Annotated in this window: 52 protein-coding genes and 4 pseudogenes (1 of these 56 running past the window's edge); 24 read left to right on the top strand and 32 right to left on the bottom strand. The window is 62.5% G+C overall.

The window, feature by feature from the left end; all coding sequences use genetic code 11:
* The 5 genes in view from E7T06_RS09885 to E7T06_RS09865 are tightly spaced (at most 10 nt apart) and all read left to right on the top strand, a layout consistent with a single transcriptional unit that may run on beyond the window.
* Positions 1-169, top strand: the 3' portion of a protein-coding gene (locus tag E7T06_RS09885) for a MaoC family dehydratase (protein ID WP_136365629.1). Its footprint begins 332 nt before the window's first position; only the last 169 of its 501 coding nucleotides appear in the window; its start codon lies beyond the left edge, outside the window; its stop codon occupies positions 167-169.
* Entirely contained in the window at positions 166-1647 is a 1482-nt protein-coding gene (locus E7T06_RS09880) for an aldehyde dehydrogenase (protein WP_136365630.1), read from the top strand. The genes E7T06_RS09885 and E7T06_RS09880 overlap by 4 nt, the downstream gene beginning before the upstream one ends.
* 3 nt (positions 1648-1650) lie before the next feature.
* The gene (locus tag E7T06_RS09875; RefSeq protein ID WP_205750871.1) at positions 1651-3159 is read left to right on the top strand and encodes a carboxyltransferase domain-containing protein; all 1509 of its coding nucleotides are present in this window, start codon (positions 1651-1653) and stop codon (positions 3157-3159) included.
* A 10-nt stretch (positions 3160-3169) separates the two neighbouring features.
* The gene (locus E7T06_RS09870; RefSeq protein WP_136365631.1) at positions 3170-3991 is read left to right on the top strand and encodes an SDR family NAD(P)-dependent oxidoreductase; all 822 of its coding nucleotides are present in this window, start codon (positions 3170-3172) and stop codon (positions 3989-3991) included.
* The gene (locus E7T06_RS09865) at positions 3988-5112 is read left to right on the top strand and encodes an FAD-dependent oxidoreductase (protein WP_205750873.1); all 1125 of its coding nucleotides are present in this window, start codon (positions 3988-3990) and stop codon (positions 5110-5112) included. The genes E7T06_RS09870 and E7T06_RS09865 overlap by 4 nt, the downstream gene beginning before the upstream one ends.
* Before the next feature lie 713 nt (positions 5113-5825).
* Here the strand turns inward: E7T06_RS09865 and E7T06_RS09855 are convergent.
* Complete coding sequence (locus tag E7T06_RS09855) at positions 5826-7100, bottom strand: FAD-binding protein (protein WP_136365632.1); 1275 nt, start codon at positions 7098-7100, stop codon at positions 5826-5828.
* Positions 7101-7403: 303 nt separating this feature from the next.
* Here E7T06_RS09855 and E7T06_RS09850 point away from each other — a divergent pair, with 303 nt between their 5' ends.
* The 6 genes from E7T06_RS09850 to E7T06_RS09825 all read left to right on the top strand — a co-directional run bounded on the left by E7T06_RS09850 (position 7404) and on the right by E7T06_RS09825 (position 12173).
* Complete coding sequence (locus E7T06_RS09850; RefSeq protein ID WP_136365633.1) at positions 7404-7658, top strand: hypothetical protein; 255 nt, start codon at positions 7404-7406, stop codon at positions 7656-7658.
* Positions 7659-7770: 112 nt separating this feature from the next.
* Complete coding sequence (locus E7T06_RS09845; RefSeq protein ID WP_136365634.1) at positions 7771-8691, top strand: ABC transporter ATP-binding protein; 921 nt, start codon at positions 7771-7773, stop codon at positions 8689-8691.
* Positions 8692-8719: 28 nt separating this feature from the next.
* Positions 8720-9541 (top strand): ABC transporter permease, encoded by an 822-nt coding sequence (locus tag E7T06_RS09840; protein ID WP_136365635.1) that lies wholly within the window; start codon positions 8720-8722, stop codon positions 9539-9541.
* Positions 9542-9769: 228 nt separating this feature from the next.
* Positions 9770-10423 carry a DUF1349 domain-containing protein gene (locus tag E7T06_RS09835; RefSeq protein ID WP_240740946.1) on the top strand — a complete coding sequence of 218 codons (654 nt, stop codon included), beginning with the start codon at positions 9770-9772 and terminating at the stop codon, positions 10421-10423.
* Between the two features lie 2 nt (positions 10424-10425).
* The gene (locus E7T06_RS09830; protein ID WP_136365636.1) at positions 10426-11574 is read left to right on the top strand and encodes a sensor histidine kinase; all 1149 of its coding nucleotides are present in this window, start codon (positions 10426-10428) and stop codon (positions 11572-11574) included.
* The gene (locus E7T06_RS09825; protein ID WP_136365637.1) at positions 11571-12173 is read left to right on the top strand and encodes a response regulator transcription factor; all 603 of its coding nucleotides are present in this window, start codon (positions 11571-11573) and stop codon (positions 12171-12173) included. Before E7T06_RS09830 ends, E7T06_RS09825 begins: the two co-directional genes overlap by 4 nt.
* Before the next feature lie 281 nt (positions 12174-12454).
* Here E7T06_RS09825 and E7T06_RS09820 read toward each other — a convergent pair whose 3' ends face one another.
* The 6 genes from E7T06_RS09820 to E7T06_RS09795 form a co-directional block, all read right to left on the bottom strand.
* Complete coding sequence (locus E7T06_RS09820) at positions 12455-13015, bottom strand: hypothetical protein (RefSeq protein ID WP_240740947.1); 561 nt, start codon at positions 13013-13015, stop codon at positions 12455-12457.
* A 367-nt stretch (positions 13016-13382) separates the two neighbouring features.
* Positions 13383-14000 (bottom strand): GAD-like domain-containing protein, encoded by a 618-nt coding sequence (locus E7T06_RS09815; RefSeq protein WP_136365638.1) that lies wholly within the window; start codon positions 13998-14000, stop codon positions 13383-13385.
* A 2-nt stretch (positions 14001-14002) separates the two neighbouring features.
* Positions 14003-17071: a DUF4157 domain-containing protein gene (locus E7T06_RS21740; protein ID WP_240740948.1), complete on the bottom strand. Its 3069-nt coding sequence runs from the start codon at positions 17069-17071 to the stop codon at positions 14003-14005.
* Between the two features lie 18 nt (positions 17072-17089).
* On the bottom strand, positions 17090-17521 hold the full coding sequence (locus tag E7T06_RS21735; RefSeq protein WP_240740949.1) for a hypothetical protein: 432 nt from the start codon (positions 17519-17521) through the stop codon (positions 17090-17092).
* Positions 17522-17903: 382 nt separating this feature from the next.
* On the bottom strand, positions 17904-18755 hold the full coding sequence (locus tag E7T06_RS09800) for a TIGR02452 family protein (protein ID WP_168733462.1): 852 nt from the start codon (positions 18753-18755) through the stop codon (positions 17904-17906).
* Positions 18756-19109: 354 nt separating this feature from the next.
* Complete coding sequence (locus E7T06_RS09795) at positions 19110-19481, bottom strand: hypothetical protein (RefSeq protein ID WP_136365640.1); 372 nt, start codon at positions 19479-19481, stop codon at positions 19110-19112.
* A gap of 234 nt (positions 19482-19715) precedes the next feature.
* Here E7T06_RS09795 and E7T06_RS09790 point away from each other — a divergent pair, with 234 nt between their 5' ends.
* The gene (locus tag E7T06_RS09790) at positions 19716-20450 is read left to right on the top strand and encodes a transposase (RefSeq protein ID WP_240740950.1); all 735 of its coding nucleotides are present in this window, start codon (positions 19716-19718) and stop codon (positions 20448-20450) included.
* A gap of 982 nt (positions 20451-21432) precedes the next feature.
* On the top strand, positions 21433-21702 hold the full coding sequence (locus tag E7T06_RS09785; RefSeq protein WP_136365641.1) for a transposase: 270 nt from the start codon (positions 21433-21435) through the stop codon (positions 21700-21702).
* Positions 21703-22006: 304 nt separating this feature from the next.
* Here the strand turns inward: E7T06_RS09785 and E7T06_RS09775 are convergent.
* From E7T06_RS09775 to E7T06_RS09765, 3 genes and pseudogenes are all read right to left on the bottom strand, one after another.
* Positions 22007-22723: pseudogene (locus tag E7T06_RS09775) on the bottom strand (IS3 family transposase); the annotation flags it as partial.
* Between the two features lie 125 nt (positions 22724-22848).
* A complete protein-coding gene (locus E7T06_RS09770; RefSeq protein WP_136365641.1) occupies positions 22849-23118 on the bottom strand; it encodes a transposase in 270 nt (89 codons plus the stop codon).
* A 982-nt stretch (positions 23119-24100) separates the two neighbouring features.
* The gene (locus E7T06_RS09765) at positions 24101-24835 is read right to left on the bottom strand and encodes a transposase (RefSeq protein ID WP_240740950.1); all 735 of its coding nucleotides are present in this window, start codon (positions 24833-24835) and stop codon (positions 24101-24103) included.
* A gap of 234 nt (positions 24836-25069) precedes the next feature.
* Between E7T06_RS09765 and E7T06_RS09760 the strand changes: the two genes are divergently transcribed.
* From E7T06_RS09760 to E7T06_RS09735, 6 genes are all read left to right on the top strand, one after another.
* Complete coding sequence (locus E7T06_RS09760) at positions 25070-25441, top strand: hypothetical protein (RefSeq protein WP_136365640.1); 372 nt, start codon at positions 25070-25072, stop codon at positions 25439-25441.
* Positions 25442-25795: 354 nt separating this feature from the next.
* Positions 25796-26647 (top strand): TIGR02452 family protein, encoded by an 852-nt coding sequence (locus E7T06_RS09755; RefSeq protein WP_168733462.1) that lies wholly within the window; start codon positions 25796-25798, stop codon positions 26645-26647.
* Positions 26648-27029: 382 nt separating this feature from the next.
* Positions 27030-27461, top strand: a complete 432-nt coding sequence (locus tag E7T06_RS21730) for a hypothetical protein (RefSeq protein ID WP_240740949.1) — start codon at positions 27030-27032, stop codon at positions 27459-27461.
* An 18-nt stretch (positions 27462-27479) separates the two neighbouring features.
* Positions 27480-30548: a DUF4157 domain-containing protein gene (locus E7T06_RS21725; RefSeq protein ID WP_240740948.1), complete on the top strand. Its 3069-nt coding sequence runs from the start codon at positions 27480-27482 to the stop codon at positions 30546-30548.
* A 2-nt stretch (positions 30549-30550) separates the two neighbouring features.
* Positions 30551-31168, top strand: coding sequence for a GAD-like domain-containing protein (locus E7T06_RS09740; RefSeq protein WP_136365638.1), 618 nt, complete (start codon positions 30551-30553; stop codon positions 31166-31168).
* 367 nt (positions 31169-31535) lie between these two features.
* Positions 31536-32096 carry a hypothetical protein gene (locus E7T06_RS09735; protein ID WP_240740947.1) on the top strand — a complete coding sequence of 187 codons (561 nt, stop codon included), beginning with the start codon at positions 31536-31538 and terminating at the stop codon, positions 32094-32096.
* 281 nt (positions 32097-32377) lie between these two features.
* Here the strand turns inward: E7T06_RS09735 and E7T06_RS09730 are convergent, their stop codons facing one another.
* From E7T06_RS09730 to E7T06_RS09705, 6 genes are all read right to left on the bottom strand, one after another.
* A complete protein-coding gene (locus tag E7T06_RS09730) occupies positions 32378-32980 on the bottom strand; it encodes a response regulator transcription factor (RefSeq protein WP_136365637.1) in 603 nt (200 codons plus the stop codon).
* Entirely contained in the window at positions 32977-34125 is a 1149-nt protein-coding gene (locus E7T06_RS09725; protein ID WP_136365636.1) for a sensor histidine kinase, read from the bottom strand. Before E7T06_RS09725 ends, E7T06_RS09730 begins: the two co-directional genes overlap by 4 nt.
* Before the next feature lie 2 nt (positions 34126-34127).
* Positions 34128-34781, bottom strand: coding sequence for a DUF1349 domain-containing protein (locus E7T06_RS09720; protein WP_240740946.1), 654 nt, complete (start codon positions 34779-34781; stop codon positions 34128-34130).
* Between the two features lie 228 nt (positions 34782-35009).
* Complete coding sequence (locus tag E7T06_RS09715) at positions 35010-35831, bottom strand: ABC transporter permease (protein ID WP_136365635.1); 822 nt, start codon at positions 35829-35831, stop codon at positions 35010-35012.
* A 28-nt stretch (positions 35832-35859) separates the two neighbouring features.
* Entirely contained in the window at positions 35860-36780 is a 921-nt protein-coding gene (locus E7T06_RS09710) for an ABC transporter ATP-binding protein (RefSeq protein WP_136365634.1), read from the bottom strand.
* Positions 36781-36892: 112 nt separating this feature from the next.
* Complete coding sequence (locus E7T06_RS09705) at positions 36893-37147, bottom strand: hypothetical protein (RefSeq protein WP_136365633.1); 255 nt, start codon at positions 37145-37147, stop codon at positions 36893-36895.
* Between the two features lie 303 nt (positions 37148-37450).
* On the opposite strand from E7T06_RS09705, the gene E7T06_RS09700 reads away from it, so the two are divergent.
* Entirely contained in the window at positions 37451-38725 is a 1275-nt protein-coding gene (locus E7T06_RS09700; RefSeq protein ID WP_136365632.1) for an FAD-binding protein, read from the top strand.
* 713 nt (positions 38726-39438) lie between these two features.
* Here the strand turns inward: E7T06_RS09700 and E7T06_RS09690 are convergent.
* The 13 genes and pseudogenes from E7T06_RS09690 to E7T06_RS09635 form a co-directional block, all read right to left on the bottom strand.
* On the bottom strand, positions 39439-40563 hold the full coding sequence (locus tag E7T06_RS09690; RefSeq protein ID WP_205750873.1) for an FAD-dependent oxidoreductase: 1125 nt from the start codon (positions 40561-40563) through the stop codon (positions 39439-39441).
* Positions 40560-41381, bottom strand: a complete 822-nt coding sequence (locus E7T06_RS09685) for an SDR family NAD(P)-dependent oxidoreductase (RefSeq protein WP_136365631.1) — start codon at positions 41379-41381, stop codon at positions 40560-40562. Before E7T06_RS09685 ends, E7T06_RS09690 begins: the two co-directional genes overlap by 4 nt.
* Positions 41378-41518: a hypothetical protein gene (locus E7T06_RS21720; RefSeq protein ID WP_240740951.1), complete on the bottom strand. Its 141-nt coding sequence runs from the start codon at positions 41516-41518 to the stop codon at positions 41378-41380. The genes E7T06_RS09685 and E7T06_RS21720 overlap by 4 nt, the downstream gene beginning before the upstream one ends.
* 338 nt (positions 41519-41856) lie before the next feature.
* Positions 41857-42873 (bottom strand): annotated as a pseudogene (locus tag E7T06_RS09680) (carboxyltransferase domain-containing protein); the annotation flags it as partial.
* 30 nt (positions 42874-42903) lie between these two features.
* Entirely contained in the window at positions 42904-44385 is a 1482-nt protein-coding gene (locus E7T06_RS09675; RefSeq protein ID WP_136365630.1) for an aldehyde dehydrogenase, read from the bottom strand.
* Positions 44382-44882 (bottom strand): MaoC family dehydratase, encoded by a 501-nt coding sequence (locus E7T06_RS09670; protein WP_136365629.1) that lies wholly within the window; start codon positions 44880-44882, stop codon positions 44382-44384. Before E7T06_RS09670 ends, E7T06_RS09675 begins: the two co-directional genes overlap by 4 nt.
* Entirely contained in the window at positions 44879-45040 is a 162-nt protein-coding gene (locus tag E7T06_RS09665; protein ID WP_346763196.1) for an aldolase/citrate lyase family protein, read from the bottom strand. The genes E7T06_RS09670 and E7T06_RS09665 overlap by 4 nt, the downstream gene beginning before the upstream one ends.
* Complete coding sequence (locus tag E7T06_RS09660; RefSeq protein WP_136365628.1) at positions 45037-46176, bottom strand: CaiB/BaiF CoA-transferase family protein; 1140 nt, start codon at positions 46174-46176, stop codon at positions 45037-45039. Before E7T06_RS09660 ends, E7T06_RS09665 begins: the two co-directional genes overlap by 4 nt.
* The gene (locus E7T06_RS09655) at positions 46177-47340 is read right to left on the bottom strand and encodes an acyl-CoA dehydrogenase family protein (protein ID WP_136365627.1); all 1164 of its coding nucleotides are present in this window, start codon (positions 47338-47340) and stop codon (positions 46177-46179) included.
* Positions 47337-48116 (bottom strand): 5-oxoprolinase subunit PxpA, encoded by a 780-nt coding sequence (locus E7T06_RS09650; protein WP_136365626.1) that lies wholly within the window; start codon positions 48114-48116, stop codon positions 47337-47339. Before E7T06_RS09650 ends, E7T06_RS09655 begins: the two co-directional genes overlap by 4 nt.
* Positions 48117-48123: 7 nt before the next feature.
* A complete protein-coding gene (locus tag E7T06_RS09645; RefSeq protein ID WP_136365625.1) occupies positions 48124-48717 on the bottom strand; it encodes a thiamine pyrophosphate-dependent enzyme in 594 nt (197 codons plus the stop codon).
* A complete protein-coding gene (locus E7T06_RS09640) occupies positions 48714-49265 on the bottom strand; it encodes a thiamine pyrophosphate-binding protein (RefSeq protein WP_136365624.1) in 552 nt (183 codons plus the stop codon). Before E7T06_RS09640 ends, E7T06_RS09645 begins: the two co-directional genes overlap by 4 nt.
* Positions 49258-50694: an MmgE/PrpD family protein gene (locus E7T06_RS09635; protein WP_136365623.1), complete on the bottom strand. Its 1437-nt coding sequence runs from the start codon at positions 50692-50694 to the stop codon at positions 49258-49260. The genes E7T06_RS09640 and E7T06_RS09635 overlap by 8 nt, the downstream gene beginning before the upstream one ends.
* A 416-nt stretch (positions 50695-51110) precedes the next feature.
* Between E7T06_RS09635 and E7T06_RS09630 the strand changes: the two genes are divergently transcribed.
* The 3 genes and pseudogenes from E7T06_RS09630 to E7T06_RS09620 all read left to right on the top strand — a co-directional run.
* A complete protein-coding gene (locus tag E7T06_RS09630; protein WP_240740945.1) occupies positions 51111-51470 on the top strand; it encodes an NAD(P)H-dependent oxidoreductase in 360 nt (119 codons plus the stop codon).
* Positions 51471-51527: 57 nt separating this feature from the next.
* Positions 51528-52937: an IS66 family transposase gene (locus E7T06_RS09625; RefSeq protein WP_240740944.1), complete on the top strand. Its 1410-nt coding sequence runs from the start codon at positions 51528-51530 to the stop codon at positions 52935-52937.
* A gap of 7 nt (positions 52938-52944) precedes the next feature.
* A pseudogene (locus tag E7T06_RS09620) lies at positions 52945-53247 on the top strand (NAD(P)H-dependent oxidoreductase); the annotation flags it as partial.
* Here E7T06_RS09620 and E7T06_RS22190 read toward each other — a convergent pair.
* Together E7T06_RS22190 and E7T06_RS22185 are read right to left on the bottom strand one after the other, a co-directional pair.
* Complete coding sequence (locus E7T06_RS22190) at positions 53195-53929, bottom strand: DMT family transporter (RefSeq protein ID WP_346763195.1); 735 nt, start codon at positions 53927-53929, stop codon at positions 53195-53197. The pseudogene E7T06_RS09620 and the gene E7T06_RS22190 sit on opposite strands and share 53 nt — an antisense overlap.
* A 23-nt stretch (positions 53930-53952) precedes the next feature.
* Positions 53953-54426: a DMT family transporter gene (locus E7T06_RS22185; protein WP_346763197.1), complete on the bottom strand. Its 474-nt coding sequence runs from the start codon at positions 54424-54426 to the stop codon at positions 53953-53955.
* Positions 54427-54648: 222 nt separating this feature from the next.
* Between E7T06_RS22185 and E7T06_RS09610 the strand changes: the two genes are divergently transcribed.
* Positions 54649-55392: an AraC family transcriptional regulator gene (locus E7T06_RS09610; protein WP_136365621.1), complete on the top strand. Its 744-nt coding sequence runs from the start codon at positions 54649-54651 to the stop codon at positions 55390-55392.
* 123 nt (positions 55393-55515) lie between these two features.
* Here the strand turns inward: E7T06_RS09610 and E7T06_RS21715 are convergent.
* Positions 55516-55743 (bottom strand): annotated as a pseudogene (locus tag E7T06_RS21715) (hypothetical protein); the annotation flags it as partial.
* Positions 55744-56216 lie beyond the last annotated feature (473 nt).

Here is a 56216-nt window from a genome sequence, read left to right as displayed (position 1 = left end):
CCTACGCGAGTCCCGCTCGCGGCCCCACCAAGGGGTGCTGACATTCAAGACCTCTGGTTACAACCAGCACGGCACGGTCGTCTTGGAATTCAAACGCACTGTTTTGGTGTATCGGCGCGCGCACGTGCCGAGCGTGACCTCGAGGCCCAGCATGAAGGAAACCCCATGACCCTGCCCGAGTACCCGCTCTACATTGGCGGCCAGTTCGTGCCCGCTCAGTCCGGTGCGCTGGTCGACACCGTCAATCCCTATACCGGGAAGGTCTGGGCGCGCGTACCGGAGGCCGGGCCGGAAGATGTGAATGCCGCCGTCCGCGCGGCCCGCGCCGCACTGGACGACGGCCCCTGGGGGCGCCTGACCGGGCGGCAACGGTCGAAATTGATTCACAGGCTCGCCCAGATCCTGGAACGTGACGCCGACCTGCTGGGAGAGATCGAGACGCGCGATAACGGCAAGCTGCTGCGGGAAATGCTGGGTCAATGCCGGATGCTGCCCGAGTGGTACGAGTACTACGCGGGAGCGGCCGACAAATTGCATGGTGAGACCATCCCCAGCGACAAACCAAACTATTTCATCTACACCCGCCGCGAGCCGGTCGGCGTGGTGGCCGCGATCATACCTTGGAACTCTCCACTGCTGCTGCTCACCTGGAAGTTGGCTCCGCTCCTGGCTGCAGGCTGCACGGTGGTGGTCAAGCCTGCTGACCAGACGCCGGTGTCGGCGCTGGAATTTGCCCGGCGGGTGGAGGAGGCCGGGTTCCCGCCGGGCGTGTTCAATGTGGTCACAGGCGGCGCGGCTGTGGGCGCGGCTCTGGTGGCCCACCCGGGTGTAGACAAGGTGGCCTTTACGGGCAGCACCGACGTCGGCATCAAGGTCGGGCAGGCGGCGATGGGTCACCTCGCCAAGGTGAGTCTTGAATTGGGGGGAAAAAGCCCCAACATCGTCTTCGAGGACGCTGACGTGGACGCTGCGGCCAACGGCGTGATCGCTGGAATCTTTGCGGCGGGCGGTCAGACCTGCATCGCCGGGTCTCGGTTGCTGGTGCATGACTCCATCCACGATGAGCTGGTGTCGCGTGTGGTGCAGCGGGCGCAAACCATCAAGCTCGGGGATCCGCTTGATCCGGAGACCGAGATGGGCCCAGTCGCTTTCCGAGCGCATCTGGACAACATCTTGCGCCGCTGTGAGGCTGGAGAGCAGGAAGGCGCCACATTGGTGACGGGTGGACGGCGCGCCTCGGGCGGTGACCTGGATGCCGGTTTCTTCGTGGAGCCCACAGTCTTTACGGGTGTTCACAGCCGCATGAGCCTGGCCGCTGACGAAATCTTCGGCCCCGTGCTGTCCGTGCTGGCCTTCAGAGATGAGGCCGAAGCGGTGCAACTGGCAAATGACTCCCGCTACGCCCTGGCCGCGGGTGTCTGGACCCGGGATGTTCAGCGCGCCCACCGTGCGGCACACGCAATCAAGGCGGGCACCGTCTGGGTCAACGCCTACCGCGCGGTGAGTTACAACGCACCGTTCGGGGGGTTCAAACACAGCGGCATCGGCCGGGAAAATTCTCTGGAGGCAGTCCACGACTACCTGGACACCAAGACCGTCTGGGTAGAACTGAGCGGCGCCACCCGCGATCCATTCACGATCGGCTGACCCGTGCAGCGTCTCGAAGGCTTCTCCATCGTGTTCGGTGCTGAACTGAACCGCAGTGACACTGACCGCCTGCACGCCCTCCACCGGGCGCTGCGGGACAACCTGATCCTTGGTGTGACAGACCTCTACGCAGGGTACGTCAATCCGTACGTGGAATATGAGGCGGTTCAGACTGCCTGGATCACGGTCTGCGAGTGGGTGAGGACGCACCTGCCAGCCGCTCTGGACGCCCAGCACCAGGCACGCCTCCCAGTGACGCTCCCTGTCAGGTACGACGGTGAGACTCTCGTGGACGTCGCTGCCCGAACGGGGATGGGTGAGCGTGAGGGGATTCGCCTGCATACGCAGCCGGACTACTATGTGTACGCCGTGGGGTTTCTGCCAGGCTTTCCCTTTCTGGGGGAGGTGGAGGCCCTGCGCCTTCCCAGGCGGGACACGCCACGTCTCCAGGTGCCGTTCAACGCGGTCGCAATCGCCAATGCGCAGAGCTGCGTGTACGTGCTGCCCTCGCCGGGGACCGCCCTCACCACGATCTACGCCCCGGGCCGGGACGCCCCCTTCCCTCTCTCGCCCGGGGACACAGTTCGGTTCGTTGAAGCTCAGGAGGATACGCCTGACCCTCTTGCGGTTTGTCCTTTGTGGCCTGGCGTTCCTGCCCATCCCGCCCTGCGGGCCGAGAAACCTGGACGGCTTGACTTGCTCGGCCGCTTTGTTCAGGCCCATCACGGCATGGCGCGCAGCGGCCCACTGGATGAGTGCGCCCCGGCCTTGGCCGACCACATCGTGGGCAACCCGCCAATCACCCTCCTGCTCGAACTCACGCTCCTCGGGCCACCACTGACCGCCTTACACGAGGTTGTGCTGGTGGCCGTGGGCCACGGCATGACCAGGCAGGTCGCTGGCCGAGCTGTACCCGCCCAGTCGCCTTTCGTGTTGCGTGCAGGCAAAACACTGGGGTTCACACCGACTGGAGAAGGCGCCCGCTCGTATCTGGCGGTGGCGGGCGGCCTGGAAACGCGGCCGTTCCTGGGGAGCAGCAGTGTCGGCCCTCCCCTGATGGTTGGTGACGTGCTCGGCCTAGACCGTCAACCAGTCCTCGCGGCGGCGCCCACCGGGAGGGCCGCCCCGGATCCCCGCCGAGCTGACCTTGAGCCTCCTGCCAGGCCCGCAGGCGACCTACCAGGCGCTTGGGGGCGCTGCCCAGCGCCCCCCCCAATCCGCGTCCGGGAAGGAGACCGAATGGGCATCCGGCTCGAGGAGCCAGATGTGCCGGGAGGACAGGTGATCGGTGAAGCCACGCTGCACGGCGCTGTGCAGGTCACACCTGCTGGGCAGCGCATCCGAACGCTCGAGGCCGCATCGGTGGGTATCACGAGCCTGCCGTCATTCACCCAGAAGACCTGCCCCGGGCTGCCCAGTTGCGGCCCAATCAACTGGTTCGTTTTCGACCCCATCTGTCTGGCCCGCCTGAGAGTTGGCCGCGCCGCTGGTTCATGCCTGCATCAGGTTTAAGGAGCTCCCTATGACGAACCCTGTTTCTAACCGTTTTGACAACCGTGTGGTACTGGTGACGGGCGCTGCAGGCGGAATTGGCCGCGCTGTGGCCGAGCGGTTTGCCCGTCAAGGCGCCCAGGTGGCCGTGAATGACCTGAGTCGAGACGCGGTGCAAACCGTTGTCGACAGCATCACGGCGGCGGGTGGCCGCGCCTTGGCCGTGCCCGCTGATGTCTCAGACGCAGTGCAGGTGGACGCCATGTTCACACGCGTCGAAGCGGCTTTCGGTTACGTGGACGTGCTGTACAACAACGCCGGCCTGATCGACACCACGCGGCATTTTCTAGAGGCTGACGAGGGCTGGTGGGACCAAATCATCCAGGTGAACCTGAAAAGCGTGTTCCTGTGTTCGCACCGGGCCGCCCAGATGATGGCGCGGCGCCGCAGGGGCGTCATCATCAGCACCTCGTCTGGCGGCGCGACCCGCGCCCACCGTGGGAACGTTGCCTACGACGCCACGAAGGGCGGGATTGAAGCCATGACACGCGCCATGGCCCTGGACTTGGCGCCTTACGGCATCCGGGTCAACGGAGTGGTGCCGGGATTTATCAATACCTACGGCCTGACGGAGGAGCAACTCCGGGTGCGTGAGAAAACCGTGCCACTGGGGCGTTACGGCGTGGCAGAGGACATGACGGGGGCCGCGCTGTTTCTGGCGTCGGATGACGCGGCGTATGTGACCGGTCAGTTCGTTTCGGTGGACGGCGGCGTACTGGTGCAGCAGCGCTCCGCGAACGTCGATACCTTTCCTGTGGAGGGCTTTCCTGTGGTCGAGGCTGACCTCCCATGATGACCGGCATGGGCTGGGACGTGGCGGTGATCGGGGCAGGCATCGTTGGGGCGGCCTGCGCGTGGCGTCTGGCTGAGCGGGGGCTGAAGGTCGTGGTGCTGGAGCAGGGCAGTCCGGCGGGCGGATCAACCGGCAAGAGCGCCGCGGGTGTGCGCGCCCAGTTCACGTCGGAGACCAACATCCTCTTGTCGAAGCACAGCATTGAGGAGTATGCCAGCATGCCAGAGGCGGGGTACCACCCAGGCGGCTACCTGCTGCTGGTGCCTGAGGCGCAGTGGCCCAGCTCTCAACTGGGGGTGGAGCTTCAGCAGAGGTTGGGCGTGCCGACCGAGCGCCTGACGCCAACAGCAGCCCAGGTGCATGCCGAATTCCTGCCGGATGGGTTGGGAGGGTGCACGTATTGCGGCACAGATGGCCATGTGGACGCCCACGGGTTGACGATGGCGTACGTGAGCCGCGCCCGGGAGCTTGGCACACGCTTCTTGTTGGACACCAGGGTAACTGGCATCCAGCGGTTCGGTGAGATCTGGCGGTTGACGACGTCAGCGGGAATGGTGGAAGCTTCGCTGCTGGTCAATGCGAGTGGGGCTTGGGCGGGGGAGGTGGGCGCGTTGGCCGGTCTACAAATTCCGGTTCAGCCGGCCCGGCGGATGGTGTTCACCACGGGGCCGATCAAGTTGCCACGAGTACTGCCGATGATTTTTGACCTAGAGAGCGGTGTGTGGCTGCGCTCTGAGGGGGAACGGATTATCCTGGGCCGTGCGGATCCAGCGGACGTGGGCTGGCGAGAAGGCATGGAATGGGAGTGGTTGGAGCCCACGTTGGAAGCAGCCATGAAGCGCTTTCCTTGGCTGGGAACTGCTTCACTGGACCGGCGTGCCAGCTGGTGGGGGTATTACGAGGTGACCCCTGATCATCAGGCCATCGTGGGCCGGATGCCGGGAGGAGACGGGTGGCTGAATGCCTGCGGTTTCTCTGGACACGGGGTGATGCACGCGGCCGCTATCGCCCGCGTGATCGCGCAGGAAGCTGTGGGCGAGACGCCGTTTATCGATCTCTCGCCGCTCCGGTACGAACGGTTCAAACGGATGCCGCAGGGCCCGACCGATATTCAAGTCTGAAAACGTCTGTTCGCCTGTTCGGCACCTGACACTTCGAGGAATTGGCGTTCCAGTGGGCGAGCATGGTACACCGAGGAGCTGCAGGTAGCCAGAAGGCGTCCCCGCTCCACCGCACGGCCTCACTGAGCGCCATCTCACGGGTGCGCAGCTGACTTCTGATGAGTCGCCCCAGGTTGTCGGTCTGACGCTGATCTTCCACCCCGACCCGGGCTATCCACGCCAACGCGCTGCACAGCGATCCGGGTACCCTCAAGAGCCGGTCGGCAACCGTCATGTGCGTGGCGTCAAGGTTCCGCCCTCACCCGGCAGGGTCAACGGCAGCAGGATGCTGGTGTGCGCGGAATTCCACGCGCCATTTGTCAGGGGGTCGCCGGCTGTTGCCGCAGCCAGGCGAGGCTCTGCACCGCACTGCCGAAGGGCTCGCCCGTACAGTGGTCTTGCTCCAAGAGCAACCACTCGACTCCCGCGCCCTCGACCCGCGTAGCGGTTCAGATACGTCCCAGCCTGCTGGCTCCCTTGCCTCCACCCAGGCCACGTCAATCTCTGCCAGCACATTTGGTGCGCGGTCAAGCAGAGCGTCCAGCACTGATTGCCCGTTCACATGGTCACTCAGCTCATGGTCGTGATTGTGATACGCGACGCGGAGGCCGGCCTGCTTGGCCCTGATGGCCGCGTCTTGCAGGCGGTCGGCAAACCTCAACCAGTCCTCACCATCATTTGCAAGAGTTCCCGAACACATAAGCGTTCAAAAAGTCGTTACGGAACTTGCCTCCCGGATCCCACGTCGTCACCAGTCGCCGGAAGTCCGGCAGGCGCGGATAGAGGTGCTCCAACCGGGCAGGCGGCAGGGTAAAGACCTTCCCCCAGTGCGGACGTGGTCCGAACGGCGCGAGTTCTCTTTCGATCTCAGGCAGCAGGGCCCGCACGGCCCGCTCATCTGGGTGCCAGGTGAAGTGGACGCTCACGCTGTCCTGGTGGTAACACGGGCTGAGCCAGAGTTCGTCGGCAGAGATGGTTCGTACCTCCGAGATCAGGAGAACGGGGGCCAGCCGTTTTCCCAGCGCAGATAGGGCGTACAAGGCGGCGGGAGCGTGCGTACGGGGCAGGACGTATTCGCTCTGCACTTCCTGGCCGCTGCTGGGCGTATGGGCGGCGCGGAAATGGGGCAGGCGGTCAAACCAGGGCCCTGGGATGCCGAGCTGTTGATTGCAGGGCGCCGCCGAGAGATGGTGAATCGGGTGAAGGTGGCGCTGTGCCAGCGTCGCCCCGAACCATTCCGCATCAGGCTTGAACGTGTCTTGCGGGGAAACGCGGCGCTTGAGCCACACCTGTTGAACGTGGGGCTCACGCCAGTCGGTGAAGAGACTCACGCTCTCGGCGCTTCCGGTGATCTGATCAAAACGCTGGATGAGCTGCGTCAGAGGCAGATGTTCGTACACGTCCTGCCGCATCAGGTAGCTGGGCTCGACCTTCAATGTGAGGCTGGTCACCACTCCGAGGGCACCCAGCCCTACCACCATGCCCTCAAAGGACGCTCCCTCCTGCTCTCGCGAAACGGTGGTCACATGCCCACCCGCTGTGACGAGGCTCATCGCCGTCACAGCGGCGGCCAGGCCTGGCGAGCGGTTTCCGGAGCCGTGGGTGCCGGTCGCGCACGCGCCGGCCACAGAAAGGTGGGGCAGGGAGGCGAGGTTGTGCAGTGCCCAGCCGCGCTCGTCGAGATATCGGCACAGTTCCCCGTACCGCACGCCGCCCTCCACCGTGACCGTCTGTTGTCCTTCGTCAAGCGCGAGGACGCGGTTCAGGTGTTTGAGGGAGATGAGGTCTTCGGGTGTGTCCGCGATTCCGTTGAAGGAGTGGCGTGTCCCTAAGACCCGAACCTGTGCTGAGCGGCGCACCACATCTTGAACCTCCTCAACGGTATGGGGATGGTGCCACCGCGCGGCGCGGTAGGTGTAGTTGCCTCCCCAATTGGTTTGCTTGGTCATCTGCGCCGTACTCCCTTGGCAAGTCCTCATCTGGCCTGACTCCATGATGTGCGTTTTTGTATACACCGGGCTCGTACCGTCTGTGTGTTACCTGACCCCTCTGATCATCAGGTGGGAAGAACGTCGATTTCATCGGCCCTGGAACGTGTCCTAGAAGTAGAGTTGTACCATGACCCGGAGGGCGGCGGAACAGTGGGTGTTTGAGCAGTACCAGACCGCTGTCTCTCCAGTGGAGGATTGGCAGACCTAAACGGAGGGCTACTGTGTGCCCGCCCGCGCCCCAGCCGGCGGGAGGGCGCCCTCATGCCCACAGAGAAACTCCCCACCTCCCACCAAACCCATCCCCCTGACCTCGCTACCATTGACGCCCTGAAACGCGAAGGACTGCAGCCTGCACAGGGCCAAACCGTCGCCGTCCTCTTCAAGCGGCAAACCGGCGACCGCGAACACCTCAGCGGCCTCTACCGGCGAGCAGAAGATGAAAGAACCAACCTCAATCTGCCCGCAGGAGAGCTGGAAGGGCACTCAAACCCTTCGCGAGGAGTTTCAGGCGATTGAGGCCGTGACGCGTATAAGAGCTGAGGCAACAGCGCCGCATATGACACCTGTCATGTTGCCGCCCTGACGCAAGGCACTGGGAGCGGCCCGTCACACCGCGCACTCTGGGGGCATGACCCATTCAGCCTCTGCCGCTCCTCCGCCCGCCGTCGAACTGGTGGGCGTGAGTAAACGCTTCGGCTCCGTGGAGGCCCTGCGCGGCCTGACCCTGGGCATCCGGGCCGGAGAACTGACCGCGCTGCTCGGCCCCAACGGCGCGGGCAAAACCACTGCCATCAGCCTGATGCTGGGGCTGGCGCGGCCCACGGCGGGCGTGGTGCGGGTGCTGGGCGGCAACCCGGCAGCGGGGGGCGGACGCACCGTCACCGGGTCCATGCCGCAGGAAAGTGCCATCCCGCAGGCCCTCACGGTGCGTGAGGCGGTCACGCTGTTTGCCCGCCTCTATCCCGCACCCCTCAGCGTAGACACCGCGCTGGAATTGGCCGACCTGCACAGCGTCGCCACGCGGCGGGCCGGGGCGTTGAGCGGCGGACAGGCCCGGCGACTCGCTTTCGCGTTGGCAGTGGTGGGCAACCCGCAAGTGCTGTTTCTGGATGAACCGACCACCGGCATGGATGCCGGAAGCCGGCTCGCCTTCTGGCACGCTGTAGACGGCCTGAAACGGGAAGGCCGCACCATCTTGCTGACCACCCACTATCTGGAGGAAGCCGAGCGCACCGCCGACCGCGTGGTGGTCATGAACGCCGGAACCCTGCTGGCCGACGGCACCCCCGCCAGCCTGCGCTCCGGCGTGGCGGCGGGGCGGGTGCGTTTTTCTTCCAACCTCGTGCTGGCCGAGTTGCAGGCGCTGCCCGGAGTCGACAGCGCCGAGGTGGACGGAGCGGGCCGCGCCACCCTGCGGACCCGCGAACCCGAAGCCCTGTTGGTGACCCTGGTCCACGCAGGGGTGACCTTCCGGGAGCTGGAAGTCAGCCGGGCCAGCCTCGAAGACGCCTTCCTGAGCTTGACCGCACCCGACGCCCTGAAAGCCTGATTCCCTCATTGCCCCGGAGGTTGGACCCATGACGACGCCCAGCACGCCTGCCCCCACCCTGCCCCGCCTCGCCGTTTCCTCTGGCCGCCGTGCGCCGCTGCTGCCCGCGCTGGCGCAACTGGTGCTGGCCGAACTGCGGCGCATGGCCCGCAATCCCATGTTTGCCGTCGGTACGCTGGGCTTTCCGATCCTGTGGTTTGCCCTGTTCGGTCTGCCCAACGTGCGCGAAACCACCGATAGCGGCGTGAACGTGGGCCACTATCTGCTGGTCAGTTTCGGTACCTACGCGCTCCTGAGCCTCGCCCTGTTCTCGTTCGGGGCAGCGGTGGCCATAGAGCGCACGGGCGGTTGGTTGAGGCTGCTGCGGGCCTCGCCGCTGCCTGCGCCGCTGTATTTTGCCGCAAAGATTTTGGCTGCGCTGCTGTTCAGCGCTCTCAGTCTCACGCTGCTGTACTCCTTCGCGCACGTTGCAGGCGGCGTGACCCTGCCGCTGGGTCTGGCCCTCACGGTGCTGGGCAAGCTGCTCCTGGGCATGGTTCCGCTGATCGCCTTGGGCCTGTGCATCGGCTTTCTGGTCAATCCGGCGGCCGCCAGCGTGATGGCCAATGTGCTGAGCGTGCTGGTGTCGTTCGCATCGGGCCTGTTCGTGCCGCTGGACGGGTTGCCGGACGTGGTGCAGCGGGCCGCGCCGTACCTGCCGGGCTATCACCTCGCGCAGTTGGGCTGGAGCGCCGTGGCCCATGACACGTCTCACGACCTGACGCATTGGCTGTGGCTGGCGGGCTTTACGCTGGTCTTCGGCAGTGTGGCCGTGTGGGCCATGAAGCGAGATGAGGCGCGGGGGCAGTAAGCGGGGGCGGTGGGAACAGCGTTCTGAATGGCCTTTTGGCTCGTTTTTCCAGTGGTGTTCTGTTCTTGATCCTTGCCTAGGTTGCCAAGTCTTTGAAGGCTGGGCAACAAAACCCCCCTTAAGGGGAGGACAAGGGCTGGCTGCGAAGCCAACTGGGGGTTGCTCAGCCCAATCAGGATCAATACGTAAAAGGCAAAAACGCTCTGAAGAAAGGAGGATACTTTTCCTATGTTAGATGGACTTCCAGCCACCGACGTGCTCCAGACGCCTTGGTCAGGCATGAGCTGGCAGCACGCGCCGCCGCAGGCCCAAGTGACGGCAGACGGAGCGTTAGAGGTACGCACGGGCGACCAGACGGATTTTTGGCAGGCCACCCATTACGGGTTTACGCACAGCAACGGTCATGCCCTGCTGCAAGCAGCGCCCTCAGAATTTACGGCTTGTGTGCGCGTGCGCGGCGAATACCTGCAATTGTACGATCAGGCGGGCCTGATGGTGTGGGCCGACGATACCCACTGGCTCAAAGCAGGCGTGGAGTACGTGGAGCAGAACGGGCAGCAGCGGCAGCAATGGAGCGCCGTCCTGACCCGCGATTTTTCAGACTGGAGTGTGATGCCTGCCGAGGCCCACGCCGCCGTTTGGTTCCGGGTGATCCGGCGGGCCGACGCTGTGATCGTCCATGCCCGTCCAGACTCCACGGAATCTGCGCCTGCCCCCACCGCCTGGACATTGCTCAGACTGGCCTATTTTCCGCCGACTCTGCCAGTCCGGGTGGGCGTGATGGCCTGTAGCCCACAGCGGGCCGGATTTCAGGCGACCTTCGATCAGTTTACCCTCACCCCTTCCGATGCCCGTTCTCTCCACGAACTCACCCAACCCTGACTATGGCTACCCGCTCTCGCCGCCTCAACATCTGGGATTTTTTCCCGCTGATCTGGCTGGGGTTTCTGGTCTTCCCGCTGGGCAGCTTCTGGGAAGTGCCGCGCAGCCCGCTACAGGTGGCCCTGTTTCTGGCCCTGATCACCGGGTTCATCGTTCTGTATTTGCGGGTCTTCTGGCCCGGCCTCCGCAGCGCACAGGTGCAGCAATCCTGGGCAGTGGTAGGCTGGGCCTTGTCGCTGGCCAGCTATTTCGTGCTGCTTCCGGTGATCGGGGGAACGGCCACCACATTCCTGATCTACGGGGCCAGCATGATCGGATTTCAGGGGCGCACAGGCACCGCGTTCTGGCTGGCCTTCCTGAACATGACGGTGATGGTGTGGCCCTTCTGGACAGGCACGTACCGCCCCGACGACCTGTGGTGGCTGGCCCCCAACCTGCTGTTTACCCTGGTGGCGGCCTATGCCAACCACGCCAGTTATGCCCAGCGCGTCGCGGGTGCACGGCTGGCGCAGGTGCAGCGCGAAAACGAGCGCCTGGCCGCCGACGCCGAACGCGAACGGATTGCCCGCGACCTGCATGATCTACTGGGCCACACCCTCAGCGTGATCGTGCTGAAAAGCGAGTTGGCCGCCCGCCTGACAGAGCGCGATCCGTCCCGCGCCGCACAGGAAATCCGCGAAGTGGAGCGCATCAGCAGAGACGCCCTGACCGAGGTGAGGGCCGCCGTGCAGGGCTACCGGGGCAGCGGCCTGAATGCCGAACTGGCCCGTGCCAAGGTGGCGCTGGACGCGGCGGGCGTGCGCCTGACCGTGACCGAGGCTCTACCGGAATTGCCCGCCCGCACTGAAGCCAGCGCGGCCATGCTGCTGCGCGAGGCGGTGACGAATGTAGTGCGCCACGCCCGCGCCCACGAGGTCAGGATTACGCTGACGCCCACGCCACGCGGTCACCGACTGGTCATCAAAGATGACGGCATCGGCGGCCAGACGCCCGAAGGCAGCGGCCTGACCGGGATGCGTGAGCGGTTGAGGGCGCTGGGCGGCAGCCTGACCCGCGACGGCACAGCGGGCACGACCCTGACCGCCGACCTGCCCGGCCCCGAAGCGGACGAGTCTGCACGCGACCTTCTGCCAGACGGACTGCGCCTGTGATCCGCGTCTTGCTGGCCGAAGATCAGTCGATGGTGCTGGGGGCGCTGTCCGCCCTGCTGTCTCTGGAAGACGATCTCAGCGTGGTGGGCACGGCCACCGACGGCGAGGCGGCGCTGGAACTGGTTCGCACCCTGTTGCCCGATGTCCTCGTGACCGATATAGAAATGCCGCGCTTGAGCGGGCTGGATCTGGCTGCCCGTGTGCGCGAAGACTACCCCGCCGTGCGCGTGATCATCGTGACGACCTTTGCCCGCAGCGGCTACCTCCGCCGGGCACTGGACGCCGGGGCACGCGGGTATTTGCTCAAGGACGCGCCCGCCACCCAGCTTGCACAGGCCATCCGCCAGGTGCAGGGCGGGGGCCGCGCCATTGCCCCCGCCCTGGCAGAACGCGCGTGGGACGACCCTGACCCCCTGACCGAGCGAGAACGGCAAGTGCTGCGCGAAGCCGAGAGCGGCACCTCGACCGCCGCCATCGCTGCCGGCCTCGGCCTGTCCGAAGGCACGGTCAGAAACTACCTGTCGGAAGCGATCAGCAAGCTGGGAGCTGCCAACCGCGCCGAGGCAGCAAAGCGGGCGCGGGAGAAGGGCTGGTTATGAGGACTTAACCTAGCGAGGGCATCCGATGCCGCCCTTCAGAATGAGAAAACAATGAGTCGGGGGGCAGTGCGAAAGGGAAGCTTTCTCAACGAGAGGAAAACAGTGATGGACACGGCCTTTTCCTGTTGCACAAGCCTGTTGCCTTTATCCTGATTCACTCCACAGGTTTTTGCACTGCCATTCAGTGTCCACAGCCTCACTTACGCCATGAGCATTGGCCCTCACTGCTCTGAATTCAGGGTGAGCTGTCCTCAAGTTGTCCCACTGTTGGGCCTGCTGAGTTAAGACTTGGAGTCGCAAGAGCCGGGCCAAGCCCGAATCAGGGCTTCGGCTTTCTCCAGCGTTGGCTGCTCGCCCTTGTCCCGGATGGCGCGTCCTGCCTCGAGGCCATACTCAAAGCTGGTTGCGGTCATGACGTAAGCTCCAAAGGCTGCCGCACGCGCATACTGCACATCAAAGTCGGCTTCCTCGTTCCCGGTCTCGGGCTGGGTCATCAGTTGCCGTAAAGCAGCGTTTGGATAGGGCGCGACCTTGCCCAAGGTACTCGCGGCGGCGCTGAAACGTCCTCCCAAGACACCGTAGAGTTCTGGATGCCCCACGATGTACTCCAGATACTCCAACGCAGTTTCCGGCTCTTTGGCTTGGGGAGCGTACTGGATAGCGTAGTTGATCCAGAAGCCATCCGATGCTTCGTTGAAGGCGTACACCACGTCGCGGAACAACGTGTCCAGTTCAGTGTTCGGCTCATCAAGGCATACCTCCAGTGCGGTGATCAATGCTGGAGAGGCATCCTCAAAGGGCGTCCAGCGCTCACAGGCCGTCCTGAGTTCTTGAACGTTCATCCGCCATCCAAAATATCGGACAAGAGGCGCAGCGGTGCCGTGGCCTGCATCAAAGCCGTCTCAATGGCGGTGTTAGCCGCGACGTTCCCACCCTTCGAAAACTTGGCGAGGGAGGCCATGCTCTGCTTCACCACATCCAGTTCCAGCTGGCCTTACTCCCAGAGCCGCTGTAGAGAGGGTGAAGCAGTCCCAGCCTTGACCGAGGGGATGTGGCCACGCAACGCTCCGTAGGATGCAGCGCTAAAGGCCCGAAACATCTTGAAGCCGCACTCTGAGCCCCTGCTTCTCAATCCCATCGTCCCTGTAAGGTCAGGAACGGCAGCAACACGGCCGCGTCAAATCATCCGCTCTGCCCACTCCATGCTCTCTAGGGTGCCGACTCCGTTGGAAGCCCCAGAGGATTCCAGCCTTCACGCACAGCTGAGGTGGCGATATCGGCAACCATCAACAGGTATTCGCGCAGCGGAACAATTTTTGTTTCTTTGAGACTGCCGTTCCCACCGAGAGCCAACACCGGAACATACCCGTACATCTGATCGGCTTTGAGGGGGCCGAGTTTTTTCAGTGCCCGGAGGTGCTCCCGGTGTGTTTGGCTGCCTTCCCGAATCAAGGTGCCGGAGATCATCGGCTCAAGGAGTTCCCACTCGCCAAAATGCATGGCACGGGCAATTTGAGGGTGGATCAGGTAGAGCTGCTCTTGAAGCACCGCATACAAATCTCCATAGGAGGTGCGAGCGAACACCAAAAATTCACGCTGAGGGCCAAAAAATGCGCGGATGATCTCTTTGAAGTCGTCTGGATTCGTGAACCACAGTTCGCCCTGTCCATGGGACGTGAGCCCATGGTTCTCCCAGATCGCCAGCAGCACGGCGGGCAGGCTGTGCTGATAGGTCTGGAGGGTGGCAGGTAAAACATCTTCGTAAGGGTCGCAGCCAAATTCTTCCGTCAAGATCTCAAAGTGCAGCAGGTCAATGGGTTGCTTCATCTTCACCTCAATACCAAGTGCACATTCACATAGCTGGTGGCCCGGTCAGCGTTGGGAACGGCATCACATGCCGCTTTCAACTGCACAATTTTTCCGCCCGAGTTCCATTGTGTTCCCAAAAAGCTGTTGACGTCGCTGTTTCCGAGACCTTGAATGTCTAAGAGATAATCTCCACCAGCAATTTTATCGGGCATGTGAAGCGCGGCTTGGGTGGCGATGAAGGTGGCAACGCGGGTTTTGGCGTCTTGTCGGGCTTGCAAGGCGGCTTGGCGAGCGGACTGTCCTTCGGCCAGATATTGCCGCGTCAAGCGGGCCGTCAGCTGGAGTTCCAGCCGCGCTCCCTCTGCTTCCCGGTAGCGGGTGCGGGCGCTGGCATCCGAGGTTTGAACGTTTTGACGAGTTGACCTCGCTGCTCCTGGATAGAAAGGATAGCGGCGCAGCCATTCGGCAACCGTCATCCGTTTGAGGGCGTTTTCCTGTTCAGCGAGTTGCAGGGCCAGTTCCTGTTGGTCATAGCGGCGAGTGGCACCCCGGCTGGTCGGTACCCGGTTGAACGTCAGCGTGACGGGACTCATGGTGTGCGTGCCGCCCGCATGAGCGTTGATTTCATCGAGCAATTTCTGTGCATGACGGGCTACCCGCGCCGTGATGTTGCTGGCACGCATACCCATTTCGATTTTGGCTTCCCGCTCAGCCACAGGCAAGGTGGTCGTGGCGGTCAGCAGGGCCTGCTTTTCCAGCTTCACTTGCCCCAAGCCATAGGCCAAATGCGGCTGAATGGATTTATTAAAGACTTGGCGCGGATCCGCCCCCAGACTGGCGCGAGCTTGTTGAGCGAAGAACAGCAGTTGTTCACTGGCTTCTTTGGGCGTCGAAGCGATCATCAACTTCACGTTGTTGGGTTTGATCTCTGCCCAAACGCTGTGCTGTTCCCCACCGCCCCGGAACGACTTGCGGCCAAAAAGACCGGTAACCAAGGCCCGGGTCCGTGCGGCCACGGTCTGCGCACTGGTTGCCACCGTTCGCCCGGCGCTCCGGGCTGCTCCAGTTGTCTTGACGACCAAGGCTTTGATGCGGGCCACCACCTTATCCAGTACCCGGTCCAGCTTGCCCCGCACTTTATTGATGACGGCCTTGATCTTAGCCCCCAGATTGCCGAGGCCCAGCAGTTTGCCCAAGAAGCCCAGCGCCACCGGAATGCTGCGGGCCAGGGTGCTTTCGATGCCCGTGATCGCTGCGCCGATGTTGCCCGCCGCAATCGCACTGACGCTGGCGAGGGCACTGGTCACCACGCCCATGAGCTGTTGCCCTTGCTGCACGAGGAACTGCACACTGCGGAACGCCCCGATCAGGGCGTTCACAAAGCCGCCGCCGGGAATGAGCATCGTCGCCACTTTGGTGATGCCTGCCATGACCACGCTTTTGGTCACTTCTGTCTTCAGATTGCTGGCGACTTCGCTGCTGATGCTGCTCTGATTGGCCTTGATCTCAGACGCCTTATGCAGGCCACCCTTCAGGGTTTTCAAGGTGTCCAGCGTGCCTTCAGCCTGGCGCACTTGTTTTTCGCCATTCGGCCCGAGGCTTTTGACCAAGCGGCCCCGCATGGCCTGATACGTCAAGCCCATGACACTCAGGGCCGTCAGGAACACGCCTTGCAGATCCAACTTGGCGGGGAAGGCAATGCCACTGGCCCCGGTGAGCCATTGCCCTAAGCCGTTCTGCAGGTGCTTGGGGGCGTTTTGGGCAAAGCGGCTGAAGCCCCCTTTCAAAGCCCCCAGCAAATGACCGGCAAACTTGGCTGGGTTTTTCAGGACTTGCAGGATCAGGTCACCACTGCCCCGCAACTTGGCGATGACCTGTTGCCCCACTGGGGCTAAGCCTGCTGTCAGAGCGGTCAACCCAATCTCAGCGATCTTGTGGGCACTGCCGACGATCAACGCCTTCAGGCCACTGATGCGGCGGGTGATGGCGGTCTTGGCGGCTCCCAGATCCGCCTTGCTGATGGCCTTGCCGACTTCCCCCAGTGCGCCACCCAAATCCAGTTTGCCGAGCTCGGCTTTGAACCACGCCCATGCCTTGGGAATCGCCCCAGTCTCTTTCAGGGCTTTGAGGACGTCTTTCAGTGGCCCCGGCACCCAGCCTGCGAGGGCATCGAGAATGGCATGAGGATTGGCCGCCATCGTTTTACCGGTGACCAAATCTTTGCCAAAAGCCATGGTGAGTTCCCGGTAGCCGGGAATCGCGGTCAGGGCAGAGGCGAGACCGGATTTGGCCTGATCGGCCACCCACGTCAACGGATTGCCAAAGCGTTGCACGGCTTGGGGTTGGAGATCCGTCAAGGGCTTAAGGGAGAGGGCTTGGGCGGCTCCTGTTTGAACCCGTGTCAGGGCAGAAGCATGGGTGTAGATGCCCGGCGCATGGGGAGTGGGGGCCTGTTTGACGGGGAGCGTCGCCAACTTCTTGCCCATCCGCCGGGCTTCGCTCTCCAAGCCTGCATCGGGATCAACGCCCGCCTTGACATTGCCCTTACTCTGCTGCACCGTGTGGGTGGCTTCGTGCGCGAGGAGTTCAAGACCACTCTGGGTATTGGGATTGAACTGGCCGCTACGAAAGTAGATGTCAGTCCCGGTGGTAAAGGCTAAGGCATTGACCTTCTTTGCCAACAGATCCGCTTCGGCGTCGTCATGAATGCGCACTCGGCTCAGGTCGTGGTTCAGGCCTTGTTTAAGGTGGCGCAGGATCGCAGCGGGCAATGGATTGCCGCTCCCACGCCGCGCTTGAATCCGTTGCAGGACAGGCTGCAACGCTTCAGCTTCTAGTTCCGCTTTCTTGCGTTGCAAGGTCTGCTGAGTCAGTGCCACTTGATCCTGAGCATCTTGCTCGGCTTGCCTCTGGAGAGCGGTCTCCACTGCTCGTTGCAAGGCGGGCCGTTCGCCTGCAGGAATCAGCGCCATCACGGCGCGGGCCACCTGCCCACTGGCGGGATGTCGCTGTAGAGCCACCAGATGCTCAGCGTAGTGGGCTTGACGCACTGCTGGAGGCTGACGGTCTTGCCGGTACCCCTGCTGCAAGACCTGCGCCACCTGCCGTTACAGGGCCGTAAACTGCCCCGCTTGATGCACGTCCATCAAGCGGCTTTCGGCTTGCTCAGCCTGAAACCGCATCACCGTCACCCACTCGGCAGGCGATTGCGGTTTCAGGGGTGGGGAAGCAGGAGTGTGTTGCCGTTGTAAGGCAGCAGATAACGTCGCAGGAAGCAGGGGAGGCAACACATCAAGTTGGCGTTGTACCGCGGCCTGCTCGGTGGCCAATCGCTGGACTTCGCGCTGTTCGTATTGGCTGGCCTGCAAGACCGGCTGTGTTGCACGGCGTTGCGCCGAAACGGGCCGGAAGGTGTGGGCCGTCAAGGCCCGCTGAACCGCCTCTGTCGGGTTTGGAAGTGGCTCAACCGGAGCCGGGACAACCCACTGGGGCAAGACCGTTTGCGATGTTGCCCCCTTGCGCTTGACCGACTCGTACATGGGTTCAGTCTACTGCCCGTCGTGACCACCGGGGCGCAAGAGACTGACGGCTTGTCCTTCTGCCCAAGCGAGGAATTGCCGGACACCTCGCTTATAGGCGGCAATGGTATGCGGACGGGTGAGCACGCCCGAGCCGCCAGCATGACTGAGATAAGCCGTGGTCAATGAGACGAGAGCGGCCGCATTTTTTTCCCCGGCCGCTTGAACGGCGCGTCGCCTGAGTTCATCGTCATGAAGGCTCGTCCATTCTCGGCTCAAGGCCAGGAGGTCTCCTCGAAACAGCTCAAGAGTAGTCCCCATCTCCATTTCGACTTCTTCAGGCCTAAAACACCTTAGAGCAGAAAAACATGAGGCTGTACCTGGGTAAAATACGAGACACCTTTTATCCAAGACTCTCGCGGGCTGGGCCACCGTACGCCACCACGGCTTCGAGGAAGGTTGTGAGGTTATCCGGCCCTTCAGCTCGCGGTTCGGGAATAGCGAAGGTTACTTCTGCGAACGTGCTGTCGTCATTCTTCAGATGGTCGCCCAGCGCAAAGAGCATGGCCGGAGCCACCACGGCCGGGTCATTGGCGAACACGCCGCATCCCCACGCGCCCAGAATCAAGTGATCCGTACCGAGCTCCTCCGCGGCCCGCAGTACTAGGCGGGTGCGAACACGGATGCGTTCTCCCGCTTCACACTGCCGTGCCGGGTCTCCTGGAAACTCACGCAGGTTCGGTGCCGCACAGCTGATGATGTTCGCCCGCCTCGGCGAGATCGGCTGGCCATGCTCATCGAGGAAGAATAAAACGCCAGGAGAGAGTACGGCGGCGTCCGCACCCATGATCCCTGCTGCGCGTCCTGCTTCATAAAAAGGGCGCGCAGCGTCACACGACAACGACGAAAAAAGCGTCGACGTTCGGCACAGGTCCTCTTCCTGCGCGAGACTGCCGGTCAGGAAACCCCCACCGACCCGCGTGCCGGAAGCGAAGTTCAGGACCGTCACACGCGCGCCAGCAGGTGCCCGGTGGACCGCCTGGGTGCTCGTCGCGCCCATCACGGACACCTTCGGCCAGGGACGTTCGGGACCGCATCTCACAGGTGGAAGGCTCTGCAAGACGCGCGTGCCGCTGACCAACGCGTCCAGCTCCAGAGAAACGGTCTGGTCACCGAGGGTGTACTGCGCAGCGTCCAGAAGCGCCAATACGTCCTGCGTGCGCTTCTGGCGTTGAGCGCGGCTGCTGTGCGTCATCTCTCTCCTTTCAGGGCAATGGGCTGGCCTCTGGGCGGGAGCAACTGACGTCATCCGTGCCTGCCGGCTTTCCACACTGTGCCTCCTACAATTTCAGCACAACCAGAACTTCAAATGCGCCTCTCCCCAGATCTCCCTGACCGTCGTCATTGGTGATGGCGCCTATGTCAATGTGGATGTCGTGATCTATGACGATGTTCCCTTGGTCTTGAAGTAGGCATAGATGTTTAGGAGTCTCGAGCAGAGAGATGCAGGGCCGTCTCTGGCCTCACTGGCCTTAGGCCAAAGAAGAAGGCGACCCGGAGGCCGCCTGTGATGTTGAGAGCCCTGGGGGGTCACCCCCAGAATTTGAGCTTAGGGTCGGGTTCCAGTGGGGTCCTTGGAAGGGGCGTTCGTGATGGTGCAGGCCACCTTCACTTGGCCCACGTAGCAGAACTCGGGTGGGGTGAAGCGGGCGGTTACTGTTTGGGTGGGGTCCTTGGAAGGGGCGCCCGTGAGGGTACAAGCGACCTTCATTTTGCCGACATAGCAGAACTCGGGTGGGGTGAAGCGGGCGGCTTGTTCGCGTGCGCTGTTGAGTCTTGGCAGGATCAACGGAGCCGCGCTGGGTTGATTTTGGGCGATAGCCGCCGGGGCACCCGTGGTGCTGGGTGTGGTGGCTGCGGAAGCGGAGAAGGACAGGGCGACACTTGCAGCGAGGGTGGCGATCAGCATTTTGGTGGTCATGGTGTTCTCCTTGGGTGGTCAGTGGGAGGGAGGTTTTCGTTCCCCTGGGCGCTTGCCCTCTGCCTGAGAGAACAGTAGGAAAGTGACCGTGATCAACCCGTGATCGGGCATGAATCGGAGGGCACTGAACATCAGCCGGCCAGCTCACGCGGATACCCCTCCTTGCTTTTTTCTTCTCTAAAACCTCGGGTGCTAGGGGTTGCGAACGGGACATGAATAAGCGGAAGCTCCGGTATGCCTACCAAAGAACTTCCGCTGGATCAGGAGAGCGTCGAAGACCTGTTCACGCTCATCTACGTGTACGTAGATGATGATCTCCAAGCCGCTGCATGCAGCGGCTTAGTTGTGCTCCCCCACGAACCGAATCAGAAGGGCAGTTACGGCGAACTGATGACGATTGCGCTGGTGGGCGAATTGCTTGGCGAAGTGTCAGGGCAGAAGTGGTTGGCTCAGGTGCGTTCGACGTACCGGGCACTGTTTCCGTGCTTACCAGATCGAACCCGGTATCTCCGGATTCAGGCCAATCTCGAGACCATCTACGCTGATCTTGCCTTGAGACTGCCCCACTTCGACGACGACACCGTGTATGTGATTGACAGCACACCGTTGGTGCTGTGCACAGGGACGCGCTATGCGCGACCCCGAGCGATCACCGAGGCGGGCAGTGGACGCGGTGGGCACGGAGGCTACAGTGTGAAAGGACGGTTCTATGGCTTCAAGCTGCATGTCATCATTGACGATCATGGCATGATCGTCCGCTTTGCCCTCGCTGCTGGAAATGAAAGTGATCCGCCGCTCGCTCGCACCGTATTGGACGAAGGCGAGGGAGCATTGGTACTCGGTGATCGGGGCTACCAAGGCTGTGGCGTCTACGCGCAACCCAAGAGCAACATGAAGCAACCGCGCCCCTGGTGGGGCGTTACGGAGGGGCCTCAGAAAGACGATAGAAACGGTCTTTTCTCGTCTTGATCGCTCATTTCACCTGATGCTTCCACAGCTCAATTCTTTTCGGTCCATTCGCGCCCATGTGTGCCGCAAGATTGCTGCCCACAATCTAGCCTTGTTCTTTGGCGGCCTTTGATCCCCTAGCACCCGAGGTCTAAAGGGATTTAGACCAGAGAAACCTTAGAGGATGGTCGCTGAAGATTTGGGCACTAAGCTTTAGGGATGTCCGAGTCTTCTCCCTTTCCTGCTCGAGCTTTAGCACTTGCTAAGCAACTTGCGCGTCCAGTGACCTTCCTTCAGTTTGATGGGGAAGAGGATCCCATTGCTGTCTGGCAAGGCGCACCAAGTGTGCCTCTGCCTGAGCATCTCGTTGTGACAGACGAAGAGCAAATTGATGATGGCGACTTCCTCACGCATTGGCTGAGTGTGGATGCCAGAAAGCTGCCACAGGCCCTCCCCGGGTGTGTCAGCGTGTACCTCAATCCAGGGGGGAATCAAGCCCTCGCCCTGTATGACGCTGAAGCAGTTCTGCACGAGGATGAAGGGCACGCACTCTACGGGCAGACGAGTCAGCAAATGCCACATCTGGATGCCCTGTTCCGACACGGCTCACCGGATCTCCAAAAGTGGGTCTCCCAAGAACTGGGCACCTCTGTAGCAGAGATGTTGAACTGGAGCGAGCTCCCGCTGTGGAAGTCTTTGATCCTCACTGACCTAGATCAGCAACTGCGTGCAGACCATCCGATGTGGGCAGAAGAAGCTCCGGTCGCCCAACTGGGAGGTTGGTGCTGGGGTTGGCCAGATCAGACTTGGGACGAACGGGAGAAGCAGGATCAGCAGTTGATGGTCGTGACTTACCAGAACAGTGAGCCTTGGGTAGAGCTGTGGTGGACTGGCCAAGGATTCGAAGTCCTGGAGTGCCCCCCAAAAACTGGACGGCGTGAAGTAGAGACGAAGGCTCGCCATCCCAGCCGTGATTTGTCAGGCTGGAAGGCGAGGAGACGTCATGAAACAGAAGCAGTTCACCGAAGACCAAATCATCAAGTTGCTGCAAGATGCCAAGAAAGGTCAACAGCCCATAGAGGAGTTGTGCCGGGATTTCGGATGCAGCCCAGCGTCGTACTACACGTGGAAAAAGAAATACGGCGACACGACTCCAGATGAAGCGAAGCGGCTGCGCCACTTGGAGAAGGAAAATGCGCGGTTATTGCGGATCGTGGGCCAGCAGCGCCTCGAAATCGAGGCGGTCAAGGAGGTGTTGGCAAAAAAGCGATAACGACCCCTGAGAAGCGTGTCTTAGTGCGAGAACTGGTCACGCAGCGGGTCAAGCCCGAACGGGCTTGCTTCTTGGTGGGTCTGCCTAAATCATCGTGGCACTACCGGCCCAAACCGTGCCAGGACGACGAAATTCGTCGTCGGATTCGCGAACTGGCGGGGCAACATCCGCGACGTGGTTCTCGGTTCATCCACGCACTGCTCGTCAAAGAAGGCAACAAGGTCAACAGGAAGAAAGTGCGACGAATCTGGCGGGAGGAGTGGGCTGGCCCCAATGTTTGGACGACTTCAAGTAGAGACTCGGCTCAGGTACAGGGTACAGGATGTGAAGCCGAGCGAGTCAACCAGGTGGCGGCGAACTCGTCCGGCGTTTGGTAAGCGAGCGAAGAATGTGGCCTGTGGGTGTTGTAAAACGCTCGCCAGCCTTCAATCAGGACGCCGGCATGTTTGACGGAATAGAAGATTTCTTGGGTCAAGCACTCTTCCCGCAAGCGGGAGTGGAAACTTTCGGCGAAGCCGTTCTGCCAGGGTTTCCCCGGTTCTATGAACCGGGTGCTGACCTCCTGCACGGCTAACCAAATGCCCAAATCACGAGCAATGAATTCTGAGCCTTTGTCGCTCCGTAGGAAGGTCGGGGCACCCCTCTCTTTGATGACTTCGTCTAGGACGGCTTTCACGTCCATAGACGTGAAAGCCTCTGCGACGCGGATGGCAAGCGATTGCCGGGTGAACTCATCCGTGAGGGTGAGGATTTTCAGGGTGCTGCCTCCGAGGGTTTGGTCGAAAATGAAGTCGTATGTCCAGACGTGATTGGGGCACTCCGCGGTCATGGGGATGGTGTTGCCGGTGCGGATTTTCCGGCTGGGGTTCTTCTTGATCGTCAGCTGCTCCTCCCGCCAGATTCGTCGCACTTTCTTCCTGTTGACCTTGTTGCCTTCTTTGACGAGCAGTGCGTGGATGAACCGAGAACCACGTCGCGGATGTTGCCCCGCCAGTTCGCGAATCCGACGACGAATTTCGTCGTCCTGGCACGGTTTGGGCCGGTAGTGCTACGATGATTTAGGCAGACCCACCAAGAAGCAAGCCCGTTCGGGCTTGACCCGCTGCGTGACCAGTTCTCGCACTAAGACACGCTTCTCAGGGGTCGTTATCGCTTTTTTGCCAACACCTCCTTGACCGCCTCGATTTCGAGGCGCTGCTGGCCCACGATCCGCAATAACCGCGCATTTTCCTTCTCCAAGTGGCGCAGCCGCTTCGCTTCATCTGGAGTCGTGTCGCCGTATTTCTTTTTCCACGTGTAGTACGACGCGGGGCTGCATCCGAAATCCCGGCACAACTCCTCTATGGGCTGTTGACCTTTCTTGGCATCTTGCAGCAACTTGATGATTTGGTCTTCGGTGAACTGCTTCTGTTTCATGACGTCTCCTCGCCTTCCAGCCTGACAAATCAGGGCTGGGATGGCGAGCCTTCGTCTCTACTTCACGCCGTCCAGTTTTTGGGGGGCACTCCACGACTTCGAATCCTTGGCCAGTCCACCACAGCTCTACCCAAGGCTCACTGTTCTGGTAAGTCACGACCATCAACTGCTGATCCTGCTTCTCCCGTTCGTCCCAAGTCTGATCTGGCCAACCCCAGCACCAACCTCCCAGTTGGGCGACCGGAGCTTCTTCTGCCCACATCGGATGGTCTGCACGCAGTTGCTGATCTAGGTCAGTGAGGATCAAAGACTTCCACAGCGGGAGCTCGCTCCAGTTCAACATCTCTGCTACAGAGGTGCCCAGTTCTTGGGAGACCCACTTTTGGAGATCCGGTGAGCCGTGTCGGAACAGGGCATCCAGATGTGGCATTTGCTGACTCGTCTGCCCGTAGAGTGCGTGCCCTTCATCCTCGTGCAGAACTGCTTCAGCGTCATACAGGGCGAGGGCTTGATTCCCCCCTGGATTGAGGTACACGCTGACACACCCGGGGAGGGCCTGTGGCAGCTTTCTGGCATCCACACTCAGCCAATGCGTGAGGAAGTCGCCATCATCAATTTGCTCTTCGTCTGTCACAACGAGATGCTCAGGCAGAGGCACACTTGGTGCGCCTTGCCAGACAGCAATGGGATCCTCTTCCCCATCAAACTGAAGGAAGGTCACTGGACGCGCAAGTTGCTTAGCAAGTGCTAAAGCTCGAGCAGGAAAGGGAGAAGACTCGGACATCCCTAAAGCTTAGTGCCCAAATCTTCAGCGACCATCCTCTAAGGTTTCTCTGGTCTAAATCCCTTTAGACCTCGGGTGCTAGGGGATCAAAGGCCGCCAAAGAACAAGGCTAGATTGTGGGCAGCAATCTTGCGGCACACATGGGCGCGAATGGACCGAAAAGAATTGAGCTGTGGAAGCATCAGGTGAAATGAGCGATCAAGACGAGAAAAGACCGTTTCTATCGTCTTTCTGAGGCCCCTCCGTAACGCCCCACCAGGGGCGCGGTTGCTTCATGTTGCTCTTGGGTTGCGCGTAGACGCCACAGCCTTGGTAGCCCCGATCACCGAGTACCAATGCTCCCTCGCCTTCGTCCAATACGGTGCGAGCGAGCGGCGGATCACTTTCATTTCCAGCAGCGAGGGCAAAGCGGACGATCATGCCATGATCGTCAATGATGACATGCAGCTTGAAGCCATAGAACCGTCCTTTCACACTGTAGCCTCCGTGCCCACCGCGTCCACTGCCCGCCTCGGTGATCGCTCGGGGTCGCGCATAGCGCGTCCCTGTGCACAGCACCAACGGTGTGCTGTCAATCACATACACGGTGTCGTCGTCGAAGTGGGGCAGTCTCAAGGCAAGATCAGCGTAGATGGTCTCGAGATTGGCCTGAATCCGGAGATACCGGGTTCGATCTGGTAAGCACGGAAACAGTGCCCGGTACGTCGAACGCACCTGAGCCAACCACTTCTGCCCTGACACTTCGCCAAGCAATTCGCCCACCAGCGCAATCGTCATCAGTTCGCCGTAACTGCCCTTCTGATTCGGTTCGTGGGGGAGCACAACTAAGCCGCTGCATGCAGCGGCTTGGAGATCATCATCTACGTACACGTAGATGAGCGTGAACAGGTCTTCGACGCTCTCCTGATCCAGCGGAAGTTCTTTGGTAGGCATACCGGAGCTTCCGCTTATTCATGTCCCGTTCGCAACCCCTAGCACCCGAGGTTTTAGAGAAGAAAAAAGCAAGGAGGGGTATCCGCGTGAGCTGGCCGGCTGATGTTCAGTGCCCTCCGATTCATGCCCGATCACGGGTTGATCACGGTCACTTTCCTACTGTTCTCTCAGGCAGAGGGCAAGCGCCCAGGGGAACGAAAACCTCCCTCCCACTGACCACCCAAGGAGAACACCATGACCACCAAAATGCTGATCGCCACCCTCGCTGCAAGTGTCGCCCTGTCCTTCTCCGCTTCCGCAGCCACCACACCCAGCACCACGGGTGCCCCGGCGGCTATCGCCCAAAATCAACCCAGCGCGGCTCCGTTGATCCTGCCAAGACTCAACAGCGCACGCGAACAAGCCGCCCGCTTCACCCCACCCGAGTTCTGCTATGTCGGCAAAATGAAGGTCGCTTGTACCCTCACGGGCGCCCCTTCCAAGGACCCCACCCAAACAGTAACCGCCCGCTTCACCCCACCCGAGTTCTGCTACGTGGGCCAAGTGAAGGTGGCCTGCACCATCACGAACGCCCCTTCCAAGGACCCCACTGGAACCCGACCCTAAGCTCAAATTCTGGGGGTGACCCCCCAGGGCTCTCAACATCACAGGCGGCCTCCGGGTCGCCTTCTTCTTTGGCCTAAGGCCAGTGAGGCCAGAGACGGCCCTGCATCTCTCTGCTCGAGACTCCTAAACATCTATGCCTACTTCAAGACCAAGGGAACATCGTCATAGATCACGACATCCACATTGACATAGGCGCCATCACCAATGACGACGGTCAGGGAGATCTGGGGAGAGGCGCATTTGAAGTTCTGGTTGTGCTGAAATTGTAGGAGGCACAGTGTGGAAAGCCGGCAGGCACGGATGACGTCAGTTGCTCCCGCCCAGAGGCCAGCCCATTGCCCTGAAAGGAGAGAGATGACGCACAGCAGCCGCGCTCAACGCCAGAAGCGCACGCAGGACGTATTGGCGCTTCTGGACGCTGCGCAGTACACCCTCGGTGACCAGACCGTTTCTCTGGAGCTGGACGCGTTGGTCAGCGGCACGCGCGTCTTGCAGAGCCTTCCACCTGTGAGATGCGGTCCCGAACGTCCCTGGCCGAAGGTGTCCGTGATGGGCGCGACGAGCACCCAGGCGGTCCACCGGGCACCTGCTGGCGCGCGTGTGACGGTCCTGAACTTCGCTTCCGGCACGCGGGTCGGTGGGGGTTTCCTGACCGGCAGTCTCGCGCAGGAAGAGGACCTGTGCCGAACGTCGACGCTTTTTTCGTCGTTGTCGTGTGACGCTGCGCGCCCTTTTTATGAAGCAGGACGCGCAGCAGGGATCATGGGTGCGGACGCCGCCGTACTCTCTCCTGGCGTTTTATTCTTCCTCGATGAGCATGGCCAGCCGATCTCGCCGAGGCGGGCGAACATCATCAGCTGTGCGGCACCGAACCTGCGTGAGTTTCCAGGAGACCCGGCACGGCAGTGTGAAGCGGGAGAACGCATCCGTGTTCGCACCCGCCTAGTACTGCGGGCCGCGGAGGAGCTCGGTACGGATCACTTGATTCTGGGCGCGTGGGGATGCGGCGTGTTCGCCAATGACCCGGCCGTGGTGGCTCCGGCCATGCTCTTTGCGCTGGGCGACCATCTGAAGAATGACGACAGCACGTTCGCAGAAGTAACCTTCGCTATTCCCGAACCGCGAGCTGAAGGGCCGGATAACCTCACAACCTTCCTCGAAGCCGTGGTGGCGTACGGTGGCCCAGCCCGCGAGAGTCTTGGATAAAAGGTGTCTCGTATTTTACCCAGGTACAGCCTCATGTTTTTCTGCTCTAAGGTGTTTTAGGCCTGAAGAAGTCGAAATGGAGATGGGGACTACTCTTGAGCTGTTTCGAGGAGACCTCCTGGCCTTGAGCCGAGAATGGACGAGCCTTCATGACGATGAACTCAGGCGACGCGCCGTTCAAGCGGCCGGGGAAAAAAATGCGGCCGCTCTCGTCTCATTGACCACGGCTTATCTCAGTCATGCTGGCGGCTCGGGCGTGCTCACCCGTCCGCATACCATTGCCGCCTATAAGCGAGGTGTCCGGCAATTCCTCGCTTGGGCAGAAGGACAAGCCGTCAGTCTCTTGCGCCCCGGTGGTCACGACGGGCAGTAGACTGAACCCATGTACGAGTCGGTCAAGCGCAAGGGGGCAACATCGCAAACGGTCTTGCCCCAGTGGGTTGTCCCGGCTCCGGTTGAGCCACTTCCAAACCCGACAGAGGCGGTTCAGCGGGCCTTGACGGCCCACACCTTCCGGCCCGTTTCGGCGCAACGCCGTGCAACACAGCCGGTCTTGCAGGCCAGCCAATACGAACAGCGCGAAGTCCAGCGATTGGCCACCGAGCAGGCCGCGGTACAACGCCAACTTGATGTGTTGCCTCCCCTGCTTCCTGCGACGTTATCTGCTGCCTTACAACGGCAACACACTCCTGCTTCCCCACCCCTGAAACCGCAATCGCCTGCCGAGTGGGTGACGGTGATGCGGTTTCAGGCTGAGCAAGCCGAAAGCCGCTTGATGGACGTGCATCAAGCGGGGCAGTTTACGGCCCTGTAACGGCAGGTGGCGCAGGTCTTGCAGCAGGGGTACCGGCAAGACCGTCAGCCTCCAGCAGTGCGTCAAGCCCACTACGCTGAGCATCTGGTGGCTCTACAGCGACATCCCGCCAGTGGGCAGGTGGCCCGCGCCGTGATGGCGCTGATTCCTGCAGGCGAACGGCCCGCCTTGCAACGAGCAGTGGAGACCGCTCTCCAGAGGCAAGCCGAGCAAGATGCTCAGGATCAAGTGGCACTGACTCAGCAGACCTTGCAACGCAAGAAAGCGGAACTAGAAGCTGAAGCGTTGCAGCCTGTCCTGCAACGGATTCAAGCGCGGCGTGGGAGCGGCAATCCATTGCCCGCTGCGATCCTGCGCCACCTTAAACAAGGCCTGAACCACGACCTGAGCCGAGTGCGCATTCATGACGACGCCGAAGCGGATCTGTTGGCAAAGAAGGTCAATGCCTTAGCCTTTACCACCGGGACTGACATCTACTTTCGTAGCGGCCAGTTCAATCCCAATACCCAGAGTGGTCTTGAACTCCTCGCGCACGAAGCCACCCACACGGTGCAGCAGAGTAAGGGCAATGTCAAGGCGGGCGTTGATCCCGATGCAGGCTTGGAGAGCGAAGCCCGGCGGATGGGCAAGAAGTTGGCGACGCTCCCCGTCAAACAGGCCCCCACTCCCCATGCGCCGGGCATCTACACCCATGCTTCTGCCCTGACACGGGTTCAAACAGGAGCCGCCCAAGCCCTCTCCCTTAAGCCCTTGACGGATCTCCAACCCCAAGCCGTGCAACGCTTTGGCAATCCGTTGACGTGGGTGGCCGATCAGGCCAAATCCGGTCTCGCCTCTGCCCTGACCGCGATTCCCGGCTACCGGGAACTCACCATGGCTTTTGGCAAAGATTTGGTCACCGGTAAAACGATGGCGGCCAATCCTCATGCCATTCTCGATGCCCTCGCAGGCTGGGTGCCGGGGCCACTGAAAGACGTCCTCAAAGCCCTGAAAGAGACTGGGGCGATTCCCAAGGCATGGGCGTGGTTCAAAGCCGAGCTCGGCAAACTGGATTTGGGTGGCGCACTGGGGGAAGTCGGCAAGGCCATCAGCAAGGCGGATCTGGGAGCCGCCAAGACCGCCATCACCCGCCGCATCAGTGGCCTGAAGGCGTTGATCGTCGGCAGTGCCCACAAGATCGCTGAGATTGGGTTGACCGCTCTGACAGCAGGCTTAGCCCCAGTGGGGCAACAGGTCATCGCCAAGTTGCGGGGCAGTGGTGACCTGATCCTGCAAGTCCTGAAAAACCCAGCCAAGTTTGCCGGTCATTTGCTGGGGGCTTTGAAAGGGGGCTTCAGCCGCTTTGCCCAAAACGCCCCCAAGCACCTGCAGAACGGCTTAGGGCAATGGCTCACCGGGGCCAGTGGCATTGCCTTCCCCGCCAAGTTGGATCTGCAAGGCGTGTTCCTGACGGCCCTGAGTGTCATGGGCTTGACGTATCAGGCCATGCGGGGCCGCTTGGTCAAAAGCCTCGGGCCGAATGGCGAAAAACAAGTGCGCCAGGCTGAAGGCACGCTGGACACCTTGAAAACCCTGAAGGGTGGCCTGCATAAGGCGTCTGAGATCAAGGCCAATCAGAGCAGCATCAGCAGCGAAGTCGCCAGCAATCTGAAGACAGAAGTGACCAAAAGCGTGGTCATGGCAGGCATCACCAAAGTGGCGACGATGCTCATTCCCGGCGGCGGCTTTGTGAACGCCCTGATCGGGGCGTTCCGCAGTGTGCAGTTCCTCGTGCAGCAAGGGCAACAGCTCATGGGCGTGGTGACCAGTGCCCTCGCCAGCGTCAGTGCGATTGCGGCGGGCAACATCGGCGCAGCGATCACGGGCATCGAAAGCACCCTGGCCCGCAGCATTCCGGTGGCGCTGGGCTTCTTGGGCAAACTGCTGGGCCTCGGCAATCTGGGGGCTAAGATCAAGGCCGTCATCAATAAAGTGCGGGGCAAGCTGGACCGGGTACTGGATAAGGTGGTGGCCCGCATCAAAGCCTTGGTCGTCAAGACAACTGGAGCAGCCCGGAGCGCCGGGCGAACGGTGGCAACCAGTGCGCAGACCGTGGCCGCACGGACCCGGGCCTTGGTTACCGGTCTTTTTGGCCGCAAGTCGTTCCGGGGCGGTGGGGAACAGCACAGCGTTTGGGCAGAGATCAAACCCAACAACGTGAAGTTGATGATCGCTTCGACGCCCAAAGAAGCCAGTGAACAACTGCTGTTCTTCGCTCAACAAGCTCGCGCCAGTCTGGGGGCGGATCCGCGCCAAGTCTTTAATAAATCCATTCAGCCGCATTTGGCCTATGGCTTGGGGCAAGTGAAGCTGGAAAAGCAGGCCCTGCTGACCGCCACGACCACCTTGCCTGTGGCTGAGCGGGAAGCCAAAATCGAAATGGGTATGCGTGCCAGCAACATCACGGCGCGGGTAGCCCGTCATGCACAGAAATTGCTCGATGAAATCAACGCTCATGCGGGCGGCACGCACACCATGAGTCCCGTCACGCTGACGTTCAACCGGGTACCGACCAGCCGGGGTGCCACTCGCCGCTATGACCAACAGGAACTGGCCCTGCAACTCGCTGAACAGGAAAACGCCCTCAAACGGATGACGGTTGCCGAATGGCTGCGCCGCTATCCTTTCTATCCAGGAGCAGCGAGGTCAACTCGTCAAAACGTTCAAACCTCGGATGCCAGCGCCCGCACCCGCTACCGGGAAGCAGAGGGAGCGCGGCTGGAACTCCAGCTGACGGCCCGCTTGACGCGGCAATATCTGGCCGAAGGACAGTCCGCTCGCCAAGCCGCCTTGCAAGCCCGACAAGACGCCAAAACCCGCGTTGCCACCTTCATCGCCACCCAAGCCGCGCTTCACATGCCCGATAAAATTGCTGGTGGAGATTATCTCTTAGACATTCAAGGTCTCGGAAACAGCGACGTCAACAGCTTTTTGGGAACACAATGGAACTCGGGCGGAAAAATTGTGCAGTTGAAAGCGGCATGTGATGCCGTTCCCAACGCTGACCGGGCCACCAGCTATGTGAATGTGCACTTGGTATTGAGGTGAAGATGAAGCAACCCATTGACCTGCTGCACTTTGAGATCTTGACGGAAGAATTTGGCTGCGACCCTTACGAAGATGTTTTACCTGCCACCCTCCAGACCTATCAGCACAGCCTGCCCGCCGTGCTGCTGGCGATCTGGGAGAACCATGGGCTCACGTCCCATGGACAGGGCGAACTGTGGTTCACGAATCCAGACGACTTCAAAGAGATCATCCGCGCATTTTTTGGCCCTCAGCGTGAATTTTTGGTGTTCGCTCGCACCTCCTATGGAGATTTGTATGCGGTGCTTCAAGAGCAGCTCTACCTGATCCACCCTCAAATTGCCCGTGCCATGCATTTTGGCGAGTGGGAACTCCTTGAGCCGATGATCTCCGGCACCTTGATTCGGGAAGGCAGCCAAACACACCGGGAGCACCTCCGGGCACTGAAAAAACTCGGCCCCCTCAAAGCCGATCAGATGTACGGGTATGTTCCGGTGTTGGCTCTCGGTGGGAACGGCAGTCTCAAAGAAACAAAAATTGTTCCGCTGCGCGAATACCTGTTGATGGTTGCCGATATCGCCACCTCAGCTGTGCGTGAAGGCTGGAATCCTCTGGGGCTTCCAACGGAGTCGGCACCCTAGAGAGCATGGAGTGGGCAGAGCGGATGATTTGACGCGGCCGTGTTGCTGCCGTTCCTGACCTTACAGGGACGATGGGATTGAGAAGCAGGGGCTCAGAGTGCGGCTTCAAGATGTTTCGGGCCTTTAGCGCTGCATCCTACGGAGCGTTGCGTGGCCACATCCCCTCGGTCAAGGCTGGGACTGCTTCACCCTCTCTACAGCGGCTCTGGGAGTAAGGCCAGCTGGAACTGGATGTGGTGAAGCAGAGCATGGCCTCCCTCGCCAAGTTTTCGAAGGGTGGGAACGTCGCGGCTAACACCGCCATTGAGACGGCTTTGATGCAGGCCACGGCACCGCTGCGCCTCTTGTCCGATATTTTGGATGGCGGATGAACGTTCAAGAACTCAGGACGGCCTGTGAGCGCTGGACGCCCTTTGAGGATGCCTCTCCAGCATTGATCACCGCACTGGAGGTATGCCTTGATGAGCCGAACACTGAACTGGACACGTTGTTCCGCGACGTGGTGTACGCCTTCAACGAAGCATCGGATGGCTTCTGGATCAACTACGCTATCCAGTACGCTCCCCAAGCCAAAGAGCCGGAAACTGCGTTGGAGTATCTGGAGTACATCGTGGGGCATCCAGAACTCTACGGTGTCTTGGGAGGACGTTTCAGCGCCGCCGCGAGTACCTTGGGCAAGGTCGCGCCCTATCCAAACGCTGCTTTACGGCAACTGATGACCCAGCCCGAGACCGGGAACGAGGAAGCCGACTTTGATGTGCAGTATGCGCGTGCGGCAGCCTTTGGAGCTTACGTCATGACCGCAACCAGCTTTGAGTATGGCCTCGAGGCAGGACGCGCCATCCGGGACAAGGGCGAGCAGCCAACGCTGGAGAAAGCCGAAGCCCTGATTCGGGCTTGGCCCGGCTCTTGCGACTCCAAGTCTTAACTCAGCAGGCCCAACAGTGGGACAACTTGAGGACAGCTCACCCTGAATTCAGAGCAGTGAGGGCCAATGCTCATGGCGTAAGTGAGGCTGTGGACACTGAATGGCAGTGCAAAAACCTGTGGAGTGAATCAGGATAAAGGCAACAGGCTTGTGCAACAGGAAAAGGCCGTGTCCATCACTGTTTTCCTCTCGTTGAGAAAGCTTCCCTTTCGCACTGCCCCCCGACTCATTGTTTTCTCATTCTGAAGGGCGGCATCGGATGCCCTCGCTAGGTTAAGTCCTCATAACCAGCCCTTCTCCCGCGCCCGCTTTGCTGCCTCGGCGCGGTTGGCAGCTCCCAGCTTGCTGATCGCTTCCGACAGGTAGTTTCTGACCGTGCCTTCGGACAGGCCGAGGCCGGCAGCGATGGCGGCGGTCGAGGTGCCGCTCTCGGCTTCGCGCAGCACTTGCCGTTCTCGCTCGGTCAGGGGGTCAGGGTCGTCCCACGCGCGTTCTGCCAGGGCGGGGGCAATGGCGCGGCCCCCGCCCTGCACCTGGCGGATGGCCTGTGCAAGCTGGGTGGCGGGCGCGTCCTTGAGCAAATACCCGCGTGCCCCGGCGTCCAGTGCCCGGCGGAGGTAGCCGCTGCGGGCAAAGGTCGTCACGATGATCACGCGCACGGCGGGGTAGTCTTCGCGCACACGGGCAGCCAGATCCAGCCCGCTCAAGCGCGGCATTTCTATATCGGTCACGAGGACATCGGGCAACAGGGTGCGAACCAGTTCCAGCGCCGCCTCGCCGTCGGTGGCCGTGCCCACCACGCTGAGATCGTCTTCCAGAGACAGCAGGGCGGACAGCGCCCCCAGCACCATCGACTGATCTTCGGCCAGCAAGACGCGGATCACAGGCGCAGTCCGTCTGGCAGAAGGTCGCGTGCAGACTCGTCCGCTTCGGGGCCGGGCAGGTCGGCGGTCAGGGTCGTGCCCGCTGTGCCGTCGCGGGTCAGGCTGCCGCCCAGCGCCCTCAACCGCTCACGCATCCCGGTCAGGCCGCTGCCTTCGGGCGTCTGGCCGCCGATGCCGTCATCTTTGATGACCAGTCGGTGACCGCGTGGCGTGGGCGTCAGCGTAATCCTGACCTCGTGGGCGCGGGCGTGGCGCACTACATTCGTCACCGCCTCGCGCAGCAGCATGGCCGCGCTGGCTTCAGTGCGGGCGGGCAATTCCGGTAGAGCCTCGGTCACGGTCAGGCGCACGCCCGCCGCGTCCAGCGCCACCTTGGCACGGGCCAGTTCGGCATTCAGGCCGCTGCCCCGGTAGCCCTGCACGGCGGCCCTCACCTCGGTCAGGGCGTCTCTGCTGATGCGCTCCACTTCGCGGATTTCCTGTGCGGCGCGGGACGGATCGCGCTCTGTCAGGCGGGCGGCCAACTCGCTTTTCAGCACGATCACGCTGAGGGTGTGGCCCAGTAGATCATGCAGGTCGCGGGCAATCCGTTCGCGTTCGGCGTCGGCGGCCAGGCGCTCGTTTTCGCGCTGCACCTGCGCCAGCCGTGCACCCGCGACGCGCTGGGCATAACTGGCGTGGTTGGCATAGGCCGCCACCAGGGTAAACAGCAGGTTGGGGGCCAGCCACCACAGGTCGTCGGGGCGGTACGTGCCTGTCCAGAAGGGCCACACCATCACCGTCATGTTCAGGAAGGCCAGCCAGAACGCGGTGCCTGTGCGCCCCTGAAATCCGATCATGCTGGCCCCGTAGATCAGGAATGTGGTGGCCGTTCCCCCGATCACCGGAAGCAGCACGAAATAGCTGGCCAGCGACAAGGCCCAGCCTACCACTGCCCAGGATTGCTGCACCTGTGCGCTGCGGAGGCCGGGCCAGAAGACCCGCAAATACAGAACGATGAACCCGGTGATCAGGGCCAGAAACAGGGCCACCTGTAGCGGGCTGCGCGGCACTTCCCAGAAGCTGCCCAGCGGGAAGACCAGAAACCCCAGCCAGATCAGCGGGAAAAAATCCCAGATGTTGAGGCGGCGAGAGCGGGTAGCCATAGTCAGGGTTGGGTGAGTTCGTGGAGAGAACGGGCATCGGAAGGGGTGAGGGTAAACTGATCGAAGGTCGCCTGAAATCCGGCCCGCTGTGGGCTACAGGCCATCACGCCCACCCGGACTGGCAGAGTCGGCGGAAAATAGGCCAGTCTGAGCAATGTCCAGGCGGTGGGGGCAGGCGCAGATTCCGTGGAGTCTGGACGGGCATGGACGATCACAGCGTCGGCCCGCCGGATCACCCGGAACCAAACGGCGGCGTGGGCCTCGGCAGGCATCACACTCCAGTCTGAAAAATCGCGGGTCAGGACGGCGCTCCATTGCTGCCGCTGCTGCCCGTTCTGCTCCACGTACTCCACGCCTGCTTTGAGCCAGTGGGTATCGTCGGCCCACACCATCAGGCCCGCCTGATCGTACAATTGCAGGTATTCGCCGCGCACGCGCACACAAGCCGTAAATTCTGAGGGCGCTGCTTGCAGCAGGGCATGACCGTTGCTGTGCGTAAACCCGTAATGGGTGGCCTGCCAAAAATCCGTCTGGTCGCCCGTGCGTACCTCTAACGCTCCGTCTGCCGTCACTTGGGCCTGCGGCGGCGCGTGCTGCCAGCTCATGCCTGACCAAGGCGTCTGGAGCACGTCGGTGGCTGGAAGTCCATCTAACATAGGAAAAGTATCCTCCTTTCTTCAGAGCGTTTTTGCCTTTTACGTATTGATCCTGATTGGGCTGAGCAACCCCCAGTTGGCTTCGCAGCCAGCCCTTGTCCTCCCCTTAAGGGGGGTTTTGTTGCCCAGCCTTCAAAGACTTGGCAACCTAGGCAAGGATCAAGAACAGAACACCACTGGAAAAACGAGCCAAAAGGCCATTCAGAACGCTGTTCCCACCGCCCCCGCTTACTGCCCCCGCGCCTCATCTCGCTTCATGGCCCACACGGCCACACTGCCGAAGACCAGCGTAAAGCCCGCCAGCCACAGCCAATGCGTCAGGTCGTGAGACGTGTCATGGGCCACGGCGCTCCAGCCCAACTGCGCGAGGTGATAGCCCGGCAGGTACGGCGCGGCCCGCTGCACCACGTCCGGCAACCCGTCCAGCGGCACGAACAGGCCCGATGCGAACGACACCAGCACGCTCAGCACATTGGCCATCACGCTGGCGGCCGCCGGATTGACCAGAAAGCCGATGCACAGGCCCAAGGCGATCAGCGGAACCATGCCCAGGAGCAGCTTGCCCAGCACCGTGAGGGCCAGACCCAGCGGCAGGGTCACGCCGCCTGCAACGTGCGCGAAGGAGTACAGCAGCGTGAGACTGAGAGCGCTGAACAGCAGCGCAGCCAAAATCTTTGCGGCAAAATACAGCGGCGCAGGCAGCGGCGAGGCCCGCAGCAGCCTCAACCAACCGCCCGTGCGCTCTATGGCCACCGCTGCCCCGAACGAGAACAGGGCGAGGCTCAGGAGCGCGTAGGTACCGAAACTGACCAGCAGATAGTGGCCCACGTTCACGCCGCTATCGGTGGTTTCGCGCACGTTGGGCAGACCGAACAGGGCAAACCACAGGATCGGAAAGCCCAGCGTACCGACGGCAAACATGGGATTGCGGGCCATGCGCCGCAGTTCGGCCAGCACCAGTTGCGCCAGCGCGGGCAGCAGCGGCGCACGGCGGCCAGAGGAAACGGCGAGGCGGGGCAGGGTGGGGGCAGGCGTGCTGGGCGTCGTCATGGGTCCAACCTCCGGGGCAATGAGGGAATCAGGCTTTCAGGGCGTCGGGTGCGGTCAAGCTCAGGAAGGCGTCTTCGAGGCTGGCCCGGCTGACTTCCAGCTCCCGGAAGGTCACCCCTGCGTGGACCAGGGTCACCAACAGGGCTTCGGGTTCGCGGGTCCGCAGGGTGGCGCGGCCCGCTCCGTCCACCTCGGCGCTGTCGACTCCGGGCAGCGCCTGCAACTCGGCCAGCACGAGGTTGGAAGAAAAACGCACCCGCCCCGCCGCCACGCCGGAGCGCAGGCTGGCGGGGGTGCCGTCGGCCAGCAGGGTTCCGGCGTTCATGACCACCACGCGGTCGGCGGTGCGCTCGGCTTCCTCCAGATAGTGGGTGGTCAGCAAGATGGTGCGGCCTTCCCGTTTCAGGCCGTCTACAGCGTGCCAGAAGGCGAGCCGGCTTCCGGCATCCATGCCGGTGGTCGGTTCATCCAGAAACAGCACTTGCGGGTTGCCCACCACTGCCAACGCGAAAGCGAGTCGCCGGGCCTGTCCGCCGCTCAACGCCCCGGCCCGCCGCGTGGCGACGCTGTGCAGGTCGGCCAATTCCAGCGCGGTGTCTACGCTGAGGGGTGCGGGATAGAGGCGGGCAAACAGCGTGACCGCCTCACGCACCGTGAGGGCCTGCGGGATGGCACTTTCCTGCGGCATGGACCCGGTGACGGTGCGTCCGCCCCCCGCTGCCGGGTTGCCGCCCAGCACCCGCACCACGCCCGCCGTGGGCCGCGCCAGCCCCAGCATCAGGCTGATGGCAGTGGTTTTGCCCGCGCCGTTGGGGCCGAGCAGCGCGGTCAGTTCTCCGGCCCGGATGCCCAGGGTCAGGCCGCGCAGGGCCTCCACGGAGCCGAAGCGTTTACTCACGCCCACCAGTTCGACGGCGGGCGGAGGAGCGGCAGAGGCTGAATGGGTCATGCCCCCAGAGTGCGCGGTGTGACGGGCCGCTCCCAGTGCCTTGCGTCAGGGCGGCAACATGACAGGTGTCATATGCGGCGCTGTTGCCTCAGCTCTTATACGCGTCACGGCCTCAATCGCCTGAAACTCCTCGCGAAGGGTTTGAGTGCCCTTCCAGCTCTCCTGCGGGCAGATTGAGGTTGGTTCTTTCATCTTCTGCTCGCCGGTAGAGGCCGCTGAGGTGTTCGCGGTCGCCGGTTTGCCGCTTGAAGAGGACGGCGACGGTTTGGCCCTGTGCAGGCTGCAGTCCTTCGCGTTTCAGGGCGTCAATGGTAGCGAGGTCAGGGGGATGGGTTTGGTGGGAGGTGGGGAGTTTCTCTGTGGGCATGAGGGCGCCCTCCCGCCGGCTGGGGCGCGGGCGGGCACACAGTAGCCCTCCGTTTAGGTCTGCCAATCCTCCACTGGAGAGACAGCGGTCTGGTACTGCTCAAACACCCACTGTTCCGCCGCCCTCCGGGTCATGGTACAACTCTACTTCTAGGACACGTTCCAGGGCCGATGAAATCGACGTTCTTCCCACCTGATGATCAGAGGGGTCAGGTAACACACAGACGGTACGAGCCCGGTGTATACAAAAACGCACATCATGGAGTCAGGCCAGATGAGGACTTGCCAAGGGAGTACGGCGCAGATGACCAAGCAAACCAATTGGGGAGGCAACTACACCTACCGCGCCGCGCGGTGGCACCATCCCCATACCGTTGAGGAGGTTCAAGATGTGGTGCGCCGCTCAGCACAGGTTCGGGTCTTAGGGACACGCCACTCCTTCAACGGAATCGCGGACACACCCGAAGACCTCATCTCCCTCAAACACCTGAACCGCGTCCTCGCGCTTGACGAAGGACAACAGACGGTCACGGTGGAGGGCGGCGTGCGGTACGGGGAACTGTGCCGATATCTCGACGAGCGCGGCTGGGCACTGCACAACCTCGCCTCCCTGCCCCACCTTTCTGTGGCCGGCGCGTGCGCGACCGGCACCCACGGCTCCGGAAACCGCTCGCCAGGCCTGGCCGCCGCTGTGACGGCGATGAGCCTCGTCACAGCGGGTGGGCATGTGACCACCGTTTCGCGAGAGCAGGAGGGAGCGTCCTTTGAGGGCATGGTGGTAGGGCTGGGTGCCCTCGGAGTGGTGACCAGCCTCACATTGAAGGTCGAGCCCAGCTACCTGATGCGGCAGGACGTGTACGAACATCTGCCTCTGACGCAGCTCATCCAGCGTTTTGATCAGATCACCGGAAGCGCCGAGAGCGTGAGTCTCTTCACCGACTGGCGTGAGCCCCACGTTCAACAGGTGTGGCTCAAGCGCCGCGTTTCCCCGCAAGACACGTTCAAGCCTGATGCGGAATGGTTCGGGGCGACGCTGGCACAGCGCCACCTTCACCCGATTCACCATCTCTCGGCGGCGCCCTGCAATCAACAGCTCGGCATCCCAGGGCCCTGGTTTGACCGCCTGCCCCATTTCCGCGCCGCCCATACGCCCAGCAGCGGCCAGGAAGTGCAGAGCGAATACGTCCTGCCCCGTACGCACGCTCCCGCCGCCTTGTACGCCCTATCTGCGCTGGGAAAACGGCTGGCCCCCGTTCTCCTGATCTCGGAGGTACGAACCATCTCTGCCGACGAACTCTGGCTCAGCCCGTGTTACCACCAGGACAGCGTGAGCGTCCACTTCACCTGGCACCCAGATGAGCGGGCCGTGCGGGCCCTGCTGCCTGAGATCGAAAGAGAACTCGCGCCGTTCGGACCACGTCCGCACTGGGGGAAGGTCTTTACCCTGCCGCCTGCCCGGTTGGAGCACCTCTATCCGCGCCTGCCGGACTTCCGGCGACTGGTGACGACGTGGGATCCGGGAGGCAAGTTCCGTAACGACTTTTTGAACGCTTATGTGTTCGGGAACTCTTGCAAATGATGGTGAGGACTGGTTGAGGTTTGCCGACCGCCTGCAAGACGCGGCCATCAGGGCCAAGCAGGCCGGCCTCCGCGTCGCGTATCACAATCACGACCATGAGCTGAGTGACCATGTGAACGGGCAATCAGTGCTGGACGCTCTGCTTGACCGCGCACCAAATGTGCTGGCAGAGATTGACGTGGCCTGGGTGGAGGCAAGGGAGCCAGCAGGCTGGGACGTATCTGAACCGCTACGCGGGTCGAGGGCGCGGGAGTCGAGTGGTTGCTCTTGGAGCAAGACCACTGTACGGGCGAGCCCTTCGGCAGTGCGGTGCAGAGCCTCGCCTGGCTGCGGCAACAGCCGGCGACCCCCTGACAAATGGCGCGTGGAATTCCGCGCACACCAGCATCCTGCTGCCGTTGACCCTGCCGGGTGAGGGCGGAACCTTGACGCCACGCACATGACGGTTGCCGACCGGCTCTTGAGGGTACCCGGATCGCTGTGCAGCGCGTTGGCGTGGATAGCCCGGGTCGGGGTGGAAGATCAGCGTCAGACCGACAACCTGGGGCGACTCATCAGAAGTCAGCTGCGCACCCGTGAGATGGCGCTCAGTGAGGCCGTGCGGTGGAGCGGGGACGCCTTCTGGCTACCTGCAGCTCCTCGGTGTACCATGCTCGCCCACTGGAACGCCAATTCCTCGAAGTGTCAGGTGCCGAACAGGCGAACAGACGTTTTCAGACTTGAATATCGGTCGGGCCCTGCGGCATCCGTTTGAACCGTTCGTACCGGAGCGGCGAGAGATCGATAAACGGCGTCTCGCCCACAGCTTCCTGCGCGATCACGCGGGCGATAGCGGCCGCGTGCATCACCCCGTGTCCAGAGAAACCGCAGGCATTCAGCCACCCGTCTCCTCCCGGCATCCGGCCCACGATGGCCTGATGATCAGGGGTCACCTCGTAATACCCCCACCAGCTGGCACGCCGGTCCAGTGAAGCAGTTCCCAGCCAAGGAAAGCGCTTCATGGCTGCTTCCAACGTGGGCTCCAACCACTCCCATTCCATGCCTTCTCGCCAGCCCACGTCCGCTGGATCCGCACGGCCCAGGATAATCCGTTCCCCCTCAGAGCGCAGCCACACACCGCTCTCTAGGTCAAAAATCATCGGCAGTACTCGTGGCAACTTGATCGGCCCCGTGGTGAACACCATCCGCCGGGCCGGCTGAACCGGAATTTGTAGACCGGCCAACGCGCCCACCTCCCCCGCCCAAGCCCCACTCGCATTGACCAGCAGCGAAGCTTCCACCATTCCCGCTGACGTCGTCAACCGCCAGATCTCACCGAACCGCTGGATGCCAGTTACCCTGGTGTCCAACAAGAAGCGTGTGCCAAGCTCCCGGGCGCGGCTCACGTACGCCATCGTCAACCCGTGGGCGTCCACATGGCCATCTGTGCCGCAATACGTGCACCCTCCCAACCCATCCGGCAGGAATTCGGCATGCACCTGGGCTGCTGTTGGCGTCAGGCGCTCGGTCGGCACGCCCAACCTCTGCTGAAGCTCCACCCCCAGTTGAGAGCTGGGCCACTGCGCCTCAGGCACCAGCAGCAGGTAGCCGCCTGGGTGGTACCCCGCCTCTGGCATGCTGGCATACTCCTCAATGCTGTGCTTCGACAAGAGGATGTTGGTCTCCGACGTGAACTGGGCGCGCACACCCGCGGCGCTCTTGCCGGTTGATCCGCCCGCCGGACTGCCCTGCTCCAGCACCACGACCTTCAGCCCCCGCTCAGCCAGACGCCACGCGCAGGCCGCCCCAACGATGCCTGCCCCGATCACCGCCACGTCCCAGCCCATGCCGGTCATCATGGGAGGTCAGCCTCGACCACAGGAAAGCCCTCCACAGGAAAGGTATCGACGTTCGCGGAGCGCTGCTGCACCAGTACGCCGCCGTCCACCGAAACGAACTGACCGGTCACATACGCCGCGTCATCCGACGCCAGAAACAGCGCGGCCCCCGTCATGTCCTCTGCCACGCCGTAACGCCCCAGTGGCACGGTTTTCTCACGCACCCGGAGTTGCTCCTCCGTCAGGCCGTAGGTATTGATAAATCCCGGCACCACTCCGTTGACCCGGATGCCGTAAGGCGCCAAGTCCAGGGCCATGGCGCGTGTCATGGCTTCAATCCCGCCCTTCGTGGCGTCGTAGGCAACGTTCCCACGGTGGGCGCGGGTCGCGCCGCCAGACGAGGTGCTGATGATGACGCCCCTGCGGCGCCGCGCCATCATCTGGGCGGCCCGGTGCGAACACAGGAACACGCTTTTCAGGTTCACCTGGATGATTTGGTCCCACCAGCCCTCGTCAGCCTCTAGAAAATGCCGCGTGGTGTCGATCAGGCCGGCGTTGTTGTACAGCACGTCCACGTAACCGAAAGCCGCTTCGACGCGTGTGAACATGGCGTCCACCTGCACTGCGTCTGAGACATCAGCGGGCACGGCCAAGGCGCGGCCACCCGCCGCCGTGATGCTGTCGACAACGGTTTGCACCGCGTCTCGACTCAGGTCATTCACGGCCACCTGGGCGCCTTGACGGGCAAACCGCTCGGCCACAGCGCGGCCAATTCCGCCTGCAGCGCCCGTCACCAGTACCACACGGTTGTCAAAACGGTTAGAAACAGGGTTCGTCATAGGGAGCTCCTTAAACCTGATGCAGGCATGAACCAGCGGCGCGGCCAACTCTCAGGCGGGCCAGACAGATGGGGTCGAAAACGAACCAGTTGATTGGGCCGCAACTGGGCAGCCCGGGGCAGGTCTTCTGGGTGAATGACGGCAGGCTCGTGATACCCACCGATGCGGCCTCGAGCGTTCGGATGCGCTGCCCAGCAGGTGTGACCTGCACAGCGCCGTGCAGCGTGGCTTCACCGATCACCTGTCCTCCCGGCACATCTGGCTCCTCGAGCCGGATGCCCATTCGGTCTCCTTCCCGGACGCGGATTGGGGGGGGCGCTGGGCAGCGCCCCCAAGCGCCTGGTAGGTCGCCTGCGGGCCTGGCAGGAGGCTCAAGGTCAGCTCGGCGGGGATCCGGGGCGGCCCTCCCGGTGGGCGCCGCCGCGAGGACTGGTTGACGGTCTAGGCCGAGCACGTCACCAACCATCAGGGGAGGGCCGACACTGCTGCTCCCCAGGAACGGCCGCGTTTCCAGGCCGCCCGCCACCGCCAGATACGAGCGGGCGCCTTCTCCAGTCGGTGTGAACCCCAGTGTTTTGCCTGCACGCAACACGAAAGGCGACTGGGCGGGTACAGCTCGGCCAGCGACCTGCCTGGTCATGCCGTGGCCCACGGCCACCAGCACAACCTCGTGTAAGGCGGTCAGTGGTGGCCCGAGGAGCGTGAGTTCGAGCAGGAGGGTGATTGGCGGGTTGCCCACGATGTGGTCGGCCAAGGCCGGGGCGCACTCATCCAGTGGGCCGCTGCGCGCCATGCCGTGATGGGCCTGAACAAAGCGGCCGAGCAAGTCAAGCCGTCCAGGTTTCTCGGCCCGCAGGGCGGGATGGGCAGGAACGCCAGGCCACAAAGGACAAACCGCAAGAGGGTCAGGCGTATCCTCCTGAGCTTCAACGAACCGAACTGTGTCCCCGGGCGAGAGAGGGAAGGGGGCGTCCCGGCCCGGGGCGTAGATCGTGGTGAGGGCGGTCCCCGGCGAGGGCAGCACGTACACGCAGCTCTGCGCATTGGCGATTGCGACCGCGTTGAACGGCACCTGGAGACGTGGCGTGTCCCGCCTGGGAAGGCGCAGGGCCTCCACCTCCCCCAGAAAGGGAAAGCCTGGCAGAAACCCCACGGCGTACACATAGTAGTCCGGCTGCGTATGCAGGCGAATCCCCTCACGCTCACCCATCCCCGTTCGGGCAGCGACGTCCACGAGAGTCTCACCGTCGTACCTGACAGGGAGCGTCACTGGGAGGCGTGCCTGGTGCTGGGCGTCCAGAGCGGCTGGCAGGTGCGTCCTCACCCACTCGCAGACCGTGATCCAGGCAGTCTGAACCGCCTCATATTCCACGTACGGATTGACGTACCCTGCGTAGAGGTCTGTCACACCAAGGATCAGGTTGTCCCGCAGCGCCCGGTGGAGGGCGTGCAGGCGGTCAGTGTCACTGCGGTTCAGTTCAGCACCGAACACGATGGAGAAGCCTTCGAGACGCTGCACGGGTCAGCCGATCGTGAATGGATCGCGGGTGGCGCCGCTCAGTTCTACCCAGACGGTCTTGGTGTCCAGGTAGTCGTGGACTGCCTCCAGAGAATTTTCCCGGCCGATGCCGCTGTGTTTGAACCCCCCGAACGGTGCGTTGTAACTCACCGCGCGGTAGGCGTTGACCCAGACGGTGCCCGCCTTGATTGCGTGTGCCGCACGGTGGGCGCGCTGAACATCCCGGGTCCAGACACCCGCGGCCAGGGCGTAGCGGGAGTCATTTGCCAGTTGCACCGCTTCGGCCTCATCTCTGAAGGCCAGCACGGACAGCACGGGGCCGAAGATTTCGTCAGCGGCCAGGCTCATGCGGCTGTGAACACCCGTAAAGACTGTGGGCTCCACGAAGAAACCGGCATCCAGGTCACCGCCCGAGGCGCGCCGTCCACCCGTCACCAATGTGGCGCCTTCCTGCTCTCCAGCCTCACAGCGGCGCAAGATGTTGTCCAGATGCGCTCGGAAAGCGACTGGGCCCATCTCGGTCTCCGGATCAAGCGGATCCCCGAGCTTGATGGTTTGCGCCCGCTGCACCACACGCGACACCAGCTCATCGTGGATGGAGTCATGCACCAGCAACCGAGACCCGGCGATGCAGGTCTGACCGCCCGCCGCAAAGATTCCAGCGATCACGCCGTTGGCCGCAGCGTCCACGTCAGCGTCCTCGAAGACGATGTTGGGGCTTTTTCCCCCCAATTCAAGACTCACCTTGGCGAGGTGACCCATCGCCGCCTGCCCGACCTTGATGCCGACGTCGGTGCTGCCCGTAAAGGCCACCTTGTCTACACCCGGGTGGGCCACCAGAGCCGCGCCCACAGCCGCGCCGCCTGTGACCACATTGAACACGCCCGGCGGGAACCCGGCCTCCTCCACCCGCCGGGCAAATTCCAGCGCCGACACCGGCGTCTGGTCAGCAGGCTTGACCACCACCGTGCAGCCTGCAGCCAGGAGCGGAGCCAACTTCCAGGTGAGCAGCAGCAGTGGAGAGTTCCAAGGTATGATCGCGGCCACCACGCCGACCGGCTCGCGGCGGGTGTAGATGAAATAGTTTGGTTTGTCGCTGGGGATGGTCTCACCATGCAATTTGTCGGCCGCTCCCGCGTAGTACTCGTACCACTCGGGCAGCATCCGGCATTGACCCAGCATTTCCCGCAGCAGCTTGCCGTTATCGCGCGTCTCGATCTCTCCCAGCAGGTCGGCGTCACGTTCCAGGATCTGGGCGAGCCTGTGAATCAATTTCGACCGTTGCCGCCCGGTCAGGCGCCCCCAGGGGCCGTCGTCCAGTGCGGCGCGGGCCGCGCGGACGGCGGCATTCACATCTTCCGGCCCGGCCTCCGGTACGCGCGCCCAGACCTTCCCGGTATAGGGATTGACGGTGTCGACCAGCGCACCGGACTGAGCGGGCACGAACTGGCCGCCAATGTAGAGCGGGTACTCGGGCAGGGTCATGGGGTTTCCTTCATGCTGGGCCTCGAGGTCACGCTCGGCACGTGCGCGCGCCGATACACCAAAACAGTGCGTTTGAATTCCAAGACGACCGTGCCGTGCTGGTTGTAACCAGAGGTCTTGAATGTCAGCACCCCTTGGTGGGGCCGCGAGCGGGACTCGCGTAGGGACAGCACTTCGCTGCGGGCATACACCGTATCCCCCTCAAACAGCGGGTGTGGGAGGCGCACTTCATCCCAGCCGAGGTTCACGGCGTTCTGCGACATGTCTGATACCGACAGACCCGTGACGAGCGCGATGGTGAACGCACTGTTCACCAAGGGCCGCCCAAATTCTGTGTGCGCGGCGTAATGCGCGTCAAAGTGGATGGGGTTGGTGTTATTTGTCAGGAGGGTGAACCAGATGTTGTCGTTCTGAGTCACGGTTCGGCCGAGGGGATGCTCAATGACCTGGCCGGATTTGAAGTCCTCGAAGCAGCGGCCGCCGGTGGAGCTGGTCACAGGGTTCTCCTTTCCTGAGCGTATTTCTCCTCCAGCGGCACAGCATCCTCAAGGTCCAGCACCACCGCGTCTGCTGGGCCCGTCCTGGCCTTCTCAATCATGTGCCAGCGGTGGGCAGGGACGTACAACTGGCCGCGTTCCAGCCGCGCGGGAATCATGGCGCGCCCTGCAGTTCTGCCAGCACCTCGGCAGTGTGCTCCCCCAGGGCAGGGACACGGCCCATGCGTGGGGGCGCACTTCCAAGGTTGTGAGGTGGGAGCAGGGCCGGGATGGTGCCCGCTGGCGTCTGCACCTGCGTCCAGCGCTGACGGTCCTGCAACTGCGGGTGATCTACCACCTCCTGCACGCTGTTGACCCGGGCGCTGGCAATGCCAGCCCGTTCCAGACGAGCACTCACCTCCTCCCGGCTCAAGGCCGCGAAGGCCGCTTCGATGGTGTCTTCCAGTGGGGCGCGGTGCGCGAGTCGCTGGGCATTGGTCGCGAACTGTTCATCGTTGGTCAGGTCAGGGCGCCCGAGTACGTCGGTGCAGAAGTTCATCCATTCACGCTCGTTCTGGACGGCAAACATGACCTGGCCGTCTGCACAGCGGTAAGCGCCGTAAGGCACGATCATGTTGTGCCGCAACCCCGCGCGGCCTGGCGCACGCCCCTGACCGATCAGGCTGTACATGGGGGGCATCATCCATTCGGTCAGGGCCTCAAACATGGAAATTTCAATGCGCTCTCCCTGCCCAGTGCGCCCACGCGCCAGCAGGGCCGCGAGAATGCTGGAATGGGCGTACAGCCCACTGGCGATGTCCGCCACGGAGATACCAACTTTGGCGGCGGCCTCAGCGCTGCCGGTCAGGGCGATCACCCCCGCTTCAGCCTGGATCAGCATGTCGTAGGCCTTTTTGTGCGCGTATGAACCGGACAGGCCGTAGCCAGAGATGGACACCCAGATCAGGCGCGGAAAGCGCTCGCGAACCGTGTCCCACCCGAAGCCCAGGCGCTCGACCGCCCCGGGCAGGAGATTGTGCACAAACACGTCTGCGCCGGCGAGCAAGTTCTCTAGGGCCGCCGCTCCATCCGGGCTCTTCACATCCAGCACCACGCTGCGCTTGCCACGGTTGAGCCAAGCAAAGTACGCCGAGACCCCGCCGAGTGCGCCGTCATACCCGCGCGCGAGGTCTCCTTCGCCGGGGCGCTCGACCTTGATGACATCCGCCCCCAGATCCGCCAGCTGGCGCGAGCAGAACGGCCCAGCGACCGCTTGCTCCAGTGCGACCACCCGCAGACCTTCTAGGGGCAGCATCTAGTACGACCTCGGCATGCCCAGCACCTTCTCGCCGACAAACGACAAGATCAAATTGGTGCTGATGGGCGCCACCTGATAGAGCCGCGTTTCGCGGAACTTGCGTTCGATGTCGTACTCAGCGGCAAAGCCGAAGCCTCCGTGCGTCTGGAGGCAGGCGTTCGCCGCCTCCCAGGACGCGTCTGCAGCCAGCAGCTTGGCCATGTTGGCTTCGGCACCGCAGGGGCGCCCCGCATCAAAGAGAGCCGCCGCCTCATACCGCATCAGGTCAGCTGCACGTACGTTCACGTAGGCGCGGGCAATCGGGAACTGGACTCCCTGGTTTTGCCCGATCGGCCGGTCGAACACCACTCGCTCGCTGGCGTAGCGGCTGGACCGCTCGGTAAACCAGTACCCGTCCCCCACACACTCCGCCGCAATCAGGATCCGCTCGGCGTTCATGCCGTCAAGCACGTACCGGAAGCCCTGTCCTTCCAACCCGACCAAGCTGCTGGCGGGAATGTCCAGATCATCGAAGAACACTTCATTGGTCTCGTGTCCTACCATGTTCTGGATGGGCCGCACGGTCATGCGGCTGCGGTCAATGGTCCTGAGGTCGATCAAGAAGGTGGACAGGCCTTCTGTCTTCTTGCGGACGTTCGCCAGGGGCGTGGTTCGGGCCAGCAGCAGCAGCAGATCGGAATGCTGAAGGCGGGAGGTCCACACCTTTTGCCCATTAATCACATAGGTGTCACCCCGGCGCACTGCGGTGGTTTTGAGCCGGGTGGTGTCGGAACCTGTGGTGGGCTCAGTCACCCCGAAGGACTGGAGGCGCAGTTCTCCGCTGGCAATGCGGGGCAGGTACTGCGCTTTCTGCTCGTCTGACCCGTGGCGCAGCAGGGTGCCCATGATGTACATCTGGGCGTGGCAAGCACCGGAATTCGCGCCAGATCGGTTGATTTCCTCAAGGATGACGCTGGCTTCGGTCAGGCCCAGGCCTGCGCCGCCGTAGTCCTCGGGAATCAGGGCCGCGAGCCAGCCGGCCTGGGTCAGGGCACCGACGAACGCTTCAGGGTAGCCGGCGCGTTCAGCGTCCAGCCAATACTGGGTGTCAAAGCGGGCGCAGAGATCACGAACCGGTTCGCGGAGTTCAGGATAGGTCATGGGCGAGCGGGTCAGGGTCATGCAGGTACCTCAGGGCGGCGCAGGGTGGGAACGGCAACAGCCCGGATTTCGATTCCTTCCGCCTCCAAGGCAGCGCGGATGGCGCAGGCGATCTCCACGGCGTTCGGGGTGTCACCGTGAACGCAAAAGGTGTCTGCTTTGAATTCGGAGAAGCCGCCGTCCAGGGTCTGAATCTGCCCTTCCTTCACCATCGTAACGGCGCGGCAGGCCGCCTCGTGCGGGTTGTGGATGCTGGAACCCGGCAGGCTCCGCGGGGCCAAGTGCCCGTCATGCAGGTACGCCCGCTCCGGGAAGAGTTCCAACACGACGGGGAGGCTCAACTTCCGCGCTTCGGTCTCCAGCAAGGTGGTGGGCAGCACCAAGAGGGGAAGAGTGGGATGCACGCCGTAGACGGCCTGAGCAATGGCTTGGGCGGTTGGGGCATGCGTCCAAGCGCAGATGGAGAGGGCGCCGTGCGCCTTCACCTGCCGGAGGGGCACGCCCACCGAGGCCGCCAGGGCACACACGTGGTACAGCACGTCTGCGTACACCTCCTCGGAGCTCGCCTCCGGAATGCGCGGCCTGAACCCTACCCGGTCGGGGAAGCTGGGGAGAGCCCCGACCCCCATATTGAACTGCCGGGCCAGCTTAAGGGTGGCGTGCATGGTGACGGGATCCCCCGCATGAAAGCCGCAGGCGAGCTTTGTGGAAGACAGAAAGGGAAAAAGCGCCTCGTCGTGTTCGAGCGTCCACGCTCCAAAGCTTTCGCCCACGTCGGCATTCAGGTCGACGAACATCTTCCCCTCACTCGTAGATCGCCGTTGGACCCAGCAGCGCGGCCCGCATGCGGTTTTTCAAGTAGGTGCCGTCCCGGGGCGGGAGGGTCATAGGATCCGCCGTGAGGGCCACTTTCACCACAGCCAGCAGGGGGCTCTCACCCGCGTGCAGGCCGGCCCGCAAGGCAGGAATGCCGCTCTCCTCCCGGACGGTGATGGTTCGCTCAAACCCGCAGGCGCGGGCCACAGCGGCGAGGTCGACTCCGGCCGCAGTGTGGGTAGGCTGCGCTCCCGTCTCTCCGTAGCGTTCGTTGTCCAGCACGACCACGCTCAGGTTTGGGGGCCGGGTGACGGCGATGGTCGACAGTGCGCCGAGGCCCATCAGCAGTTCACCGTCTCCTGTGAACACCACCACTGACCGGTCTGGTTGGGCGAGGGCCAGGCCCAGGCCGAACATGGCGGCGCCGCCCATCGCGCCCCACAGCGGGAAGTCGTGCGGGCTGTCAGACAGTGAGGCAAGGTCCCAAGCAGTGGCCCCCAAGCCGGTGACGGCCAGCAGACTTCCGCGCTCTTCGAGCAGCTGCGCCATGACCACCCGGCGTTCCAGTTGGGGCGCGTTCATTTGCTCCCCCCGAACTTTTTGGCCCCCAACAGCTTTTGCGAGAGCAGCACCGCGACCGGACTATAGGTGCTGTACGCCAGCCGCAGGGCCGCGTCCACCTCCCCAGGCAGGAGCTCCGGATCATCCACTCTCTGAACCAGAACGCCCATGGCCCGGAGTACCTCCGGAGTGGCCTGCCCCATGGGGACTTGCCAGGGGTTGAACTCCCCCCACTCGCCGCGCATGGTGACCAAGATCACGAGGGGCATCTGGCAGGTCTTGAGGAGCGAGAGCATGTTGATGCAGTTGCCAACACCGCTCGACTGCATGAGCAGCACGGACCGCACGCCGCCTACCCAGGCGCCGGCTGCCAAGGCAACGCCTTCTTGCTCGGTGGTCAGGGTCACAGCGCGCATGTCCGGGTCGGCCTGACAGTGCTCGATCAGGCCGCGGTGCCCTCCATCCGGCACGAACGGCACCAGCCGGACGTTTTGCGCTTTGAGGACGTCATAGACCGCCAGGGACCAAGTTCCAGCCGGGTTCTGAAAAGTTGAGACAGGTTCACTCATGTCGCGCTCCTTGGCAAAGGGTGTTGAGTTCCGCGCCGGCCACCGCCAGGTCGGGAACCGCTTCAATGTGGCGAACCAGTGCCAGCGCCCGTTCGCTCACGGCCTGACTGAAGCGGGGCTCAACGAGCGCGCAGAATTTGGCTTCGAGCTCGGCTGTACTGACTGGGTTCTCCTGATTTCCCCGGGGGAAGTCCCCCCCAGCCCGCAGCACCTGACCGTCAATCAATTCCACTTCCAGACGGGCAGGCCATGCCGCCGGATACCTGGCGGTTAGCTCCGCAGAGACGGCGGGTTGAACCCGCGGCAGCAAGCGGGCCAACAGCTCCTGCCTCACTCCAGAAGGGCCGAAACGGTCCTCACTGAACTGGGTCAGGCCGACCGCGCCTTCCAGCAAGGCCGCACTAACCACGTAGGACAGGCTGAATTTGGCCTGGTACGGCGTGTGGGGATTTCGCTCACTCACGATGTCCCAGCCCGGGCCGTACGTGGCGACGCGCACCTCACGAACTTGGTTCAGTACCCAGTCGGCCGTCCACCCGTGGGCCTGGCGCAGCGCGAGCGCCGCGTCGATGGCCGTGTGGGTGTGGCCGCAGCACGAGTACAGTTTGTAGCCGTTCTCGCTGACCTTCCACAACACACCCAGGTCAGTGGTTACCCGTTCGGCGTCATGGACGGCGCTGGTCGCTGCAAAAAACCCGCGTGGCCCCTCCAAGATGGTCGGTGCGCCTGTGAAGCCGCGCCGGGCCAGATCTGCGGCCATCACGCCGTTCATGGCGGCCTTGCCAGGATGCAGGGTTTTGCTCATGGCGCCGCTCGCATTGAATTCCCAGAGGCCAGCCGCCTGGGTGCCGGCGGTACCCAGCGCGTCAAGCATCTGACGCTGGCTCAGGCCCATCAGGGCACCGGCCGCAACCGCCGCGCCAAAGGTAGCGACCGTGCCGGTGGGGTGCCAGTAGCGGTAATGGCTGGGGTTGACGGCTTCCCCGATGCGCAGCGCAGCCTCGTAACCCAGCACGACGGCCCGCAGAAAAGCGGCGCCGCTTTGATGTTCACGTTCGGCCACGGCTAGGGCGGCCGGGATGATGGGCGCAGCGGCATGAATGGTGGAGCCCTTGTGAATGTCGTCGAGTTCAAGGATGTGCGTCGCGACGCCGTTGGCCAGAGCCGCCCCCGCGGCACTGGCCCTCCCGGCACTGAAGACGCTGGCGTCGTCAGCCTGCCCGAGACCGCGCACCAAGTCCTGAACCATGCGGGCAGGGGGTTCCAGCGAACCGGCGAGCAGAGAACCGAGCCCGTCGAGAACGCTCCGGCGGGCATCCTCAAGAACGGTATCCGGGATGAAGGGGGGATTCGCCATGAATGCAGCGAGGACGGCACTGGTTCCAGCGTGGGGCACGCGGTTCTCCTTGAACGTTGAAGTGCTGTTCATTGTCCTTCAGTTCCGGCCAAGTGTCTTGAGCGTTTTACCCGGGTGTCCTGCGGAAAACGGCACAGGAGGTGGAGAGGCGATGGTGCCATAAACTCGAATTCTGTGCGTTCGGCGGTTATCCGGGGCTCGGCATCAGCTGCGCGACTCCGGAGCTGTGTTCCGACCAACACAAGGAGCTGTGACGCGACAGGATGGGCCCGGCGCGGCTGTTTGGTCTGCCAGGCACGAGGGAGGTTCCTATGCTAATTTCCACAGCCTAAAGCCCTGATCTATTCAAGACATCAGCCGCGCTGGGCGAGATACTGTTCTCACCTCTGGGCTGAGTTGGCTGCCTTTGCCTCGGCAGAGTGTCCGCCCGGGACTGTCCGCAGCCCCGCATCCAGATCATTGACCTTTGATTCTCAGGAGAGACGTCTATGCCACATGCACTGATTGTTCATGCCCATCCAGAACCCAAATCTTTCTGCTCTGCTCAGATGTGGGAGGCTGCCAGGACTCTTGAAGCTCAGGGCTATACGGTCGAGATCAGTGACCTCTACCCGGTGGGTTGGAACCCCGAACTTGGCCGGAACGATTTTGAGCATGAGCTGGTCGGACACTTCAAACCGCAGATTGAACAAGTCGAAGCCGTCAAGCACAGCACCTTTACCCTAGACCTCACAGCAGAGATCGAGAAGGTGCGGCGGGCAGATCTGCTGGTCTTCTCCTTTCCGATGTGGTGGTTCTCCCTGCCCGCCCTTCTCAAAGGCTGGGTAGACCGCGTCGTCTGTGATTAGCGCCTCCCAGAGTGCCTGGCTGGAAGCTGGGCACTCTTTGCCGTTACCATGCTGTCCATGGGTTCCAAGGTGACTGAGAAAGATCTCTTCGAGATCATTCGTCGCCAGTCCGAACAGAACGACCAGTTGACCGCGCAGAATAAAGTGCTCCAGGCTGAAATTGCCCGCTTGAAGAAGCGTATCGAAGAGTTGGAACGACGGGCCCGCAAGTACGCCGCGCCCTTCAGCCGGGACAAGTACACCGCCGCTCCCAAATCACCGGGACGGCGTCCTGGTGAAGGCACCTTCGCGCACAAGTCCCCACCCCTGCCGCACCAGGTCACCGAGACCGTGCAGGTCGACTCGCCCAACAGCTGTCTTCGTTGCGGATTCACGGGATCGCTGATCCTCACCCGTCACGACAAAGCCTGGGTCACGGAACTCGCCCCTCAGAACGCCATGCAGGTCACCGAGTACCACGTGCCCGTCATGGAGTGCCCTCAGTGTCACCACGCGGTGCGTGGTGATCATCCCGCCCTGAAAGCCGATCAAGTAGGTGCCACTGCCCATCGACTTGGGCCGGTCCTGCACGCCACCCTTCAGACCTTGCATCACGAGCTTGGCTTGCCGGTTCGCCGAATCGGTCGGGTCATGACTCTCCTCAGCGGCGTGCAGGTCACGCAAGGTGCGATCACGCAAGCCGCACAGCGGCTCGCCGCCGACGGCCGTCCCCTGGCCGCGCACGTTGAGGCTCTCCAAGCACACGTGCAACAGGCTGCCTTCGTCCATCACGACGACACCGGCTGGCGGATCGGCACCCAGAAGGCCTGGGTGGGCGCGTTCCGCAGCGCGGACACCGTGGTCTTCCGCGCGAATCTGCGGCACACGAACGTGGAAGTCAGAGAAGGGCTGGGACAGAACTTCGCGGGCGTGCTGGTCAGCGACCGCTTCTCCTCGTACGACAGCCGTTTCCTGCAGGACGTCCGGCAGCAGAAGTGCCTGGCGCACCTGATCCGCAACGCGGATGAGGTCGCCGCCGAGGAACAGCGGCGTCCCGGGCGTGGAGAGCTGTACGGACAGCGGGTCGCACAGGTCTTTCGGGACGGCGTCCGACTGCACCGGGACGTGACGACGGGTGCGTACACGCGGGAGGAGTACACGCAGCAGGGTGAGGAACTCACCCTGCGCTTGGACGCCCTGCTGAATCGAGCGCCTCTGAAGTCGAAAGCGAACGAGCGACTCCGACTGGGCATCCTGAAGCAAGACGTGCTGGATCGGTTGTGGCGGTTTCTGAAGGACCCGGATATTCCACCGACGAACAACGCGGCGGAACGGAGCCTGCGGACTGTGGTTATAGCCAGGAAAGTCTCGCAGTGCAGCAAGAATGCAGTGGGCGCGCAGACGTACATGCGGATCAAGTCCACCGTGGAGACCGCGCGGTTGCGCGGTCAGGACCCTGTCACAGTTCTGACCAGTCTCACCCGATAACGCTTGGGTGTCCGGCTTCCAGCCGGGTACCCCTGGGGTCGCTAATCACAGACGCGTGGCCTATGGGGGAAGTGTCGGCCGCTTTGAAACAGGGGGGTTCCAGGGCCGACGGGCGATGCTGCTCTTCACCACCGGCAGCACCGAGGACATGTTCGGTTCTGGCGCGCGGGACGGCGAGATGGACGTCATCTTGTTTCACATTCAGCACGGCATGTTCTATTTTGTCGGCTACAACGTTCTCGCGCCCGTCGTGAGCTTCAGCCCGGTGCGGAAAACCCCCGAAGAGCGGGCGCAGCAGTTGGTACAGGTTCGCGAGGCCTTCTCCAGCCTGGACACCCGGCCGGTGCTGTCGTGGAACACTGGAGCAACCGCCAATGACTGACCAAGCTGCACTCATGTCCCTGATCCTTAGCCCTTATTGATGGCTGCTGACAGCAGATCTTTGCTCGCGTTGACCCTCTACATGCCAGACAAGCACTCTTCAGAGCAGCTTTAGCCTCTGTTAGACGCACTGGTGCAGCGCTTTTCTCCCAAGTTGAACCTACTGCCCAAGCTGCTGTGGGTGCACGCTGCCCATCTTGCTTACCTTCACGGGGGCCTGCATGGCACAGGGGATCCCCCCTCACCTCGTGGGCGCGGTCATCGCCCATTCCCGACCTGACGAACCCGTACACCATGCCAGAGCGAAGGCCCTTCACACGCGTGCTGCCTCCACGGGTGAAGCTGAGACAGGCTTTGGCGTCCACTGTGTGGAGGCGGCGCCCGCCAGAATCAGGGCTCCCCCCACCCTCCACCCTCTGGGTGAAGTGCAGCTGCTCGCCTAAAAACAGCAGCGCACACAAGGTGGCCCAAAGGGGACCAGTCGTGGCAAGCAGGCTGACGCGCGCTGGGCCGATCCGCCCCACGGCTTCAGACAGAGCAGGCAGGGACACCAGCGTTGGGATCAGCAGCACGGCGAGAAGAATTCCCCATTGCGCGGGACTGTTCGGCACCGCTAACTGTGCAGTTACCCCACCTAGCAGCGCAAAAGTGGCGGCGCACACAAAAGAGGTGCGCCGCCACGGTAAGGGGGGAGGCCGTGCGGGCCAGTCGGCCGCTGGCGAACAGCTATCCGCCGTACAGGCCTCCACTGATCCGGCCCCGCAGCAGACCGGTAAGATCGCGGTCGGCAGCGCTCGGCAACCCCACGACCGGTCAGGGTGCACAGCAGTGCCCCCGTTTGCCAGCGTAAAGGGCGGACGCGGGCCAGAAGGCCGTAGAGGAGGACACAGGCTGGAGCAATGTAGACCAGTAGTGCAGCGGTACTGGCGGAAATCCGGGCGAGCGCCATGAAGTACGGCACCGTAGAGGCTGTATAGATGGCGCTGAGCGGGAACAGTTCGGCCCGCATGCGCAGGGGAAGGCGCCCGAAACCGAGAGCAAAGGGCAGGAGGGCTGCGAGACCACGGCGCCAACTTAGCAGGGTAGGTGTGGTCAGCCGGAGGGTCATAGCCAACTTGCCCCAGAGTCCTAGTGTGCCGGAAGAGCAGGGCTAGTCCAACGCCCTTTCCGTCGCCGTGCGCGGTCTGGGTGGTCTGAGCCGGGAGTGGAGGAACCTTCAACATGCTTCTGGCGTAGACAGAGCACGGCCAACTGTCTTGATCGATGTTGCGAGTTTTCCCGCGGAGGCCGGCATTTTCTCAGGAAAAGATCGGTATGACAGACTAAGCCCATGGACGATCCCCGGGCTTGGCTGCGCCCCGCACCAGATGGAAGCTGGCCTATAGAGGCCCTGCTGGACGGCGTACCCGATCTGATCTTTTTTGTGAAGGATCTTCAGGGCCGTTATGTCAGTGTGAATGACACCCTACGGCGGCGCACTGGAGTCCTGCATAAGCGCGATGTGCTGGGCCGCACCGCTGCCGAGGTCTTTATGGGCGACCCTGGACAGCGTTTCAATGAGCAGGACGTGCGGACACTGCAGGAGGGTCAGGAGCTGCGGGACGTGCTGGAAATGTATTTCGGCCCGCGGGGTGAACCTATCTGGTGCCTGACACATAAGGTTCCTGTGCGAAACGCGGCGGGTGAGGTGGTGGGGTTAGCGGGAGTCTCGCGGGACGTCCCCGTTCCTCTGGAGAGACATGCGGACTTTGCACGGATCGCAGAGGCCCTCAGCTATATGCAGGCGCATTGCGATCAGCCCCTGCGGATCCCGGTTCTGGCTGCCCATATTGGCTTGTCGGAAGACAACTTTGAGCGGTTGCTACGGCGGGTGTGCCAGGTGACGCCGCAGCAGTTCTTGATCAAGGCGCGGCTCAATGCTGCTGTAGAACTGCTTCGCAAGCCCATACTGTCTATCTCTGAAATTGCCCACGCCTGCGGCTACGCTGATCACAGCGCCTTTACCCGCAAGTTCCGTACGGTCACCGGTATTACCCCACAGGCGTACCGTGACCGAGTTTTGATCAGAAAATGAAGACTCGCAGATTAAGCTTGCCCACTAAATCTGATCTCCAACCGCATGGCTGGCCGCAGTAACGCCGCCTTGGAGGAACGGTCAGGCGAAGGGAAACTTCAACCAGATCACGCTGGTGAAGCGTCAGATGGGTTGTGTTGCCCTCATTGGCCCCAGTGCAGATGGAGGCAGGGGTGGCCTGAACCTCAGGCCACCCCTGCAGCGCCCGCCGCCCAGGTCTGGAACGCTTGTGGCGGAAATGCTGGTTCGGATGTGATGGTAGAGATTCTCGATTCGGGCGTGCAGGTTGAGAAATTCCTGTGTACGTTTCCGGCGCTTAAATCCTTGTTGACGTCGTGTTGAACGGTGGGAAGAGCCGCAAAAGCGAGGGATCCCCAGCCACAAGATCTGCCCGCGGGAGCGCTTCACCGCCCGCTCGGAGTGGCGATAAGCCAACTTCAACTCGTCGGACGTCTGCTGTGGAAACAGCGAGGCGGGTGTCCTCGTTGAAACTCAGTTTCATCTTGTATGAGAGCAATCCTGGGAAAGGAGATCTGCTTGAACGCACCACGCGTGTATTCACGAAAAAGCTCCGCGTGTGGCGAGACTGCCCGCCAACTTCACTCTGTTGGCTTGAATTGTTTGGGATGCGGGAAGTCTAGCGGCGGAACGTCAGGGGAATGTCCCGACATTAGCCTAAATGCAGCCAGCGATAACCGCCCTGATAGCGTGCAGAATGAACGAAAAATCGCTGACACAGCTGGGTCAGGAGCTGGCTGAACTGGTGAGGTGATCTTGCTAGGGTTCTGTGGAGGAGGAGTTCAGTCTGACCGACAATGGAGACT

Origin of the sequence: Deinococcus sp. Arct2-2 (assembly GCF_004801315.1) — a bacterium.
Classification (GTDB): Bacteria; Deinococcota; Deinococci; order Deinococcales; family Deinococcaceae; genus Deinococcus.
The sequence above is the reverse complement of the archived record's forward strand: the minus strand, read 5'-3'. Positions and strand labels throughout refer to the sequence as shown.

Coding starts and splice junctions, on each gene's coding strand:
- E7T06_RS09880 (WP_136365630.1), top strand. CDS start 166: ATGACCCTGCCCGAGTACCCGCTCTACATTGGCGGCCAGTTCGTGCCC.
- E7T06_RS09870 (WP_136365631.1), top strand. CDS start 3,170: ATGACGAACCCTGTTTCTAACCGTTTTGACAACCGTGTGGTACTGGTG.
- E7T06_RS09865 (WP_205750873.1), top strand. CDS start 3,988: ATGATGACCGGCATGGGCTGGGACGTGGCGGTGATCGGGGCAGGCATC.
- E7T06_RS09855 (WP_136365632.1), bottom strand. CDS start 7,100: ATGACCAAGCAAACCAATTGGGGAGGCAACTACACCTACCGCGCCGCG.
- E7T06_RS09850 (WP_136365633.1), top strand. CDS start 7,404: ATGCCCACAGAGAAACTCCCCACCTCCCACCAAACCCATCCCCCTGAC.
- E7T06_RS09845 (WP_136365634.1), top strand. CDS start 7,771: ATGACCCATTCAGCCTCTGCCGCTCCTCCGCCCGCCGTCGAACTGGTG.
- E7T06_RS09840 (WP_136365635.1), top strand. CDS start 8,720: ATGACGACGCCCAGCACGCCTGCCCCCACCCTGCCCCGCCTCGCCGTT.
- E7T06_RS09835 (WP_240740946.1), top strand. CDS start 9,770: ATGTTAGATGGACTTCCAGCCACCGACGTGCTCCAGACGCCTTGGTCA.
- E7T06_RS09830 (WP_136365636.1), top strand. CDS start 10,426: ATGGCTACCCGCTCTCGCCGCCTCAACATCTGGGATTTTTTCCCGCTG.
- E7T06_RS09820 (WP_240740947.1), bottom strand. CDS start 13,015: ATGAACGTTCAAGAACTCAGGACGGCCTGTGAGCGCTGGACGCCCTTT.
- E7T06_RS09815 (WP_136365638.1), bottom strand. CDS start 14,000: ATGAAGCAACCCATTGACCTGCTGCACTTTGAGATCTTGACGGAAGAA.
- E7T06_RS21735 (WP_240740949.1), bottom strand. CDS start 17,521: ATGTACGAGTCGGTCAAGCGCAAGGGGGCAACATCGCAAACGGTCTTG.
- E7T06_RS09800 (WP_168733462.1), bottom strand. CDS start 18,755: ATGACGCACAGCAGCCGCGCTCAACGCCAGAAGCGCACGCAGGACGTA.
- E7T06_RS09795 (WP_136365640.1), bottom strand. CDS start 19,481: ATGACCACCAAAATGCTGATCGCCACCCTCGCTGCAAGTGTCGCCCTG.
- E7T06_RS09790 (WP_240740950.1), top strand. CDS start 19,716: ATGCCTACCAAAGAACTTCCGCTGGATCAGGAGAGCGTCGAAGACCTG.
- E7T06_RS09785 (WP_136365641.1), top strand. CDS start 21,433: ATGAAACAGAAGCAGTTCACCGAAGACCAAATCATCAAGTTGCTGCAA.
- E7T06_RS09770 (WP_136365641.1), bottom strand. CDS start 23,118: ATGAAACAGAAGCAGTTCACCGAAGACCAAATCATCAAGTTGCTGCAA.
- E7T06_RS09765 (WP_240740950.1), bottom strand. CDS start 24,835: ATGCCTACCAAAGAACTTCCGCTGGATCAGGAGAGCGTCGAAGACCTG.
- E7T06_RS09760 (WP_136365640.1), top strand. CDS start 25,070: ATGACCACCAAAATGCTGATCGCCACCCTCGCTGCAAGTGTCGCCCTG.
- E7T06_RS09755 (WP_168733462.1), top strand. CDS start 25,796: ATGACGCACAGCAGCCGCGCTCAACGCCAGAAGCGCACGCAGGACGTA.
- E7T06_RS21730 (WP_240740949.1), top strand. CDS start 27,030: ATGTACGAGTCGGTCAAGCGCAAGGGGGCAACATCGCAAACGGTCTTG.
- E7T06_RS09740 (WP_136365638.1), top strand. CDS start 30,551: ATGAAGCAACCCATTGACCTGCTGCACTTTGAGATCTTGACGGAAGAA.
- E7T06_RS09735 (WP_240740947.1), top strand. CDS start 31,536: ATGAACGTTCAAGAACTCAGGACGGCCTGTGAGCGCTGGACGCCCTTT.
- E7T06_RS09725 (WP_136365636.1), bottom strand. CDS start 34,125: ATGGCTACCCGCTCTCGCCGCCTCAACATCTGGGATTTTTTCCCGCTG.
- E7T06_RS09720 (WP_240740946.1), bottom strand. CDS start 34,781: ATGTTAGATGGACTTCCAGCCACCGACGTGCTCCAGACGCCTTGGTCA.
- E7T06_RS09715 (WP_136365635.1), bottom strand. CDS start 35,831: ATGACGACGCCCAGCACGCCTGCCCCCACCCTGCCCCGCCTCGCCGTT.
- E7T06_RS09710 (WP_136365634.1), bottom strand. CDS start 36,780: ATGACCCATTCAGCCTCTGCCGCTCCTCCGCCCGCCGTCGAACTGGTG.
- E7T06_RS09705 (WP_136365633.1), bottom strand. CDS start 37,147: ATGCCCACAGAGAAACTCCCCACCTCCCACCAAACCCATCCCCCTGAC.
- E7T06_RS09700 (WP_136365632.1), top strand. CDS start 37,451: ATGACCAAGCAAACCAATTGGGGAGGCAACTACACCTACCGCGCCGCG.
- E7T06_RS09690 (WP_205750873.1), bottom strand. CDS start 40,563: ATGATGACCGGCATGGGCTGGGACGTGGCGGTGATCGGGGCAGGCATC.
- E7T06_RS09685 (WP_136365631.1), bottom strand. CDS start 41,381: ATGACGAACCCTGTTTCTAACCGTTTTGACAACCGTGTGGTACTGGTG.
- E7T06_RS09675 (WP_136365630.1), bottom strand. CDS start 44,385: ATGACCCTGCCCGAGTACCCGCTCTACATTGGCGGCCAGTTCGTGCCC.
- E7T06_RS09665 (WP_346763196.1), bottom strand. CDS start 45,040: ATGATTCCCGCGCGGCTGGAACGCGGCCAGTTGTACGTCCCTGCCCAC.
- E7T06_RS09660 (WP_136365628.1), bottom strand. CDS start 46,176: ATGCTGCCCCTAGAAGGTCTGCGGGTGGTCGCACTGGAGCAAGCGGTC.
- E7T06_RS09655 (WP_136365627.1), bottom strand. CDS start 47,340: ATGACCCTGACCCGCTCGCCCATGACCTATCCTGAACTCCGCGAACCG.
- E7T06_RS09650 (WP_136365626.1), bottom strand. CDS start 48,116: ATGTTCGTCGACCTGAATGCCGACGTGGGCGAAAGCTTTGGAGCGTGG.
- E7T06_RS09645 (WP_136365625.1), bottom strand. CDS start 48,717: ATGAACGCGCCCCAACTGGAACGCCGGGTGGTCATGGCGCAGCTGCTC.
- E7T06_RS09640 (WP_136365624.1), bottom strand. CDS start 49,265: ATGAGTGAACCTGTCTCAACTTTTCAGAACCCGGCTGGAACTTGGTCC.
- E7T06_RS09635 (WP_136365623.1), bottom strand. CDS start 50,694: ATGAACAGCACTTCAACGTTCAAGGAGAACCGCGTGCCCCACGCTGGA.
- E7T06_RS09630 (WP_240740945.1), top strand. CDS start 51,111: ATGCCACATGCACTGATTGTTCATGCCCATCCAGAACCCAAATCTTTC.
- E7T06_RS09625 (WP_240740944.1), top strand. CDS start 51,528: ATGGGTTCCAAGGTGACTGAGAAAGATCTCTTCGAGATCATTCGTCGC.
- E7T06_RS22185 (WP_346763197.1), bottom strand. CDS start 54,426: ATGACCCTCCGGCTGACCACACCTACCCTGCTAAGTTGGCGCCGTGGT.
- E7T06_RS09610 (WP_136365621.1), top strand. CDS start 54,649: ATGGACGATCCCCGGGCTTGGCTGCGCCCCGCACCAGATGGAAGCTGG.